General features: G+C 38.3%; 52 protein-coding genes, 1 tRNA gene, 2 pseudogenes and 1 riboswitch (2 of these 56 only partly in view). Of the genes and pseudogenes, 36 read left to right on the top strand and 19 right to left on the bottom strand.

Annotated features, from left to right (window positions below; translation table 11 throughout):
- Positions 1–660 carry the 3' portion of a glycoside hydrolase family 55 protein gene (locus tag LMF32_RS02065; protein ID WP_230523688.1) on the top strand. The gene continues 753 nt to the left of window position 1, outside the view, so the window shows 660 of its 1,413 coding nt (coding positions 754–1,413); the start codon falls outside the window, past its left edge; its stop codon occupies positions 658–660.
- A gap of 44 nt (positions 661–704) precedes the next feature.
- On the opposite strand, the gene LMF32_RS02060 is transcribed toward LMF32_RS02065, so the two are convergent.
- Positions 705–1,937 (bottom strand): MFS transporter, encoded by a 1,233-nt coding sequence (locus LMF32_RS02060; protein WP_092479344.1) that lies wholly within the window; start codon positions 1,935–1,937, stop codon positions 705–707.
- Positions 1,938–2,438: 501 nt separating this feature from the next.
- Between LMF32_RS02060 and pyrF the strand changes: the two genes are divergently transcribed.
- The 5 genes from pyrF (at position 2,439) to LMF32_RS02035 (ending at position 7,166) form a co-directional block, all read left to right on the top strand.
- Entirely contained in the window at positions 2,439–3,149 is a 711-nt protein-coding gene (gene pyrF / locus LMF32_RS02055; protein ID WP_230525059.1) for an orotidine-5'-phosphate decarboxylase, read from the top strand.
- Positions 3,150–3,151: 2 nt separating this feature from the next.
- Entirely contained in the window at positions 3,152–3,784 is a 633-nt protein-coding gene (pyrE, locus tag LMF32_RS02050; protein WP_230523687.1) for an orotate phosphoribosyltransferase, read from the top strand.
- A gap of 126 nt (positions 3,785–3,910) precedes the next feature.
- A complete protein-coding gene (locus LMF32_RS02045) occupies positions 3,911–5,320 on the top strand; it encodes an ISLre2 family transposase (RefSeq protein ID WP_230523686.1) in 1,410 nt (469 codons plus the stop codon).
- Between the two features lie 218 nt (positions 5,321–5,538).
- Positions 5,539–5,622: transfer RNA gene (locus LMF32_RS02040), tRNA-Leu, on the top strand.
- Between the two features lie 197 nt (positions 5,623–5,819).
- A complete protein-coding gene (locus LMF32_RS02035; RefSeq protein WP_230523685.1) occupies positions 5,820–7,166 on the top strand; it encodes an FAD-dependent oxidoreductase in 1,347 nt (448 codons plus the stop codon).
- Positions 7,167–7,226: 60 nt separating this feature from the next.
- Here LMF32_RS02035 and LMF32_RS02030 read toward each other — a convergent pair whose 3' ends face one another.
- Together LMF32_RS02030 and LMF32_RS02025 are read right to left on the bottom strand one after the other, a co-directional pair.
- Positions 7,227–8,144, bottom strand: coding sequence for an AEC family transporter (locus LMF32_RS02030; protein ID WP_230523684.1), 918 nt, complete (start codon positions 8,142–8,144; stop codon positions 7,227–7,229).
- Between the two features lie 584 nt (positions 8,145–8,728).
- A complete protein-coding gene (locus tag LMF32_RS02025; RefSeq protein ID WP_177192457.1) occupies positions 8,729–8,887 on the bottom strand; it encodes a hypothetical protein in 159 nt (52 codons plus the stop codon).
- A gap of 254 nt (positions 8,888–9,141) precedes the next feature.
- Between LMF32_RS02025 and LMF32_RS02020 the strand changes: the two genes are divergently transcribed.
- The 10 genes and pseudogenes from LMF32_RS02020 (at position 9,142) to LMF32_RS01980 (ending at position 18,626) form a co-directional block, all read left to right on the top strand.
- The gene (locus LMF32_RS02020) at positions 9,142–10,083 is read left to right on the top strand and encodes an MsnO8 family LLM class oxidoreductase (RefSeq protein ID WP_230523683.1); all 942 of its coding nucleotides are present in this window, start codon (positions 9,142–9,144) and stop codon (positions 10,081–10,083) included.
- Between the two features lie 48 nt (positions 10,084–10,131).
- Complete coding sequence (mgrA, locus tag LMF32_RS02015) at positions 10,132–11,133, top strand: L-glyceraldehyde 3-phosphate reductase (RefSeq protein ID WP_230523682.1); 1,002 nt, start codon at positions 10,132–10,134, stop codon at positions 11,131–11,133.
- Positions 11,134–11,202: 69 nt separating this feature from the next.
- Positions 11,203–11,583 carry a VOC family protein gene (locus LMF32_RS02010; protein ID WP_230523681.1) on the top strand — a complete coding sequence of 127 codons (381 nt, stop codon included), beginning with the start codon at positions 11,203–11,205 and terminating at the stop codon, positions 11,581–11,583.
- A gap of 95 nt (positions 11,584–11,678) precedes the next feature.
- On the top strand, positions 11,679–12,056 hold the full coding sequence (locus LMF32_RS02005; protein WP_092479351.1) for a VOC family protein: 378 nt from the start codon (positions 11,679–11,681) through the stop codon (positions 12,054–12,056).
- Positions 12,057–12,187: 131 nt separating this feature from the next.
- On the top strand, positions 12,188–13,795 hold the full coding sequence (locus tag LMF32_RS02000) for a gamma-glutamyltransferase family protein (protein ID WP_230523680.1): 1,608 nt from the start codon (positions 12,188–12,190) through the stop codon (positions 13,793–13,795).
- Positions 13,796–13,904: 109 nt separating this feature from the next.
- On the top strand, positions 13,905–14,696 hold the full coding sequence (locus tag LMF32_RS01995; RefSeq protein ID WP_230523679.1) for an arginase family protein: 792 nt from the start codon (positions 13,905–13,907) through the stop codon (positions 14,694–14,696).
- A gap of 213 nt (positions 14,697–14,909) precedes the next feature.
- A pseudogene (locus LMF32_RS01990) lies at positions 14,910–16,751 on the top strand (alpha-galactosidase); the annotation flags it as partial.
- 60 nt (positions 16,752–16,811) lie between these two features.
- The gene (locus LMF32_RS13675; RefSeq protein ID WP_347401923.1) at positions 16,812–17,102 is read left to right on the top strand and encodes a GH36 C-terminal domain-containing protein; all 291 of its coding nucleotides are present in this window, start codon (positions 16,812–16,814) and stop codon (positions 17,100–17,102) included.
- The gene (locus LMF32_RS01985) at positions 17,102–18,013 is read left to right on the top strand and encodes an ROK family protein (RefSeq protein WP_230523678.1); all 912 of its coding nucleotides are present in this window, start codon (positions 17,102–17,104) and stop codon (positions 18,011–18,013) included. The genes LMF32_RS13675 and LMF32_RS01985 overlap by 1 nt, the downstream gene beginning before the upstream one ends.
- Complete coding sequence (locus tag LMF32_RS01980; RefSeq protein WP_230523677.1) at positions 17,994–18,626, top strand: SGNH/GDSL hydrolase family protein; 633 nt, start codon at positions 17,994–17,996, stop codon at positions 18,624–18,626. The genes LMF32_RS01985 and LMF32_RS01980 overlap by 20 nt, the downstream gene beginning before the upstream one ends.
- Positions 18,627–18,806: 180 nt before the next feature.
- Here the strand turns inward: LMF32_RS01980 and LMF32_RS01975 are convergent.
- A pseudogene (locus LMF32_RS01975) lies at positions 18,807–20,186 on the bottom strand (glycoside hydrolase family 1 protein).
- Positions 20,187–20,604: 418 nt separating this feature from the next.
- Entirely contained in the window at positions 20,605–21,363 is a 759-nt protein-coding gene (locus LMF32_RS01970; protein WP_230523676.1) for a GNAT family N-acetyltransferase, read from the bottom strand.
- A 310-nt stretch (positions 21,364–21,673) separates the two neighbouring features.
- On the opposite strand from LMF32_RS01970, the gene LMF32_RS01965 reads away from it, so the two are divergent.
- From LMF32_RS01965 to LMF32_RS01955, 3 genes are all read left to right on the top strand, one after another.
- Positions 21,674–23,323: an alpha-glucoside-specific PTS transporter subunit IIBC gene (locus LMF32_RS01965; RefSeq protein WP_188204033.1), complete on the top strand. Its 1,650-nt coding sequence runs from the start codon at positions 21,674–21,676 to the stop codon at positions 23,321–23,323.
- A gap of 47 nt (positions 23,324–23,370) precedes the next feature.
- Positions 23,371–24,714, top strand: a complete 1,344-nt coding sequence (locus tag LMF32_RS01960; RefSeq protein WP_230523675.1) for a 6-phospho-alpha-glucosidase — start codon at positions 23,371–23,373, stop codon at positions 24,712–24,714.
- 102 nt (positions 24,715–24,816) lie between these two features.
- Positions 24,817–25,596, top strand: a complete 780-nt coding sequence (locus LMF32_RS01955) for a MurR/RpiR family transcriptional regulator (RefSeq protein WP_230523674.1) — start codon at positions 24,817–24,819, stop codon at positions 25,594–25,596.
- Positions 25,597–25,632: 36 nt separating this feature from the next.
- On the opposite strand, the gene LMF32_RS01950 is transcribed toward LMF32_RS01955, so the two are convergent.
- Positions 25,633–26,127: a DUF6612 family protein gene (locus LMF32_RS01950; protein ID WP_347401922.1), complete on the bottom strand. Its 495-nt coding sequence runs from the start codon at positions 26,125–26,127 to the stop codon at positions 25,633–25,635.
- A 222-nt stretch (positions 26,128–26,349) separates the two neighbouring features.
- Between LMF32_RS01950 and LMF32_RS01945 the strand changes: the two genes are divergently transcribed.
- A complete protein-coding gene (locus tag LMF32_RS01945) occupies positions 26,350–27,627 on the top strand; it encodes an ectonucleotide pyrophosphatase/phosphodiesterase (protein WP_230523672.1) in 1,278 nt (425 codons plus the stop codon).
- Positions 27,628–27,710: 83 nt separating this feature from the next.
- On the opposite strand, the gene spxA is transcribed toward LMF32_RS01945, so the two are convergent.
- Positions 27,711–28,118, bottom strand: a complete 408-nt coding sequence (gene spxA / locus LMF32_RS01940) for a transcriptional regulator SpxA (protein ID WP_092479363.1) — start codon at positions 28,116–28,118, stop codon at positions 27,711–27,713.
- A 291-nt stretch (positions 28,119–28,409) separates the two neighbouring features.
- Here spxA and LMF32_RS01935 point away from each other — a divergent pair, with 291 nt between their 5' ends.
- The 5 genes from LMF32_RS01935 to LMF32_RS01915 all read left to right on the top strand — a co-directional run bounded on the left by LMF32_RS01935 (position 28,410) and on the right by LMF32_RS01915 (position 34,252).
- Complete coding sequence (locus LMF32_RS01935) at positions 28,410–28,712, top strand: hypothetical protein (RefSeq protein WP_230523671.1); 303 nt, start codon at positions 28,410–28,412, stop codon at positions 28,710–28,712.
- Positions 28,713–28,722: 10 nt separating this feature from the next.
- Positions 28,723–30,318, top strand: coding sequence for a lipopolysaccharide core heptose(II) kinase RfaY (locus LMF32_RS01930; RefSeq protein WP_188204036.1), 1,596 nt, complete (start codon positions 28,723–28,725; stop codon positions 30,316–30,318).
- 551 nt (positions 30,319–30,869) lie between these two features.
- Positions 30,870–32,159, top strand: a complete 1,290-nt coding sequence (ltrA, locus tag LMF32_RS01925; protein ID WP_230523625.1) for a group II intron reverse transcriptase/maturase — start codon at positions 30,870–30,872, stop codon at positions 32,157–32,159.
- 139 nt (positions 32,160–32,298) lie between these two features.
- A complete protein-coding gene (locus tag LMF32_RS01920) occupies positions 32,299–33,210 on the top strand; it encodes an RluA family pseudouridine synthase (RefSeq protein WP_188204037.1) in 912 nt (303 codons plus the stop codon).
- 64 nt (positions 33,211–33,274) lie between these two features.
- The gene (locus tag LMF32_RS01915) at positions 33,275–34,252 is read left to right on the top strand and encodes a DUF1002 domain-containing protein (protein ID WP_092479367.1); all 978 of its coding nucleotides are present in this window, start codon (positions 33,275–33,277) and stop codon (positions 34,250–34,252) included.
- 300 nt (positions 34,253–34,552) lie between these two features.
- On the opposite strand, the gene LMF32_RS01910 is transcribed toward LMF32_RS01915, so the two are convergent.
- Entirely contained in the window at positions 34,553–35,107 is a 555-nt protein-coding gene (locus tag LMF32_RS01910) for an NADPH-dependent FMN reductase (RefSeq protein ID WP_230523670.1), read from the bottom strand.
- 262 nt (positions 35,108–35,369) lie between these two features.
- Between LMF32_RS01910 and LMF32_RS01905 the strand changes: the two genes are divergently transcribed.
- The 3 genes from LMF32_RS01905 (at position 35,370) to LMF32_RS01895 (ending at position 37,131) form a co-directional block, all read left to right on the top strand.
- Positions 35,370–35,972: a cob(I)yrinic acid a,c-diamide adenosyltransferase gene (locus LMF32_RS01905; protein WP_230523669.1), complete on the top strand. Its 603-nt coding sequence runs from the start codon at positions 35,370–35,372 to the stop codon at positions 35,970–35,972.
- Positions 35,952–36,097: riboswitch (adenosylcobalamin (AdoCbl) riboswitch) on the top strand. It overlaps the preceding gene by 21 nt.
- Positions 36,098–36,191: 94 nt before the next feature.
- Complete coding sequence (locus LMF32_RS01900; protein ID WP_230523668.1) at positions 36,192–36,602, top strand: DUF4430 domain-containing protein; 411 nt, start codon at positions 36,192–36,194, stop codon at positions 36,600–36,602.
- Positions 36,592–37,131, top strand: coding sequence for an ECF transporter S component (locus LMF32_RS01895; protein ID WP_230523667.1), 540 nt, complete (start codon positions 36,592–36,594; stop codon positions 37,129–37,131). Before LMF32_RS01900 ends, LMF32_RS01895 begins: the two co-directional genes overlap by 11 nt.
- 71 nt (positions 37,132–37,202) lie before the next feature.
- Here the strand turns inward: LMF32_RS01895 and LMF32_RS01890 are convergent, their stop codons facing one another.
- The 3 genes from LMF32_RS01890 to LMF32_RS01880 are packed head-to-tail and all read right to left on the bottom strand — an operon-like array spanning position 37,203 to position 39,482.
- Positions 37,203–37,889, bottom strand: coding sequence for a hypothetical protein (locus LMF32_RS01890; protein WP_230523666.1), 687 nt, complete (start codon positions 37,887–37,889; stop codon positions 37,203–37,205).
- Positions 37,889–38,878, bottom strand: coding sequence for a flotillin-like protein FloA (gene floA, locus LMF32_RS01885; RefSeq protein ID WP_188204042.1), 990 nt, complete (start codon positions 38,876–38,878; stop codon positions 37,889–37,891). The genes LMF32_RS01890 and floA overlap by 1 nt, the downstream gene beginning before the upstream one ends.
- Complete coding sequence (locus LMF32_RS01880; protein WP_230523665.1) at positions 38,871–39,482, bottom strand: NfeD family protein; 612 nt, start codon at positions 39,480–39,482, stop codon at positions 38,871–38,873. Before LMF32_RS01880 ends, floA begins: the two co-directional genes overlap by 8 nt.
- Positions 39,483–39,813: 331 nt before the next feature.
- On the opposite strand from LMF32_RS01880, the gene glgB reads away from it, so the two are divergent.
- The 5 genes from glgB to LMF32_RS01855 all read left to right on the top strand — a co-directional run bounded on the left by glgB (position 39,814) and on the right by LMF32_RS01855 (position 48,132).
- Positions 39,814–41,739 carry a 1,4-alpha-glucan branching protein GlgB gene (glgB, locus tag LMF32_RS01875; protein WP_230523664.1) on the top strand — a complete coding sequence of 642 codons (1,926 nt, stop codon included), beginning with the start codon at positions 39,814–39,816 and terminating at the stop codon, positions 41,737–41,739.
- Positions 41,740–41,845: 106 nt separating this feature from the next.
- On the top strand, positions 41,846–42,994 hold the full coding sequence (locus tag LMF32_RS01870) for a glucose-1-phosphate adenylyltransferase (RefSeq protein WP_230523663.1): 1,149 nt from the start codon (positions 41,846–41,848) through the stop codon (positions 42,992–42,994).
- On the top strand, positions 42,981–44,147 hold the full coding sequence (glgD, locus tag LMF32_RS01865) for a glucose-1-phosphate adenylyltransferase subunit GlgD (RefSeq protein ID WP_230523662.1): 1,167 nt from the start codon (positions 42,981–42,983) through the stop codon (positions 44,145–44,147). Before LMF32_RS01870 ends, glgD begins: the two co-directional genes overlap by 14 nt.
- 2 nt (positions 44,148–44,149) lie before the next feature.
- Positions 44,150–45,586 carry a glycogen synthase GlgA gene (gene glgA / locus LMF32_RS01860; protein WP_230523661.1) on the top strand — a complete coding sequence of 479 codons (1,437 nt, stop codon included), beginning with the start codon at positions 44,150–44,152 and terminating at the stop codon, positions 45,584–45,586.
- 134 nt (positions 45,587–45,720) lie between these two features.
- Positions 45,721–48,132 carry a glycogen/starch/alpha-glucan phosphorylase gene (locus tag LMF32_RS01855; protein ID WP_230523660.1) on the top strand — a complete coding sequence of 804 codons (2,412 nt, stop codon included), beginning with the start codon at positions 45,721–45,723 and terminating at the stop codon, positions 48,130–48,132.
- 62 nt (positions 48,133–48,194) lie between these two features.
- On the opposite strand, the gene LMF32_RS01850 is transcribed toward LMF32_RS01855, so the two are convergent.
- From LMF32_RS01850 to LMF32_RS01840, 3 genes are all read right to left on the bottom strand, one after another.
- Positions 48,195–48,824 (bottom strand): DsbA family oxidoreductase, encoded by a 630-nt coding sequence (locus LMF32_RS01850; RefSeq protein WP_230523659.1) that lies wholly within the window; start codon positions 48,822–48,824, stop codon positions 48,195–48,197.
- 169 nt (positions 48,825–48,993) lie between these two features.
- A complete protein-coding gene (locus tag LMF32_RS01845) occupies positions 48,994–49,698 on the bottom strand; it encodes a hydrolase (RefSeq protein ID WP_230523658.1) in 705 nt (234 codons plus the stop codon).
- Between the two features lie 82 nt (positions 49,699–49,780).
- Positions 49,781–50,173 (bottom strand): DUF4828 domain-containing protein, encoded by a 393-nt coding sequence (locus tag LMF32_RS01840; RefSeq protein WP_188204048.1) that lies wholly within the window; start codon positions 50,171–50,173, stop codon positions 49,781–49,783.
- 227 nt (positions 50,174–50,400) lie between these two features.
- On the opposite strand from LMF32_RS01840, the gene LMF32_RS01835 reads away from it, so the two are divergent.
- Entirely contained in the window at positions 50,401–51,750 is a 1,350-nt protein-coding gene (locus tag LMF32_RS01835) for an aspartate kinase (RefSeq protein WP_230523657.1), read from the top strand.
- Positions 51,751–51,813: 63 nt separating this feature from the next.
- Here LMF32_RS01835 and LMF32_RS01830 read toward each other — a convergent pair whose 3' ends face one another.
- Entirely contained in the window at positions 51,814–52,659 is an 846-nt protein-coding gene (locus LMF32_RS01830; protein ID WP_230523656.1) for an undecaprenyl-diphosphate phosphatase, read from the bottom strand.
- Positions 52,660–52,885: 226 nt separating this feature from the next.
- Here LMF32_RS01830 and LMF32_RS01825 point away from each other — a divergent pair, with 226 nt between their 5' ends.
- Both LMF32_RS01825 and LMF32_RS01820 read left to right on the top strand, forming a co-directional pair.
- Positions 52,886–53,389 carry a hypothetical protein gene (locus LMF32_RS01825; RefSeq protein ID WP_230523655.1) on the top strand — a complete coding sequence of 168 codons (504 nt, stop codon included), beginning with the start codon at positions 52,886–52,888 and terminating at the stop codon, positions 53,387–53,389.
- 21 nt (positions 53,390–53,410) lie between these two features.
- On the top strand, positions 53,411–53,926 hold the full coding sequence (locus tag LMF32_RS01820; protein ID WP_092479384.1) for a PTS glucose transporter subunit IIA: 516 nt from the start codon (positions 53,411–53,413) through the stop codon (positions 53,924–53,926).
- A 48-nt stretch (positions 53,927–53,974) separates the two neighbouring features.
- On the opposite strand, the gene LMF32_RS01815 is transcribed toward LMF32_RS01820, so the two are convergent.
- From LMF32_RS01815 to LMF32_RS01800, 4 genes are all read right to left on the bottom strand, one after another.
- Positions 53,975–54,598, bottom strand: coding sequence for a flavin reductase family protein (locus tag LMF32_RS01815; protein ID WP_188204051.1), 624 nt, complete (start codon positions 54,596–54,598; stop codon positions 53,975–53,977).
- Positions 54,599–55,302: 704 nt separating this feature from the next.
- Complete coding sequence (locus LMF32_RS01810) at positions 55,303–56,295, bottom strand: ring-cleaving dioxygenase (protein ID WP_188204052.1); 993 nt, start codon at positions 56,293–56,295, stop codon at positions 55,303–55,305.
- A gap of 1 nt (position 56,296) precedes the next feature.
- Positions 56,297–57,193, bottom strand: coding sequence for a VOC family protein (locus LMF32_RS01805; RefSeq protein WP_188204053.1), 897 nt, complete (start codon positions 57,191–57,193; stop codon positions 56,297–56,299).
- A gap of 181 nt (positions 57,194–57,374) precedes the next feature.
- Positions 57,375–57,671, bottom strand: the 3' portion of a protein-coding gene (locus tag LMF32_RS01800; protein ID WP_188204054.1) for a lactonase family protein. It continues 738 nt past the right edge of the window; 297 of the gene's 1,035 nt are visible here — the last part of the coding sequence; its start codon lies off the right edge, out of view; its stop codon occupies positions 57,375–57,377.

The following is a 57,671-nucleotide window of genomic DNA, read 5'->3' as shown; positions in this document are numbered from 1 at the left end:
AGGCGGTCTGTTTTGGGCAGCCGTTTTGTCTGGGTGGATCAGGTCGAAGCTAGCGGATTTGGAGATGATGGTATCACGACGCACCACAGCGATGATGTCTGGATCTCTAATAGTTATTTGCACCACCCGAGTGGAAGAGCGCATGAAAAAGGCTACTCAAACTCTAATGGAATTGAAGTGGATGACGGATCTCAGCATGTGGTTTTATCCAATAATCGCACCGCTTACTGTTTTGGTGGAGTCGAAATCAAAGCGCATGCCACCAGCTCTGCTGCATCAGACACTCAAATCATCGGACACTATTCAAAACAGGATAACCGAGCCTATAATTTTCGACACATCGGTCATCATCGAGATGAAGATCGATATTCGCAATCTGCTTACAGCATCCGAGCGACTTATTTAGTAGCGGATTCCCCACAAAAAACAGAGTTGTACGTTGGGTCAACACCGCGAGCGTTAGTCGTTTCAGCTTATCAAAAAGTGGCTGTTCATCATTTTGCTGCGATAGAAACCAGCCTTGAAAAAGATCCGATAGCCGTTTCAGTTCAGTATCGAGCTAATCAAGTTCGATTGAAGAATGTGCAGTTAAAAGGATACGAACGAGCTGGAAATCCAATCAGAATTGCTAGAACAACTGAGAACATAAAAATCGAATAAAAAAAGATTCCCTTTTGACGAAGGGAATCTTTTTTTTGTTGAGATTAAGCTTTGACAGGTTTAGTGGCAATTGATTTGTAGGCTTCAGGTTTAAGACCAGGAATCGTCAGCATGATCGTGAAGCTTGCGAGATATAAAACGGAGAGGAATCCCATAACGATCACTAAGCTGTAATTGTCCATCAGAAAACCAATTACAAGTGAAGAGAATCCGCCGATTGCTCGACCTACGTTCAGTACTGCATTATTAGCAATAGAATGGATGCGAGCGGGGTAAAGCTGACTCACGATAGCGCCATACCCTGGAAACATCCCATTCACGAAGAATCCTACGAATGCTCCGCCGAATAAAAGGGTCAGTTGGCTGTTTGCATAAACGAATAAGAATACCGATGCTGCTGAGATCAAAAGGAAAACGGCGAAAATATTACGCGGACCAAATTTGTCCAGCAAACGGCCGAACGTCAGCATCCCAGCGCACATTCCGGCAATTGTAACGACCATCCATAATGACGATCCGGTAACAGTCAAACCGATTTGTTGCTGCAAAATGGAAGGCAGCCAGTTCATTAATCCGAAGTAACCGGCGATTTGGACGGTTGTCATAAACATCAGTGAAAGAGTAGTGCGTGTTAGTTCTTTAGTTTTAAACAATTCTTTTAGAGAAGGTTTTTCTTTATTGATCTCTTCAGTAGACGCCATCAGTTCAAACTCTCCGTCTAGTGAAGTGTGCAGCCAAATGACCAGTAGGATAGGAATCAAACCGAATAAGAATAAGGCTCTCCAACCGAACAGCGGGATCATGGCACCTGCCAATAAAGCTGCAGCGATGGAACCAATTTGCCCAGCGACTCCGTTCCAAGATGACATCACGCCTAATTTTTCTGGAGGGGAGACTTTAGCGATGATACTAATGGCGATCCCGTATTCTCCACCAGCTCCGATTCCTGCGATGAAGCGAAGAAGACAAACCCAGAAGAACGAATCAGCAAAAAACAAAGCGGCGGTAGCGAGTGAAAAAATGATGATGGACCATTTGAACAACTTCAGGTTGCCTCTGCGATCGGCTAAAACTCCGAATACCAAACCGCCAAGCAGCATACCGAGGTTGGTGATGGTAGAAATAAACCCTCCTTGCGTCCCTGTAATACCAAGATCTGTGATGATAGAAGACAAAGCGAATGACAAAAACATGACATTCAAATCGTCCATCCCAGAACCGGCTAAGGCAGCAAAGAGGGCTTTCTGTTTATTTTTGGGCATAGTTGTACTAGCCATAACGACATCTCTCCTTAAAATGGATGCTCTCTGTCATCCTTTATTTTAGTTCCAACACAGTATAGCCATTATTTTTTGATCTGGCAAGTATTTTTTTTGCATTGACATCTGCAAATCGATTCGCTAAGATTAGACACAATGAAAATAAATGATTTCCTTAATTGAGTCCTGTGAGGCTGAAAGGAAGTGCGGAAAAGTACGGATATCCTAGCGCTCCTATGCCCTTTTTTACATGCAGGAGCGCTTTTTTTGCTGCAAAAACGTATTTTTAACCTTAGCAGATGAGTTTATCGGCCATCAGCATCCCTGCATGGTGCTTCATGGAAGTAATTTCTTGATAACTCAGCCATGAGCGACAATTCAGACCGACTCATGGCGGAAAGCGAACAGGAATTCAGCCATAAGGATCCACTTTCAGTCCTTCATGGCCAATAATTTTATTTTTCAAGCATTCAAAAGAGTTTTACCAACAAATCAACTGACCATGGAGGCTAGAACGTGCTGACAACAAAACCTATTATCGCATTAGATGTTTCTTCAAAAGAAGAGGCAACAGATTTTTTGAAAAAATTTGATCAAGAATCATTGTGTCTAAAAGTCGGGATGGAACTTTACTACAGCGAAGGTCCGCAACTGATTCGAGAACTGAAAGCAGCAGGTCACCAATTATTTTTGGATTTAAAGTTACATGATATCCCAAATACAGTTTACAGTGCTATGAAAGTGCTGGCTAAGTTGGAAGTAGATATGGTCAATGTGCATGCGGCTGGCGGAAAAGAAATGATGGCAGCTGCACTAAAAGGGTTGGAAGAAGGAACTCCAGCAGGGAAAAACAGACCCCTATTGATTGCTGTGACGCAATTGACTTCTACGACAGAACACCAAATGCAAGAAGAACAGCTGATTGAAAAAACGTTGGATACTAGTGTAGCTCACTATGCAAAATTAGCTGAAGAAGCAGGGTTGGATGGTGTAGTCTGTTCTGCATTTGAAGTCCCAAAAATTCATGAAACTACCACAAAGTCGTTTTTATGTGTCACTCCAGGAATCAGACCTGAAGGAGACAAAGTGGGTGATCAAAAACGAGTTGCGACGCCAGAATTTGCCCATAAAGCAGGTGCGTCCCACATCGTTGTAGGGCGTCCAATCACAAAAGCAACGGATCCAGTAACAGCTTATACAAACATTACACAACAATGGAGAGGGGAATAACTATGGAACAAGCCGAAAAAATTGCAGATTTACTACTAGAATGCGAGGCTGTCAGTTTAAATCCGAAAGAGCCCTATACTTGGGCCAGCGGTATCAAAAGCCCTATCTATTGCGATAACCGAATCACGTTGAGCTATCCAGCTGTACGAAAAGAAATTGCTAAGGGATTAGCAGATATCATTCGAAAATTTTATCCAGAAACAGAAGTCATCGCAGGAACAGCAACGGCAGGGATTCCTCATGCAGCTTGGGTAGCAGAAGAGTTGGATTTGCCCATGATCTATATCCGCAGTAAAGCTAAAGGACATGGCAAACAAAATCAAATCGAAGGACGTTTAACCGAGGGGCAGAAAGTAGTGTGTATCGAAGATTTGATTTCAACAGGCGGAAGTGTGATCGATGCAGCATCTGCTGTCCAACAAGCAGGAGGCGCGGTATTAGGATGTGCAGCGATCTTTAGTTATCAGCTGGATGCAGCAATGGATAATTTTCGAAAAGTTGATTTGCCGATATATACATTATCTAATTACTCTGCCTTGATCAAAGCAGCCGTTGAAAAAGGGATTATCAAATCTGAAGACAAAATGTTGTTGAACGAATGGCGAGATGATCCAGCTGAATGGGGAAGAGCTTAAAAAACGTTTATCGTATGTGTAAAATAGTTCTCGAGAGCCAATAATTTTACTGGAAAAAAGAAAGAAGGCACTTTATCATAAATGTATGCTTTGCACGGCAAATACATAAATGAAAGAGGCCTTCTTATGGATAAGATTATATCAAAGGTTTATCAAATAATAAAGGATTCAAGCAATTTAATAGATACAGAGGAAGCTATTCAAGTCTACATGTATGATGTGTTCGCTCAGTTAATGGGTCAGATTTTGTCGAACTTCAACGAAGTGATCAAAGAGGAAAAACAACGTGAAGGTTGGAAAGTAAAACGAGCAGATTGGAAAACGGTTCAATTTATTTTCGGTCCCGTTCGGTACCGGCGTACGCTAATGGTGGATACTAATAATCAGAACCATTATCCACTAGATGAATGGTTAGGCATTCGAAAATATCAACGCCATAGCCCACTAGTAGAAGTAAAAGTGTCAGAGTTGGTGAGTAAAGCTACTTATCGAGATACCGCAGCTATTCTAAACGAATGGACGGCCATTACGCTGAGTCATCAAACAGTCGGCAGTCTTCTTAAACGCGTTGGAGCAGCACAATCACGTGAGGATGAAGAAAATGTATTGGAACTAGAAGAAGCCACGGAGTTGCCCGAAGGAAAAAAGGTGGACTATTTTTACGCCGAAGCGGATGGGGTTTTTGTACGTGGGACAGAAAAGAAAAAAAGCTTAGAAGTTCGTCATGCCATCCTTTACGAAGGCTGGGAGAAAAACGGAAAGCGCGTCTCTTTAAAAGAACCCAAAGCCATCATGACGACTAAAAAAACCGCTGGTTTTTGGGCAGAAGTTCAAGCCTTTACAGCGAGCCGTTATTCGTTGCAGCAAGCTCAAATCATTACCAATAGTGACGGTGGACAAGGGTATACCGCAGACAAATTCCAAGAAGCTTTTTCTCAATCGAACTATCCTGTTTTAAATCAACTAGACTCTTATCATGTCTTCCAAGGCTTAAACCGCGCGTTTGGATCGCAAACTAACGTTTTTAAACAGCATGTCCGTCAAGCATTAAAAACGCATGATTTAGATGAATTAACTATTTGGTTGGATACGTATGAAAGTACATTAGACGAGACACCGGCAGTGGAAAAATTGAATACGTTCAGAACATACGTATTACGGAATTGGGATCGGATTTTCGACTGGCGTGAAAAAGCAGAACAAGTGCCGAAGGACGCAAGAGGTTTAGGCGCAATGGAGTCGAATCAACGGCATATTTCTTTTCGAATGAAAAAACGTGGGATGCATTGGAGCGCAGAAGGCTGTGAAGCTATGGTAAAAGTAAAACAAGGCATGTTCAATCACACCTTACGCGAAGCCTATCTTCATCAGCAAAATAGAAGTACTCGGCAACAACGCAAGTTGAAACAAACGGTTCGTTTATCGTCGTTATTGCATGAGAAAACACGGCAATCAGTTGGTGCAAAGAATGGGACGATTCCATTATATGCCTCTCGTTCATCAGCAATAGGACAATTAATTAAAAGTTTTCGTTAATTCCTGTCTTATGGGAGAAGGTTCCTGGTTTTAGGAACGTTCTTCCATAAGATGGGCCAGCAAACGGTGGAGCCGTGCGGTAGCTGACAAGTGTACAAAAATAGAGTGCCTAAACTAGCGGAGTAATAGGACGCTCGAGAAAAACTTGACACAAACCGTTTATCAGGATGCCTTTACAATTTTTTGCAACACTGGTAAAATAATCAGTGTTGTGACATGCGGTTGTGGCGGAATGGTAGACGCGCTGGCTTGAGGGGCCAGTGGGAGAATCTCCCGTGGAAGTTCGACTCTTCTCAGCCGCATATATATACGGAACTGATAGGTCCTATTAATTAGTCTAATAGCTAATTAAAGGGGCTTTTTTTGTTTATATACCAACGTTTAATTCGTTTATTTTTAATTTTCCACTAATAATTTTATATGCATATCATTTTATAAAAATTCAGATTAGTGATATGGTACACTTTGTAATAAAAAATTATTATTGGGGGCATTTTAAATGAAAGTTATTGTCGTAGGAACATCACATGCTGGTTATGAAGCCATTCAGACATTGATAAAAGAACAACCAGACGCTGAATTGCATTTGTACGAACGTGGAGACACAGCATCGTTCTTGTCTTGTGGAATCCAAAGTTATTTAGAAGGGATCGCAGAATCTCTTGATAGCTTACACTATGCAACAGAAGATTCATATATCGAGCAAAACGTTAACGTACATATGAATAGTGATGTTGTTGGGATCAATCCAGAAGCTAAAACGATTACGGTAAAAACAACCGATGGAGAAACTGAAGAAAGTTATGACAAATTGATCATCTCTCCAGGTGCAATGCCAGTTCGTATTCCTATTCCTGGTACTGACTTAGACAATATTTTCTACGTACGTGGCCGTAACTGGGCTGAAAAAGTTAAAAACCGCATGAATCACTCGAAAAAAGCTGTTGTTGTAGGTGGAGGATACATTGGTATTGAGGTTGCTGAAGCCTTTACTAAAGCAGGTATCGAAACAACGGTCATTGATTCTCTTGATCGAGTATTGAACACTTATTTAGATAAAGAATTTGTAGATGTATTAAACGAAAATATGGAACAAAATGGATTGACTGTCCGTACAAGTGAAATGGTTAAAGAAGTTATTGGAGAAAACGGAACTGTTACTAAAGTCATTACAGATAAAGGTGAATACGAAGCAGATACAGTAATTATGGCTGTAGGTGTTCGTCCAAATACAAAATGGTTGCAAGGCATCGTTGAATTGAATCAAGACGGAACAGTAGTAGTTGACGAGTATTTAGAAACGTCTGCAAAAGACATCTATGCAATGGGAGACGCGACTAAGATTCCATTTGCTCCAAACCATGGTTCTAAATTGATTGCTTTAGCTTCAAACGCTCGTCGCCAAGGTGTGATTGCAGCTAAGAACATTATGGAGAAAAAAGTTAAAATGCCGGAAGTTTCTGGAACTTCAGGATTAACGTTGTTTGATTACAAGTTAGCTTCTACAGGTGTAAAAGATATTGATCAAGATTCAATTGATGCTGAAGTAGAAAGTACATTCGTAGTGGAAAACATTCGTCCTACATTTATCGATGACGAAAAAGTAATGATGAAGATTCACTTCGAAAAAGAAAGTCACCGTATCGTAGGGGCACAATTGATGTCGACTTACGATGTGACAGCTTCAATCAATGTAATTTCTGTAGCGATTTCTTCTGGCTGGACATTAGAGCAATTAGAGTTTGCTGATTTCTTCTTTCAACCAGGATTCAACCGCCCATGGAACTACTTGAACGTTCTAGCGCAAAAAGCTTTAGACGGTAACTTTGATAACGAGAAACTGTAAAAAATAAACACAAAAATAGCGTTAAACTGATTTGAATCAGTTTAACGCTATTTTTTATACTCAAGAAAACAACATATTCGAAATCGTCAAAGTCATAGGAAGAGTGATGATGGATAGTAGCGTGGATAAAACAACGATTCTAGCCCCGTACTCATAATTCCCGCCATAAATTTGAGAAAAGAGAGCAGTATTGATGGCTGAAGGTGCGGCAGAAGCAATCGTCAGAACCATTAAAATCAAATAATTATCGATTGGCAATATCCATAATATAAACATTCCTACTAAAGGATAAAGGATCAATCTCAAGAACGTGGTCCAATAAGCCGCTTTTGAATTGAAGATATCAATCAGATTGCTCTTAGCGATGTAACTACCTAATAAAATCATGGCTAAAGGAGTATTTAGTGAACTTAAATCATTAAACGCTTCTGATAAAACGAAAGGCAAAGGGATTTGAGTCAGATAGAAAAATAAGCCGACATACAACCCGATAAAAGCTGGGTTAAGCAAAGCATTCTTTAACTGCACCATTCGTTTATCTCCAGTAACGGTATAGATACCATAAGTCCATTGAAAAGTAATGGAAACTACCATAAAACCAGTCATAAAGAAGACACCTTCATAACCCAAAACAGACATCACCAAAGGAATTCCCATGAAGTTTGAATTGGAAAAAGTAGCAGCAAATTTATCGATCCGTTGTTCTTTTTTTAACAAGAAATGATTTAAAAAAGCTCTTGAAGAGAGCAACAGGAAAGATACACCCATTGTCATTATCAACAAACCCATTTGGTTAGATTCAAAATCTTGTGTAAATGCATTGATCAAAATGATAGGCGTTATGTACTTAGTCAGCATATTAGCAATTTGCTGAGTACCATCATCATTTAAAATATTTTTTTTCATTAAAAAATAGCCAAAAAAGATCAGCAGAAACATAATGCTCATTTGTCCAACAATAATAGCGGAAATATTCATCTAATTAAAATTCCTTTCTTAATCTGAAATAAAACACTATTAGTACTAGTATACGGGTCATTGGCAAAATAAAAAAGGGAATTCATTTATTTATCTGGCTTAGAAAATAGTATAAAAGAAGAACAGAACAAGTATTGGTTTTGAAAAGTATTTATAGCTGTGAGGCATAAAATATCTTATTTGATGCATTAAAAAAGACTGTCTAACTGTACAAGAAATAAAAGAAGAGCAGAATAATAATCTGCTCTTCTGGTTAGTTTATTGAATTCAATTTCCTATGTTACCAATCTTTCAGCTGTTAACGTACAGCCAGACGAGATAGTTGGATCACCTTAACCTTTCTTTTTGGAGTAGAAACTCAAAAGATTAATGACAGTCCCCTCCTTTTGATTAAGTAGAGTGAATAATAATCCGCCAAAGGTTATGGAGTTGGGTTTGGAGGTTTATTACGTCTAGCCAATGAATCCAATAACATAGATGAGATAAGTTCAGTAAAAGGATGCGCTTGGTTGACCATTTGACCACTCCTTTATTCTATGTTTATAAAAAAACAGCCTCTAGCACAAGGCTAAAGACTGCTTCATTTATCTGAGGTTATTGTATCGTCTGTCTACAGAGTCACGGGCTTGTACGCGTACGCGAACAGCTTTTCTTTTTAACATAGAAAAGTGAGCACGCAGGAAAAGTGCTGAGGTTACAAACATCATGAATCCTGAACTGAAAATCAATGTTTCTGTGTTCATATTTCTCATCCTCTCTCCTAAAAATCCTTCGGTCCTGCTACACTTAAAGTAAAACCATTTACTTTTATTACACCTTCATTATCTCTTATTCATCGGAATACTTCAACAAAAACACTCACTTTCTTTTTTTAAATTAAAAGCATAGGCGATAAGTTGTATTAAGCAGCTCAAAACAGAAAAGTTTCTTAAAAAATATGTAAACGGATTCTTTAATGGTATAATGAAAAAGAATTCTAGTATGATGGGGTGTTCATATGAAATATAGTGTATTAGATTTTTCTTCTCAAGAAACGACTGTTTCAGCAAAGAAAAATCTTAATGAAAGAATCAAATTAGCCAGATTGACAGAATCTATGGATTACCATCGTTTTTGGATCTCGGAAAATGAAGCCAATTCAGTACTGGTTGGAAGTACGCCAGAGTTGATCATGGCTCATTTGGCATTAGCCACAGATGAAATACGGATTGGATCTGCAGGTATCATGCTGCCTTACTATAATGGAGAAAAGATTGCGGACACTTTTAAAACAATGGATGTGGTCAGGAACAATCGAATTGATGTAGGTGTGGGGCAAGCTGCTGGAAAAAATTGGTTTTCAAAAAAACTGAATGAAGATCCAACCGACTATCATGTGTTTGAAAGAGAAATGAAAGAGGTACAGCATTTGCTGGAAAAAACGAATCATATGAAAGCCGAAAATGCGTACACTTCTTTAATGAAAAACGGAAACCCCGAAATTTTTATCATCAACAGTAATGCAAGGAATACCCCCATCACAGCTGAAATAGGGGCAGGTTTTTTCGCACCATATTATTTGAATTCATCCGAAGAATTAAAGGATGCAATCCGCTATTATCAAGAACATTTTGTCCAATCTAATATATTGGAAAAGGCCCACGTTATGCTGGCTGTTTTTGTCGCTATTGGCAGTACACCGCAAGAAATCGAACAGTTAAAAAGAGATTTCAATCAGTGGGATGAATTGCAGCAGGCATCTGATAGAGAAAGAGACCCAAATCGTGCTATTATTGGGACTGGGGAAGAAGTGGTGGAACGAGTCAGTGAGTTAGCTAAAGACTATTTGGCTGATGAAGTCATGCTGATCCCCAATATAGAGAACAATCAAAAAAGAGCCGGAACGATTCAATCGTTTGCAGAAGCGTTAGCGGAACATAGAAGAGCTCTTTTTGGATAAATAAGTTATTGTTTATTAAATAATAAAGAAGATTGAAGGAGAGATAGGATGAGTTACCAAGCAGCAGAAAATCGTTACGATAAAATGATCTATAATCGAGTAGGAAAAAGCGGGTTGAAATTGCCGGCTGTTTCGTTAGGAATGTGGCACAACTTTGGAGACGTAGATTTATTTGATAAAAGCCGAGCTATTGTCACGAGAGCATTTGACTTAGGAATCACTCATTTTGACTTGGCAAATAACTACGGTCCTCCAGCCGGAAGCGCTGAAGAAAACTTCGGCAGAATTTTTGAAAAAGATTTAAAACCGTATCGTGATGAACTGATTATTTCCAGTAAAGCCGGGTATTACATGTGGCCAGGTCCTTATGGAGAGTTCGGATCGAAAAAGAACTTAACGGCCAGTATTGACCAAAGCCTGAACCGTATGGGATTGGATTATGTAGATATTTTTTATTCTCACAGACCAGATGTCAATACACCATTTGAAGAAACTGCTCAAGCATTGGATTTGATGGTGCGTCAAGGAAAAGCTTTGTATATTGGGATCTCTAATTACTCTTCAGAACAAACTGCTGAAATCAGCGCTATCTTTAAAGAATTGAAAACACCATTCATTATCCACCAACCTTCATACAGTATGTTCAACCGCTGGATCGAAGACGGCTTACAAGATGTCTTGAGTGAGAATGGAACAGGAACGATTGCTTACAGTCCATTAGCGCAAGGATTATTAACAGACCGTTATCTAGATGGAATCCCAGAAGATTCACGAGCTGGACGTTCTTCAAGTCCGTTTTTACAAGAAGACCAAGTTCATGAAAATATCGCAAAATCGAGAGCGTTGAATGAAATTGCCAAACGACGTGGACAATCATTAGCTCAAATGGCTGTCGCATGGATCTTGCGCGACCAAAAAGTTACCAGCGTATTAATTGGAGCAAGTCGTGTTGCTCAATTGGAAGACAACGTAAAAGCTTTGGACAACATTCACTTCACACCTGAAGAGTTGAATGAAATTGATGCTATTTTAAACGAGTCGAAAAAATAAAGTTCTACCAATTAGTCTCTTCATTCAATATACTGAATGAAGAGACTTTTTATTGCAGGAGGGAACCAAATGAACTTAAAACACATTCACCATGTCGCTATTATTGCGTCCGATTATGAAAAATCGAAATATTTTTATACTGAGCTGTTAGGACTAGAAATCATCCGTGAGAATTATCGTGAAGAAAGAGATTCATACAAGCTGGATTTGAAAATCGGAGACAGCGAGATCGAACTATTTTCTTTTCCAAATCCCCCAAAAAGACAAAGCGGACCAGAAGCTGCCGGATTAAGACACTTGTGCTTTTACGCAGATGACATTGAAGAAACCGTAAAAGAATTGAATCAAAAGGGAATTGAAACCGAACCGATTCGAATCGATGAATTTACGGGCGGCAAATACACTTTTTTTAAAGACCCAGACGGTTTACCGCTGGAATTGCATGAGTAAATTTTCAAAGTTAAACGAACATTTTTGAAAGTTTTAATGAGTTAGGTTAAAATAAAACAGGTAAGGGCAATTTATTCGAGAAGGAGAAGGATGCTATGAGTACAAAAATGATCCATACGTGCTATCGAGTACAAGATTTAGAAAAATCAGTTGAGTTCTATACAGAAATTTTAGGGATGAAAGAAGTTCGTCGTTTAGACTACCCTGATTTCAAATTTACTTTAGTTTATTTAGCCTTTGAAGAAGGCGGCTACGAATTGGAATTGACTTACAACTACAGCGCCGAAAAATATGACCTAGGAAATGGTTATGGACACATCGCTATAGGTGTAGATGACTTAAATGCAGTTCATGAAGAATACAAAGGCAAAAACTGTGATATTACAGATATCAAAGGTCTTTCTGATGGAGCAGCTACTTATTTCTTCATCATGGATCCAGACGGCTACAAAATCGAAGTTGTACAAAACTAATCCATCCCCTATGTAATAGGGATGGTTAAACACCAGATTCATTAAAGACTGATACAAATGGTCTTTAATGAATCTATCTTTTTATTTAACGAAATAACCTAACGACTGCATAAACTATCAGGGGGAATTTGATGAAATATGATGCTGGGACTTTCCATTATTCATCTAGAAGAGAATTGGTTTACGGAAAAAAAGGGATGATTTCTACGACACACCCGCTAGCTTCACAAGCTGGACTGGAAGTGTTGAAAAAAGGCGGCAATGCAATTGATGCGATCGTGGCTGCTGCAGCGGCACTAACCGTTGTTGAACCATCTGCGAACGGAATCGGGGGCGACAGCTTTGCGATCATTTGGTACAAAGGTGAAATGTATGGTCTTAATTCAAGCGGTGCTGCTCCTGAACTGATGAAACGAGAAGCCTTCCAGCAAAAAGGAACAGAGATTCCGCGATATGGACTAGAACCGGTAACTGTTCCAGGAGTGCCTAAAGGATGGGCATCACTGGTCAATAGGTTCGGACGACTAGCGCTCAGTGAAGTGATGGAACCTGCAGCCGTCATTGCAGAAGAAGGACATCCAGTAACCAGTAAGATAGCAGAAGCTTGGGAAAGAACGTATCACATTTTTTCCAAGCAATTGAAAGACTATCCGGTGCTTCAAACGTGGTTCGACACTTTTTGTCCAGACGGAAAACCTCTTCAAGCAGGAGATATGTGGTTTTCAAAAGGGCATGCAAAAACGTTGCGTGAGATTGGAGCTACTGATGCAGAAGCTTTTTACTCGGGCTGGATTGCAGATGAAATCGATGCTTTTTCCAAAAAATATGATGGCTACATACGAAAAAAAGATTTAGAGCAACACCAACTCGAATGGATCACACCTCTTTCAACTGCATATAAAGGATACGATATATGGGAAATGCCGCCAAACGGACAAGGGATAATCGTGTTGATGGCATTGAATATCTTAGAAGAGTTGACATTGAAAGACAAGGAAAGTCCAGACACTTACCACAAGCAAATCGAAGCCATCAAGTTGGCTTTCAGTGATGGATTGCAGTATATTTCTGATCCACGTTCGATGAAAGCAAAAATAGAAGACATGCTGTCCAAGGAATATGCTGCTAATAGAGCCGGACTAATCACGGAGCAAGCTCTTTCACCTGAACCTGGAAAATTCGACAACCCAGGAACGGTCTATTTGGCTGCTGCGGATGGGGAAGGAAACATGGTCTCCTATATCCAAAGCAACTATGCTGGATTTGGTTCTGGATCAGTGGTTCCTGGGCTTGGAATCAGTCTGCACAATCGAGGCAATCAATTTTCGTTAGATGAAAACCATCCAAATGTATTGGTCCCAGGCAAGAGACCTTTTCATACGATCATTCCGGGATTTATCACTCAAAATGGAAAGCCGATTGGACCATTCGGTGTTATGGGTGGAGGAATGCAGCCTCAAGCGCACCTTCAAGTTTTGAGCAGTATGATCGATTTTCAATTGAATCCACAAGATGCTTTAGATGCTCCTCGCTGGCAATGGTTGGAAGGCAAAAAGGTTCTTGTTGAGCCGCAATTTCCTTACCCCATCATTCAAGACTTGATAAAAAGAGGACATGAAGTACAAATTGCTGCAAGTCCTTTGTCTTTCGGGAGAGGGCAAATCATTTTGCAGCAGGAAAATGGAGTCCTCGTTGGAGGCACTGAGCCGAGAGCGGATGGACATATAGCAGTCTGGTAAAATAGAAAGAGCAATAGAGAAAATATTTTTCTATTGTTCTTTTTTTGACGCTCTTTTTTGATTAAAATAAAGGGAAGGAATAAAATAACGAAACGCAGGTGAATAGAACATGGGGATTACGTTAGTGAATGTCAAACATCAAGATGTTCTTCAGAATCTATATGAAGGATTGTATCATCAGTTAGTAGATATCAGTGATTTACCGGGCATCAATACGATTTGTGCAAAAGAAACTGTGGAGACGATACGAAACCGATTTGATATTATCAGCCGCTCTGCAATTCATTTTTTAGGAAATGGAAATTTTCACTATTTGACACTTCCTCTGCTGCAAAAGTATAAACACCCTTTTTCGCTCATTGTATTTGATCATCACAATGATGCTGGAAAGTTGGACTATGAAGGGTTCACCAGTTGCGGTTCATGGATAAATGAAGTGGTAAAATTGGTTCCTGCAGTCAAAAAAGTTTTCCTTGTAGGCTGCGGGGAAGAAAACGACAAGGAAATGAGTCAAGAGATAACAGAAAAAATCATCATTATTCCAGAAAGAGAACTAAATCCTTTGAAATTGTATCAAGTGTCTAAAATGATTCCGACAAAAGACATTTATTTTAGTGTTGATCGAGATGTTTTAACACCTAAAGAAGTACAGACCAATTGGGATCAAGGAAATGTGTCAACTGAAGAACTAATCGATTACATCAAGATTCTGTCAAATGATCATGCGTTAATTGGTGCCGATATTTGCGGAGATTTGGACTGGGATTACAATATGAGTAAAGAATATAAAAAAATTCCAGCTCGAGAACAAGCCTATCACGTTAATAAACAGTTGTTTGAAACGTTCGAAACGATATTGAAGAAAACAGAAACTTTTCCTTCAGAACAACAAATCGTTTAATTAGTATATACAAATGGTGTGAAAAACCTATCTTTGAATAAAAAATTATGTATAATATAATTTGTGCACTACTAATATTCACTACAAAAATGAAAGCGATTTAAAACTTGTTGTATCATCAAATGAAGGAAAAGCGAGGTATTTTTAATGGAAAAAATGCAGTTGATCCACATCAATGAAGAAGCCAAGGAATTTCATTTAAGCAACGGTTAAGTGAGTTATATTTTTAGAGTAGAACCTAAAATCAAACAGCTAGAGCAATTGTTTTTTGGTAAGAGCATCAAACACAGAGAATCGTTTTCTTATTTAGTCGAACGGGAAAATCGTCCGGCGAATAATTTATATGAAGGTGATCACACCTCAGCTCTTGAGCACATTAAACAAGAATATCCTGGGTTTGGGACCACAGATTTCAGGTATCCGGCTCATCAAGTAAAATGGCCAATAGGAGACCGGGTGACCGACTTGGAATATTCTTCTCACAAAGTAAGGAAAGGAAAGCCGGTTTTAGAAGGCTTGCCAGCTACATACACTGAAAACGATACAGAAGCAGAGACATTGACAATAACGTTGAAAGACGCCTATTCTGAGTTAGAAGTCTATTTAAACTACACGATTTTTGCAGCATTGCCTGTAATCACTCGCAGCACTTGTTTTGTGAATCAAGGTTCAGAAACTATTGAGTTGGAGAATGTCATGAGTGCGAGTGTCGATTTGCCGGATGCCAACTATGATTTGCTTCATTTGAATGGAGCTTGGGCAAGAGAAACCCATGTGGAACGTAAGGCTCTTCATACAGGTCTGCAATCAGTCTCTAGTGCCAGATGAGCAAGCAGTCATGCTCATAATCCGTTCATGGCGTTAGTCCGTCCAGACAGCACAGAAACGGTTGGAGAAGTCTATGGTTTTAGTTTAGTTTACAGCGGAAACTTTTCTGCACAAGTAGAAGTTGATACGTATCATGTGACGAGAGCAATGATTGGAATCAATCCGTTCCGCTTCAATTGGCAGTTGGATCCCAACGCTTCTTTCCAAACTCCTGAAGCTGTCATGGTCTATTCGGATAAAGGGCTGAACGGAATGAGTCAGACTTTTCACGAATTGTATCGCACTCGATTAGCCAGAGGTGTATGGAGAGACAAGGAACGCCCAGTACTGATCAACAATTGGGAAGCGACTTATTTTGATTTTAATGAAAACAAAATCCTGGAAATTGCAGAAAATGCTGCTGAATTAGGAGTAGAGTTGTTTGTATTAGATGACGGCTGGTTTAATAAGCGGAATGATGATTCAACTTCTCTAGGAGATTGGTTTGAAGACGAGTCGAAGTTGCCTAATGGGATCAAAGGATTGTCAGAAAAAATCCATCAATTAGGATTGAAGTTCGGGTTATGGTTTGAGCCTGAGATGGTCAATAAAGACACAACACTTTATGAACAACAACAAGACTGGATCATCCAAGTGCCTGGGAAAAATGTTTCTCATGGACGAAATCAATTTGTATTGGATTTTTCTCGTCCAGAAGTGGTAGATAATTTGTTCCAGCAAATGGACACGATCATTGAAGGTTCTCAAATCGACTACATCAAGTGGGATATGAACCGCTATATTTCAGAAGCCTTCTCCATCAGTTTGCCTGAGGATAGACAAGAAGAGCTTTATCACCGCTATATCTTAGGTGTTTATGATTTATATGAACGATTGATCGCCAAGTATCCAGAGATTCTGTTTGAATCTTGTGCGGGCGGCGGAGCGCGTAATGACCCTGGAATGTTGTATTATGCACCTCAAGCTTGGGCGAGCGACGATACAGATGCAGTGGAACGATTGAAGATTCAATATGGAACGTCGATGGTTTATCCGATCTCCAGTATTGGAAGTCATGTTTCAGCAGTTCCTAATCATCAAGTAGGGCGTATGACCTCAATGGATATGCGTTCTCATGTGGCTTATTTTGGGACATTTGGTTATGAGTTGGATATTACAATGCTCAGCCACGAAGAAACAGAATCGATTCAGCAGCATATTCAGTTCTTTAAAAAACACCGCAAGTTGATCCAACAGGGAGATTTTTATCGTTTGAAATCACCGTTTGAAGGAAACCATACGGCTTGGATGATCGTTTCAAGAGATCAAGCTGAAGCTGTTGTAGGGTTTTATCAAATTTTAGGGACACCTAATCCAGCCTATGAACGGTTGGTATTAACTGGACTAGATCCTGAAAAACGTTACGCTGTTCATCCTATGCAGCAAGAACGTTACGGAGATGACTTGATGGCTGCTGGGTTGATTTTTGCGGATGATGTGACGACTGATCGAGGCAAAGACTGGACTTTTAATCGTCACGGGGATTTTACGAGCAATATTTTCTATTTGACCAGTAAAAATGATTCGGAGGGAAACTGATGGGATTAGCAGTATTTGATATTGGAGGCACATCTGTGAAATATGCCTTCTGGCAAGAAGACGATTTGATTGATAAAGGCAGTTTCTCTTCTCCAACAACATGGGTTGGCATGAAACAAGAGTTGAGAAGAGTGAAGGAAAAGTATGCAGAACAATATGTGGTAGAGGGAGTAGCAATCAGTTCTCCTGGTGCGGTCAATCAGGCTGCTAGAGTGGTTGAAGGAGCTAGTGCATTGCCTTATCTGCATCATTTTCCAATCTACGATGAATTGGAAGAAATGTTTGGATGTAAAGTGGCTTTGGAGAATGATGCGAATTGCGCTGCTTTGGCTGAAGTATGGAAAGGTTCGGCTAAAGGATTGGACAATGTATTGATGGTCGTTGTCGGAACAGGAATCGGCGGTTCTGTGATCATCAATGGTGAAGTGCAGCACGGAGCTCATTTATTCAGCGGTGAGTTTGGATTTATGCTCTTAAATGAAACGCAAACGTTCAGCCAATTGGGAACGGCCGTAAAAATGGCGCAACGTTATTGCGAGCGTAAAGGGTATCCTATAGGGACTGTGAACGGGGAAGAGGTTTTCCGATTAGCAGAAACAGGAAATGACATAGCTGCAGAAGAAGCAGAAGTCTTTTATCAGTCTTTGGCACGCGGCATTTACAATTTACAATACAGCTATGATCCGGATTTGATCTTGCTTGGCGGAGGCGTATCCAATAAGCCTGATATTTTAGAACAATTGGAGAAACGCATCGAACTTATTTTGAAACAAGTGGGTATTGCTCCATTTGTTCCTAAAGTAGAAACATGTTATTTTAAAAGTGAAGCCAATTTGATTGGGGCTGTCTATAATTATATGCAGCAAAGTAATAAAATCAGGGGGACCGAGAATGAAACTATTGCAAAATGACAAAATATTGTTTTATGGAGACAGCATCACAGATGTAGGAAGGAACCGCGATGAATATGGTAATTTAGGTCAAGGGTATGCACTAATGATCGCTGGTAAGCTGCAGGCCAAATATCCTGAGTTGAACTTAACGTGTTTAAATCGGGGCATCGGTGGAGATAAAATAGCTGATTTGAAGAACCGATTGGATGAAGACTGTATTGCATTGGAGCCCACAATAATGTCTATTTTAATCGGGATTAACGATACTTGGCATATTGAAAATTCTCCAGCACTAGGGTCAAAAGAAGTAATGGTTCAATTTGAACAAGACTACCGTGAGGTTCTGAAACGCATTAAAGAAGAAACGACTGCACGCATCGTTTTGATGGAACCTTATGTCTTACCGTATCCGGAAGATCGTACAAAATGGAGAGTTGATTTAGACCAACGTATCCAGATCATCCGCAAATTAGCGAAAGAATTCAAGACAGAATTTATAGCGCTGGATGGTCCGTTGAATGCTTACGGTATCAAGCACAGCTTCCAATATTTAACTGGAGAAGATGGTGTACACCCAACTGTGGCAGGACATGGATTGATTGCTGAAAAATGGTTGGAAATTGTAGAATAAGAAGATACAAAAAAGCGGCCGAGAGAATTCTCTCAGCCGCTTTTTTCCTAGGCTAGCTTATAAACTTTTTTAAGAAATATTTTTAAAAAGTAATTAAATTGAGGGTTCTCTTTATCTTATAGAGTGGGCTCTTCTTTTTGTTTTTCGAATGATTGATTTAGGGTGATGGTTTCCTAAACATCAATCTAAGTATTTACCGTTGCTTTCAATAACTTTTTTGAACCAGTCAAAGCTTTTTTTAGGAATTCTGCGCATATCCTTTAAATCGTGGTTTTCACGATTGACGTAAACGACCCCGTAACGTTTTCGAATATCGCCTTGAGAACTTAAAATATCGATCAATCCCTAACCCAGATAACCGATACAATCTACGCCATCTAAGAACATAGCATCTTTCATAGCTTGTAAGTGATCACGATGATAATTGATGCGATAATCATCTTGGATCAGTTCATTTTCCGGCAGTTCTTCGATTACTCCGATACCATTTTCGATAGGGAAGACAGGTAATTTATATCGATTATACATGTCTCTAAGAATACTTCTGAATCCTATAGGATCGATTTGCCATCCCCATTCAGTAGCTTCCAGATTAGGATTCGGCTGACCACCAATTTCTCTGTATTGATAAATCGGTGTATCTTTGGTAATCTTATCAGCGCTTATGACTGAACTTGCATAGTAGCTGAATGACAGCCAATCGCTTTTCATTTCTGCTAATGTTTCTTCATCGCCTTCTTCGAATTCAGGCATTAAATTGTTTTCTTTCAAATAAGCTAACATGAAAGCAGGATATTTACCGTTTGTAAATATATCCAGATGAAATTGGTTAGTAAAGTCATCTACGAGTTGAGCAGCTAAACTATCTTCTGGTTTAGAAGTAGCTGGATAAACTTTATTGTAGGCTACCATTCCGCCAATTTCGCAATTTGGTGCTGATTTGTGGAGATAATTAGCAATCTCTGCATGAGCAATTAAAGTGTTGTGCTGAAGTTGATACAATTCCTTCTCTGTTCCGTCACCTTCTAACAACCCACCTATTTGAAAACCATGAGACATAGCGAAAATGTTTTGTTCATTAAAAGTGATCCAGTATTTTACTTTGTCTTTGTAACGATCAACTATAAGTTTTCCATAACGAACAAAAGCATCTACTACATAACGAGATAAAAATCCACGGTATTCCTCAGCTAGATGTAGAGGCATATCAAAATGATATAAACAAATCATCGGTTCGATTCCGCGTTCCAATAAATCATCAATAAAACGATCGTAAAAGGCGAGACCTTCTTCATTAACCTCACCGTCTCCATTAGGAAACACACGCGACCAAGAAATTTGAAAACGATAGCAATTCATCCCTAATTCTTTCATGTAGTCAAAATCTTCTTTGTATTGATGGTAGCTGTCTGTAGCCACTTTCCAATCAGAAGCGTGTTCGCTGGCTTCTCTAATATCGTAGACTGATTTTCCTTTCCCTCCTTCGTTCCATGCACCCTCTGTTTGCATGCTGGAAACAGAATTTCCCCATAAAAATCCTTGCGGTAATTGAGATGGCATAACTGTAAAACTCCCTTCTATTTTAAAACAAGCGTAAACGTTTACAAATAAGTTGTCAATACAAATTAAACGTAAAGTGTTGTTCTATTTAACCAATGGACAGGTGTATTATCCACACAGTTCTTTTGCTGCAAAATTACAAGAAGGTAAAATAAAACTTGTGTAAAAGAAGTATTTGTGCTAATATAATCTACATGCGATGAGTTGACCGGCAATCAGATGATTTATCATTTCGCTTCGGCGACATAGTGATTGCCCCAAATTAGACAGGGCACATGTGCGTAAGCACACTGCAGGATGCAGGTGTTTGGATCCCTCTGTTTTGTGGAATTCATGGAACCTATTGAATGAAAATTGAATACTGTCGAAAAAGCTGCAAATGGTCCTTCTTTGGAAGGTATCATTTGCAGCCTTTTTTTTATTTCGGCGCAGAAAGTTCTTTCAATGCGCCAACTTGGTAACTTAAATAGGTATAATTTTGTTTAAGATACATATCTTTAGGAGTGTCTTCTGCATCAGCAACCAAGATGACTGTTTTTGAACCAGCGTTTTCCATGACAAATCGTTGGATCTCTGTACCAACACCTTGTCTTTGGTATTCTTCAAGTACAAAAAAATTATCTATCTCAATTGTGTTCTCTTGTATCAGCAAATCAACGCTGCCAACAGGAATACCATTGAGATAAGCGATCACTTGTTGAATAGCAGAGTCATCAAAATCTTGATCGTAAAGATCTTGCTTTTGATCTGCAAAAGTCTCACTGATGTCAGTATCTTGTACTCGATTGATTTGTTTAAAACTCTTTAACGATTCTTCCGTAACGAATTCTACCGTCACTGCAGGATTTCTTTTGGTGGGGGTGAAGTCTTTAGGATCAATGGCATACAGCTCCAGAATCTCAATTCCATAACCATTACTTGATAAGTAATCAATGATCAGTTCAGTAAATCCATAGTCCTCTGGCCAATAAAATTTAACATGGTCCATTTCCATATCTTCATGAAACTCCAGCAATATTTTTTCGATCAGTTTAAATTCTTCTAAAGTAGGTTGGTATTTCAACCGCATAAAATTATAGTCGTACATAAAACGTGCGTCGTGATTATGGTAGAGTTTATAGAATTCATTTTCTTCAATCAACTCTGTTTTAGATGTAATCATATCAAAAGTAATCATAGTGGACCTCTTTTTCATAGTATAGGTAAGAAACTTTTTGCATAGCAAATCATACGTCTTAATTATAACAGTACAAATACGAGAATGAAACATTGGCAGCAGTTGGGAAAATTCCCAGCTAATGAGAAAAATAATTTAATTGAAAGCGTTTTCCCTAATTGGTATAGTGCTGTTGTGTCTAAAAATACTAAATGATATAGTCTAATTAAGGAAGCGATTACATATAGAGGAGGACAGCAGAAGATTGAACAGCTTATAGGAAATCACTGTTAAAAAGTTTTTAACTAGAGAGTAAAGGAGATGTCAGCAAATGATGGAAAAATTGCAACGATTCGGTGGGGCCATGTTTACACCGGTATTATTATTCGCCTTTAACGGTATTATTTTAGCTCTTGCAATTGCAATGCAAAATGACTTGATCATGGGAGGACTTGCAGCTGATGGAAGTCTATGGTCAGAAGTCTGGTCTATTATTGAGACCGGCGGATGGACCATTTTTAACAATATGGAATTATTATTTGTGATCGGATTACCGCTGGGATTAGCTAAAAAAGCCAGTGGTCGAGCTTCTTTAGAAGCCTTCTTGATTTATATGACGTGGAATAACTTTATTGCGAAAATGCTTGAACTATGGGGACCATCTTTTGGTGTCGACTATAGCCAAGAAGTAGGCGGAGTTAGTGGTCTTAAACTGATTGGCGGTGTGAAAACGCTGGATACCAACCTTATAGGGGCTATCATTATTGCAGGTATCGTTGTTTTTATCCACAATAAATTCTTTGAAAAGAAAATACCTGATTGGTTAGGCGTTTTCCAAGGATCATCTTTAGTTGTCATCATCGGGTTTATATTGATGTTCCCATTAGCGCTTTTGACATCTTGGGGATGGCCGGCAGTTCAAGGCGTTATCGCTGCTATGCAGGGCTTCTTACAAACTTCTGGAGCATTTGGAGTTTGGATTTATGTATTCTTGGAAAGAATATTGATCCCAACTGGATTGCATCATTTCATTTACCAACCATTCATTTACGGACCAGCTGTTGTGGAGAATGGAATCACAGCTTTCTGGTTGAACAACTTAGATTACTTTGCAAGTACAGAAGGGTCTTTAAGAGAATTGTTCCCGCAAGGCGGTTTCGCATTGCACAACGTGTCTAAACTATTTGCTCCTCTTGGAATTGGGGCAGCATTGGTAGCTACTTCAAAACCAGAAAAAAGAAAACAAACGATCGCTTTAGTGGTTCCTACTGCTATGACAGCTGTTTTAGCTGGTATTACAGAACCGTTTGAATTCACATTCCTATTCTTAGCTCCACAATTATTTGCAGCTCATGCTGTAATTGCAGCAACATTAGGCACAACGGTCTACTTATTAGGAGTAGCAGGAGATGTAGGTAGCGGATTGTTGGCAGTCATTTCTCAATTTATTGTACCGATGTCAGCAACTCATTTAGATGCTATTTTAATCTTATTTGGTACTGGATTGGTCTTTAGCGGGATTTACTTCTTAGTTTTCCGATTCGCTATTTTAAAATGGGACATCAAGACACCTGGGCGTGAAGATGCAGAAGAAGTGAAAATGTACCGCAAAGCGGATTACAAAGAAAAGAAAGCTCAAGATAAAAACGGAGCTACAGTTACTGCTTCTCAATCGGATGATCCTTACGCTGTAAGAGCAGCAGCATTCCTTGACGGTTTAGGCGGTCCTGAAAATATCAGCCGTATCAACAACTGTGCAACTCGGTTAAGAGTTAGTGTGCACGATGACTCTCTAGTTAGAGAAGATGGTTTCTTTAAGCAAAATGGTGCGCATGGTTTAGTTCGAAAAGGCAATGCTTTACAAGTCATTGTTGGATTAGATGTTCCTCAAGTCAGAGAAAAGTTTGAAGACATGGTGAACCAAAACAGCTCCGAAACAAGTAATGAGTTGGAAGCTGATCAAGGTACAAATTTAACATAAAGTAGTGGAATAAACTAAAACAATCATAAAAAAAGGGGATTTTATTTATGGCTTTAAAAGAACAATCAATCGTTGTTGCAGGTGGCGGAAGTACATTTACTCCAGGGATCATTATGATGTTATTAGAAAACTTAGATAAGTTTCCGATTCGTCAAATCAAATTTTATGACAATGATTATGATCGTCAAAAACAAATTGCAGATGCTACTGAAATCATTTTGAAAGAAAGAGCACCTCAAATCAGATTCGTTGCGACAACGGATCCGGAAGAAGCTTTTACAGATATCGACTTTGTAATGGCACACATTCGAGTAGGAAAATATGCGATGCGTGAAAAAGATGAGAAAATACCATTGAAATACGGAGTCGTTGGTCAAGAAACGTGTGGTCCAGGAGGAATTGCATACGGAATGCGTTCCATCGGCGGAGTTCTGGAATTGGTGGATTACATGGAAAAATACTCTCCAGATGCTTGGATGTTGAATTACTCTAACCCGGCTGCTATTGTGGCCGAAGCAACTCGTAAATTGCGTCCGAACAGTAAAATCATCAATATCTGTGATATGCCTGTAGGAATCGAGGCACGAATGGCAGAAATTCTTGGTCTAGAGTCTCGTAAAGATATGACCATACGTTACTATGGATTGAACCACTTTGGGTGGTGGACAGATATTCGAGATAAAGACGGAAATGACTTGATGCCTAAAATAAAAGAACATGTAGCAGAACATGGATACGTTACACCAGGTGAATTAAATGGTCGTCCTGAAGAAGAAATAGAACCAAGTTGGATGCATACATTTGGAAAAGCTAAGGAAGTCTATGCATTGGATCCAAAAGTATTGCCAAATACTTATTTGAAATACTACTTCTACCCGCAAGACGAAGTAGAACATTCAAATCCTGAGCACACTAGAGCTAATGAAGTTATGGAAAATCGTGAGAAAAAAGTTTTCTCTGAATGCAACCGCATCGCAAATATCAAAACCGCTAAAGATGCAAAATTAGTGACAGATGATCATGCTTCTTATATCGTTGATTTAGCTCGTGCTATTGCTTACAACACAAGAGAAAGAATGTTATTGATCGTTCCGAATAACGGATCTATCGTAAACTTTGATCCGACAGCTATGGTAGAGATTCCTTGTATTGTCGGATCACAAGGACCAGAACCATTGACTATGGGTGAAATTCCTCGTTTCCAAAAAGGCTTGATGGAGCAACAAGTGGGAGTTGAAAAATTAGTCGTAGAAGCTTGGGCTGAAGGTTCGTACCAAAAACTATGGCAAGCGTTGACACTATCAAGAATCGTACCAAATGCCAGAATCGCGAAACAAATCTTGGATGACTTAATTGAAGCCAATAAAGAATATTGGCCAGAATTAGTTTAATTCCTTCCGTTTGAATGTAAGTTAACTCAACTCTGTATGCCTCTGTGTTATACTAAGATTAGTTTTAATGAACAAATAGTCTTAGTATAAACGGAGGTGTTTTTGGTATTGGAGTTAGAAGCCTTGATCAATGCATATTACCACGAACTAAATGAAAACGATTTACAAATTCTGTCTTTTATCGTGAACAACAAACAATCAGTTCATCAAATGACAATCACTGAATTAGCGAAATTGACCTTAACATCTAAGTCTACGGTTTTAAGACTGACTAAAAAGCTGGGCTTTTCAGGCTATAGTGAATTCAAATACAGCTTGAGGCATGAAAAAACAAAAGAAGCTCAGGACTTGAATACCGTTAAATTTGTTGATTTGCAACGTAAAGATATAGAAACGACTAAAAAACTGTACAGTCAAACAGACATTGCTCCCATAGTGGAAGCTTTGCATCAAGCTGACCGTATTTTTTGCTATGGAACAGGTTGGGGGCAAAGAGACGTATTATCCAACTTTAGAAGGAGTATGGTTCCAGTTGGCAAGTTTCCAATAGTGTTGTCTGCATTAAAAGAATTGGAGATGGCCAGTACGAGTTCTGTGACTTCAAAAGATTTAGTGATCTTCGTCTCGTTGAGCGGGGATATTATAGAGGTAGAGAAAATTATGAATGTATTGACTTTAAAAGACATTCCGATATTATCGATCACTAGTTTCCGCAATAATCAAATGGCATCAAGAGCTACGTTTAATCTTTATTTTCAAACGACTCCTGTGTTGGTACAAAACGAAGAAATTTATTCGTTTCTTCCCTTATATGTAACCACTGATTTGCTGCAACGCTCATATGTGGATCATGTGTTGTTTTCAACTGACAAAAATAACTAAAAGAAGAAGCTGGAATATTTCAGCTTCTTCTTTTAGTTATTGAGCACTAGATGCAGAATCAATAATTTCTTGAGGAATGGAAATATCATTCATTTCGTTCATGTTTTTATAGGTATGATGAATCGTCATCACAAGATCATGTCCATCTTGAACACCAGACAGCTCGTTAGTAACTTCTTGGATCAGCAATGTTTCTTTATCTATAGACACCATAACCTTTTGTTCTACTTCTTCAGGAGAAAGCGACCCAAAATTTAAGGAATAAGGGGATTCAAAGGATGAATACAAATCGGCATTTATCCCTTGAAAAGTATAAACGTACTCGTCCTCATTTTCAGTCAATTCACCAATTTTACTGATAGATTCAACAATGGGAACAAGGTTAGGATAAGTTGTGCCTGTACTCTGAAAAAGAGCTTCTTGCTGATTAGACATGTCCATCCAACCTTGATCATTAAGATTCAAGTAGGCTTTGTCATCAACTGAATAATATTCTTGTGTCAAGGATTCACCAGCTGCAGACTTATTTATAGTGCCATAAGTATCCAGAGTTTGTTCATTAAAGTATATTTTTCCTCATTGATTCTCCTCCCAACATTGTTTCAATGAGCTAGTTAAAACGTTTTGGCTTTCACCCAGTTGGTTTACTGGGAATGCCTTTTAAAGGTAACGTCATTGAAAGAGAACTTCTTTCTAAATCAAGCAAACTTATGTCATAATAAGAGCAATTGAACGTACGAAAGGAGAATGGAAATGGACAAACAACGGTTATATATTATCTCGTTAGATGCATTTGGTTCACAAGATTTGGCTTACGCGAGAACCTTACCGAATTTCAAGTATTTATTGGACAGAAGTGCGGTAATTAAACAAGTGGAGACGGTTTATCCTTCATTGACTTATATGGCTCATACTTCTGTGGTGACTGGAATGTATCCAATTAACCATGGAATCCTGAACAATACATATCTTCAACCAAAAAGAATTTCTCCTGACTGGCATTGGTACGCGAAGGACATCAAAGTTCCTTCACTGTTTGACGCAGCACATGAAAAAGGATACAAAACAGCTAGTTTCCTGTGGCCAGTAACTGGTCGGAGTCAGTCGATCGATTACAATTTTGCAGAAATCTTCCCTAATCGCCAGTGGCAAAACCAAGTTATGGTGTCGTTATACTCTTCTAGTCCCAAGTTTATTATGGATCTCAATCGAAAATATGGACACCTAAGAAAGGGAATCCAACAACCTGAACTGGATGAATTTTTGACAGCCGGCATACTGGATACGATCGAAAACAAGAATCCTGATTTATTAGCGATTCATTATGTGGAATTAGATAGTATGAGACACAAATACGGAGTCCATTCTCCTCAAGCAAAAGAAGCTATTCGTAATATGGATCGCCACTTAGGACAAATCATTAAAATGATGAAACAAAAAGGAATCTTTGAAGAGACTATCGTGGCTATTTTAGGAGATCATTACCAAATTGACACACACACTGTGATTCACTTAAACAGTTATTTTGAAACATTAGGATGGTTGAAAAAGAATCAAAGAGGTCAGATAGAAAAGTGGAAAGTTGTGGCAAAAAGCGCAGATGGGGCAACCTATATCTATACTAAACCAGGGATGGATCTGCAAACCGTAGCTGAAGCACTTCGTAAACTTCCAGAAGGAATCGAATTTATTTATACGCAGCAACAAGCAGTAGAACTAAGAGCCGATAAGATGTGCAGCTTTTTACTTGAGGCTGAACGAGGCTATTATTTTTCCGATAAAGATGGACCGTTGTACGAAAAAACAAAAGGCACAGATTACCACAAAGCAGCTCATGGTTTTTCGCCGACGAAAGAAAATTACGACACGATGATGTTCATTTCAGGTCCTGGAATCAATCAGCAGGCAAAACTCTCTTTTGCTCGACTAGTAGATGCAGCACCGACTTTATTGTACGCAATGGGATATGAATTTACTCATGAAACAGATGGGGTTATCCTGAAAGATTTGTTTGTAGCTGCTGATGAATAAAAAGGTGTACGAAGCTGGAGACTTTAATAAAAAATTAAAGGCAAAAAGAGCTGGGAATGGTGATCTCAGCTTATTTTTGCTATTCAGTTAGCTTCTAAGGCGAGTTCTTCTTGAATACGTTGGAATTCTAATTTGCGGACGTCTCTTGGCAAGAAGCAACGGATTTCATCAGCGTTGTAACCTACTTGGATTCTTCTTTCATCCGTAAGAATAGGTCTTCTGATGAGTTCGGGATTCTTATGTATCAAATCCAACAACTTTTCCAAGGACAATTCTTCAATATCGACGGTGAGATTTTGATAAGCGTGAGAACGGTAAGAAATAATTTCTTCAGTTCCTTCTTCTGTCAAACGAAGAATATTCTTCAATTCATCAATAGATAAGGGGTTAGCAATAATGTTTTTTTCAACATACGGCAAGTGTTGTTCATCTAACCATGCCTTTGCTTTTCTGCAGGAAGTGCAACTAGGGGTAGTATAAAGATTAATCATATTTATCTCTCCTTTACTTATGTAGCAATTAGGGATAAAGCGATTTCAGTCATTATTATATCCCTTTTATTAAAAAAAAGCAAGAAATTTGACTTTTTTTATTTTCTGATTCTCATAGTCCCATCATTTAGCTTAGAAAAATTCGTTAGAAAAATAGTCATTGAAACTAAAAAAGAACTTAAAAAAGTGTAATTTTTTTACTTAAGGACATTTCTCGTTATAATAAACTCAACAGATCCTTATCTTGAAATTTTTAATAACTACTGCAAAAAATAGAAGGAGGAAATGACAATGAATGATTTGAAAAAATTGATCTTAGCAAGTATTGGTGGAGTTTCAATGACGTATGATAAAGTCGAAGAAATGGTTGAAAAACTAGCTTCAAGAGGGCAAATCACTGTAGAACAAGGGAAAAAATTAAGTGAAGAATTGATGCGTAAAGGAAAACAAAAAGATGATTCGATCGATAAGGATGAAGTACAAGCTATTTTGCTTCAAATGAACGTAGCCCAACGCAAAGATATTGAAGAATTAGAATTGAAAATTGCAGCTTTAAACGCTCAAATTGATGAGATAGTAGAAAATAACGAGTAGGGGTGATCTTGTGCCTTCAAGTGGAGAAAGATTACGGGAAATTGTGAGGGTCTTAGCTAAATATGGTTTCGGCCATATTTACAATACACGTGTCCGCTCACGGAAAAAAGAACAGGACCCTAAAAAACTACGCCAAGCATTTGAAGAACTGGGTCCTGGCTTCATCAAGATAGGGCAGATTCTTTCTACTAGAAGAGATATCTTACCCTTGGAATACATTACTGAATTATCTAAGCTGCAAGACGAAGCGCCCTCTTTCCCATTTGAAGAAGCAAAAGCGATTTTTGTAAAAGAATTTGGACAGAAAATAGAAGATGTTTTTGAAAGAATTGACGAAAAACCTTTAGCAAGTGCTTCTGTCTCACAAGTACATCGCGGCAAATTGTACACAGGCGAAGAGGTCATTCTGAAAGTCCAACGTCCGGATATGGAGACCACTCTTTTACAAGATATCGAGTTGTTTATTCGAATTGTGGATCGTGCGCCTAATATTTTTAAAGATTTCTTAGTGAGTCCTAAAGAAGCGTTTGAAGAAATTCGCCAAACCTCAAAAAGAGAATTAGACTTTCGCAATGAAGCCAATGCTATATTGCGCTTCAGCGAGTTGAATAAAGAAGTAGCTTGTGTAGACGTGCCGAAAGTGTTTTTATCGTTTAATTCCAAACGAGTGATTGTAGAAGAGTACATTGAAGGGTATAAAATTTTAGATATTGAATCGTTGAATGAAGCGGGCTATATCCGCGAAGACATCGGAGAAAAACTATTGTTGGCTTTTTTATCTCAAGTCTTTAAAGACGGTTTTTTCCACGGGGATCCTCATCCAGGGAATCTGATCATCAAAGAAGGAAAGATTTACTTTATTGATTTTGGAATTATGGGTCAGTTATCCAGTGAAAATAGAGAGCATTTAAATCAATTGTTGAAATCGATCGTGATGAAAGATCTAGATCAGTTGATGAATACGTTATTAAAAATCGGTGTGCAGAAAAAGCGGATCGATCGAGCACGTTTTTACGAAGATTTGAATTATTTGGTGGAAACGTATTTAACTGCAAGTTTCAGTTCAATCCAATTTGGCACTTTGATTGCGGATGTTTTGGATGTTACTCGAAAACACAGCATTTCAATGCCTAGCGAATACACAGTTTTGGTCCGAGCTTTAACGATGTTGGAGGGGTTGATCACTGATCTGGCACCTAATTTGAACGTCGTACAAGTTGCAAAAGGCTACTTATCTGAGAGTGATAATTTTAAACTATTCGAGCCAATCAGCAGCGAAAAACTGTTGCTGAACTCTGTGAAATTTGCCAAAGGTATGATTGAATTGCCTCTGCAAGTCTCAAAACTTTTTGAAAACCTGAATAATGGCCGAACGAAGATCAAATTGGATCTAGTCAATATGGATGACAAATGGACTGGACTAAATAAGATGGTCAATCGCGTCGTTTTTGCATTGATTGTTTCTGCACTGATTATGTCTTCAGCATTGATTATTTTTGCTACAGAAAGAACAGGGACGTCTTTACTAGGTATCATTTTTTTCCTTGGTGCAGGATTTTTAGGGTTATGGCTGATCATTTCCATTATCCGTTCAGAAAGGTTATGAGGGTTAAACCAAGTAAGGTGCAACAGGAGAAAAGAGCAGAAACTCTTTTCTCTTTTTTGGTTCGCCCAGCATGGGCGAACTCTAACGGGTGTAAGTCCCGAATGCGACCTGACAGTGGTAAGCATATAGCTGACGGCAAGGGTGTCCACCGTGAGGTGGAATCTGAAGGAAGCCCAAGGCAAAACTCTGGTCTGACGAACAGAAATCACATAAGAGGTGAGTCGAGTGGATAAAGCTGCCAAAGAAGCTAAAGTCCGATAACTGTCCTAACTCGAAGCATAAATGTGGCAGATAGATGGAGTGAAAGAGTTCGCACCTTAACTGGGGAGGTCTCATGACGTTATACCAAATACACTTAGTGATAAGTGCTTGACTCATGAGAAGTCAGCAGAGGTCGTAGTAGTGAAGACAGCTAGTGAAAGCTAGAAAGAGCGAAGGACCGAACAATTTTATCGTTACAAACATCTTTATTGGAGGCCGCCAAAGACTATTGGCTACGACAGCGTAAAAGTAGATAGCTGCCTTACGAGAGCAGAAAAGGAGTAACAAGCATGCAGGAAAACAGGACACTGGATAGAATCCTATCCAGAAATAATTTAAACGAAGCCTTTCGACAAGTGGAACGGAATAAAGGTGCCGCAGGCATTGACGGTATGTCTATCGAAGAGGCTAAAGAATATCTTCGTCAGCACAAAGAAGAGCTTATTCAGACTATTCGTCAACGTCACTATCAACCTAAACCTGTCAGAAGAGTAGAAATACCTAAACCATCGGGTGGGGTCAGACTACTGGGTATACCGACAGTGATTGACCGAGTTATTCAACAAGCGATTGCACAAGTTCTCACACCCATTTTTGACGAACACTTCCACAACAGTAGTTATGGATTCCGTCCAAACCGCAACGCCCATATGGCTATAGCGCAAGGGCTAAGAGATATGAACGAAGGGTATCACTGGATTGTCGACATTGATTTAGAGAAGTTCTTTGACACCGTTAACCATGATCGATTGATGAATCTAGTTTCTCGGAAAATAACCGATGGTGATGTGATATCATTGATTCGGAAATATCTCGTGAGTGGCATTATGGTAAACGGAGAATATGAGGAAAGTCCAGTTGGCACTCCCCAAGGGGGAAACCTCTCGCCATTATTGAGTAATATCCTCTTAAATGAACTCGACCAAGAACTAGAGAGAAGAGGTCTACACTTCGTGCGATACGCAGATGACTGCATTATCCTAGTTAAGAGCGAATTCGCAGCAAGGCGCGTAATGCGTTCGGTTACACGATATATTGAGGAAACTCTGGGTTTAACTGTGAACACGAGTAAATCGAAAATCATTAAACCTAATGACCCAACCTTTAAATTCTTGGGATTTGGATTCTATTGGTCGAAAGCAGATAAAGGCTATCAAGCAAAGCCTCATGCCATATCAATCGAGACGTTTAAATATAAGCTTCATCAGCTAAGCAAGAAAAGCTGGGGCATTGATATGGCTTACCGCATCGTTAAATTGAATCAAGTCATCAGAGGATGGGTGAACTATTTCAAAATAGGAAATATGCACACAAAACTCAAGAAAATAGCGAGTCATCTTCGTTATCGACTGAGGATGTGTATCTGGCACCAATGGAAAACAGCCAAAAATCGAAGAAGAGCCCTCACTAAACTAGGGATGAGCGACTACAACGCCTACATGAATAGCCACAGTTCCAAAGGAACTGCCCGAATAGCCCTGTCCTGGGTTATGACAACCACAGTAACCAATAAGATACTAGCCCTTAAAGGTCTAGTATCTCCAGATAGTTACTATTTAAAACAAAAGCATGTTATATAAAATTGAACCGCCGTATACCGAACGGTACGTACGGTGGTGTGAGAGGACGGTAAATAAATTAATTATTTACCTCCTACTCGATATGCCTCGTTTAAAGCCAGAATAGTGTATAATAAATCATGAGAGCGAGGAATTTAAAATGAAAAAGCCTATGAAGAAAACAGCAAAGAAAAAAGAGGGTAAGGTAAACTTAGTCGTAAAAGAAGAAACCGAATTATTGGATTTTCTGTTGAATCAAAAAGTAAAAAGCAGTCGAAATTCGATCAAATCTGTATTAAGCAGAGGCCAAGTAACTGTAGATGGAAAAGTAGTGAAACAATTCAACTATACTTTGACACCCGGACAAGTAGTAAAGATCGAAGACAATAAAGCTGCTCAAAAACAAAGTGAATTGGTAGGAATGTCTATTTTACATGAGGATGATGACATTATCGTTGTGGACAAAGAAGCAGGCATTTTATCGATAGCTGCAGGACATCAAAAAGAAATGACGGCACATAGACAACTCAACATTTATGCAAAACAAGAAAATCCGAATAACCGCATATTTGTGGTGCATCGTTTAGACAGAGACACTTCTGGTGTGATGTTGTTTGCTAAAAGTGAAGAAGTTAAACAAAAAATGCAGCAAAATTGGAAGAATATTGTGAAAGAAAGAATCTATACGACTTTAGTCGAAGGAGACGTTAAAGAAGAAGCCGGAAAAATTGAGTCTTGGCTGACAGAGAATACGAAATCGTTCAAAGTCCATTCCAGTCCTAGAGACAATGGCGGACAGCACGCTGTAAGTCATTACAAGAAGCTGCGTTCAAACGGGGTTACCAGCTTGCTGGAAGTGCAGCTGGAAACTGGTAGAAAAAATCAGATCCGTGTGCATATGGCAGATATCGGCCATCCAGTAGTAGGAGACAAAAAGTACGGATCAACGGTCAATTACATGAAACGTTTAGGTTTGCATGCGACGACGATCGCTTTTGAACATCCAACAACAGGCGAAGTGGTGCGTTTTACTTCTCCGGTTCCAAAGGTGTTTTACACAAAAACAAAATAATCGGTCTAAAGTTGGAAGATAAACCCTCTAGAGTTGGGTAAACTAAGTTAAGGAGGTTAGACATATGACACATCGTTTGAAAAAACTTGGAATAAAAACAGTAATGGTTACAGGATTGGTGGGCGGCTTCATTATTAGTCCGCTTACAGCAAATGCAGCTGAAGACGGAATAGACACAACAGTAGTGAATGAAAAATGGGGAAAGCCAACATTCGTTTATGGCGGTGGATTATCTGATACAGAAGTAGAGGAAACTGAAGAATTGATCGGCATCGAAAACCCTGAAAATGTCGTCAGCGTAAATGTCACTGGTGACGAATTAGTCAAATACTTAGGAGCCGGTTCTGGGAACACTTCTAGTCTTATTTCATCGGTATTGGTAGAAAAAGAAGATGACGGACATGGAGTAGTTGTAGACATCAAAACGCCGGAAAACATCACACAAATTACTCAAGAGCAATATGCAAATGCTGCCATCACAGCTGGTGTTGCAGACGCAACGATCGAAGTAGCCAGCATCCGTCCGGCAACAGGTGAAAGTGCCTTAACCGGTATTTATAAAGCTTTTGATGTCAACGGAGAAGATCTGGATCAAGATCGAATGGAAGTAGCTCAAGACGAGTTGGAAACGACTAATGATATCGCTCAAGAAAACGCGGATAATGGAGAGTTTGATCCATCTAAATTAGACCAGGCCATTATTGAGATCAAACAATCGTTAGCAGAGTTGAAAGAGCAGCAAGGTGAATTGGCCACTAAAGAAGATATTGAACGTATCATCAATGAAGCTTTAGCAAACAATAACCTGGAAAATGTTGTGACCCAAGAACAGATCGATCGTTTGATGAGTTTGTTTGAAAATTATCAACAAACAGCGGCTATTGATTCTGAAGCTGTAAAAGAACAATTGAACAACTTATCTGAAGTTGTCCAATCAAAATTCGGCGACTTCATCGATAGCGCAGAATCTAGCGGGCTATTTGATAAAATCGGTAACTTCTTCAAGCAAGTGTGGGAAGCTATCACAGGATTATTTAATTAAATGTAAATAAAACAGAGACTGACAAGAGACGTTTGTTAGTCTCTGTTTTTTAGTTTGAGGGTTATTAGTCAAGTTGCACTTATTAAAATGCTCACTTGACTAATAGAGGGTGTCTATTAATCAAGTGAAGATGGAATAATCGGCTAGTTGATTAATAGAGTGCTGCTATTGATCAAGTGGACTAGAAATAATCAGTCACTTGATTAATAGGACCAAATATACCCGTACGCTCATCAGCCAGCACAAAAAAGGAAAGGGACATTTTCTGTCTCTTTCCTTTTTTGTTACTTAAGTAAATGATTATAGACTAACATCGATTTTAATGAAGTTTTTGAAGCGACCTACGATAGCATCGATAAATTTAACTGTCAATTCATCTGTCAATGTACCGTTTTCGTCGAATTTTTCGTGAACAGAGCCCACGAATACATCATTACCGCCAGCTGCAGGCATAACGTAAGCAGCGACGCCCAATGTATCTAAGATATCGCGTAAGTGGATTTGTGCTTTAACTGTTCCTAAAGCACCCATTGAAGCACCCATGATCAACACTTTTTTGCCTTCCATTTCTCTGCCTGAACGAGAAACCCAGTCCAAAGCATTTTTTAATACCGCTGGAATAGAAGCATTGTATTCTGGAGTAGCGATAACTACTGCATCAGCATCTTTTACTAAAGCCTGGAAATCACGCACTTCTTGACCAGGATTTGCTTCGATTTCTTCATTAAAGAATGGTAAATTGCCGATTTCTGCAACTTCGATACCTAATTCTGGGTATGTGGTTGCTAGATGATTTACTAATTTTAAGTTGTATGAATCTTTTCTTAAACTACCTACTAATGCTACTGTTTTCACTACAACGACCTCTTTCATAAGTTAATGTTTTTTACAGAATTTATCATATCATTAGAGCTTTCTATTTAACAAGTAAAATCACTATCATAAAAGAAGAAATTCTATAAAAAGTAATTAAAATGCGGAATGCTTAAGCAAACTAGAAGTTCTTAAGGAAACTAGGTTTTGTGATAAAAGTAACAAATCTGGTTTACAATTTTTTATGGATGCATTATAGTTGGAATAGCACATAATAAAAACTAGAAAGGGGATGAAGATCAGCATGCAATTGTATACCAAAAGAGGCGATTTCGGAAACACGAATCTCATCGGCGGTCGAACAGTTTCAAAAGATTCGACAAGAGTAGACAGCTACGGCACGATTGATGAATTGAATTCACTAGTGGGCTACATTGTCAGTCAAATCGGCGCTGAAGATGCAATGATCAAAAATGAACTCGTCAAATTACAGCATGATTTATTTGATTGTGGGACTGATTTATCTACACCTCATGGAGTGAGGGAATATAAAGTCCAAAAAGATTTAGTAGATTGGATTGAAGAAAGAATTGATCAGTATGCGGAAGAAGCTCCGGCGATTGAAAAATTTATCATCCCTGGCGGAGATCCAGTTGCTGGATTGTTACATATGGCTCGGACGGTGACGAGAAGATCTGAAAGAATAATCGTTGCATTGAGTAAAGAGACTACAGTGAATCCTGTGGTAGCCATTTTCATCAATCGCTTATCGGATTATTTCTTTGCGTTAGCCCGAGTCATCAACCACAGACATGGAGTAGAAGAACCTTTTTATGAACGTGGAGGAGTCGTTTTTCATCCAGATTTGAAAAAAGAGGCTTTACCGAAAACTAAATACGACGATTGAAAAATGGAAGTTGGTGCAAATCCAACACGGTCCCGCCACTGTGAGAAGTTTATCGCTTCGAGTCAGGTCTTTTTTTCAATAGTTCCTATCAACAAGAGGCTTCGAGGCAAAGTACTCTTTTATTCTTTTGAGTTCTAATAGGCTGCTATCGTCATTTTGCCTTATTAGAACTTTTTTATATGTCAAAAATCAAAAAAATTATTATCAGGAGGAATAGAAATGATCCATTCAATCAAATTAATTCTTTTAGCATCATCAGCTCTTTTAGTAACGGCTTGCGGAAGCGGCAGCCAAGAAGCAGACTCAAAGCCTATTTCTTCGACAGAATCAAGCGTAGTGGAAACTACGGTATCCGTTTCATTTTCATTTGAAGAAGACGAAAAAGAACTTGCAGATTTAGCTAAAGAAACTGATGTTCAAGAAGGACAATCTGTGTTAGAAGCTTTGAAAGATAACTACAAGGTAGTGGAAGAGGGCGGTCTAGTGAGTTCTATCGAAGGACATGAGCAAGTTGAAAAGGAAAGCAAGTATTGGTTATATACAGTGAATGACGAGCAGCCGACTGTTGGAGCAAGCGACTACATTCTTGAAGAGGGTGATGAAGTGAAGTGGTTATTAAATGCCTACTAATCAACCTTTTAGAATCCGAAAAGTCCACCATATAGCTTTACTGGGTATGCTGACAACATTATGTTATGTCAGTCGGCTAGTATTTCAATTTTTGCCGAATGTCCAACCTGTAACAGTTATTTTGTTATTGATTACGATGTTATTGGGAATGAAAGATGGTCTTATTGTTTCTTTATTAAGCGTAGTGATTTCCAATATTAATTTGGGTTTAGGAGTATGGACTCTTGCTCAAATAACTTCTTTTTCAATTATCATCATTCTGACAGGATTGATCAATCGCTACGTATCATTTGAGCGATTGCCGTTTTTTGGGATGGTTTTTTATGCTGGTTTAACTGGATACATTTATGGATTCATCATCTCCGCGGTACAAGCGCCCTTTTTCGGTATTCAAAATTTTTGGGCTTATTATTTGTCCGGACTTCCATTTGATACGTTGCACGCAGTTGGCAATAGCGGGTTTTATCTAATATTGGCACCTATTTTGATACCATTAATAAAAAAGTTGATGAAAAGCTTCTACGCTTAAATAATGTTGTCCATAAAAAAAACAGGTCCGGAATCCGGACCTGTTTTTTAGTCTATCAACACAAACTAACCTTATCTAATAGGACGTTTGCTTCTAGGTTGATCAAGTATTTCTTTATAAATCACAGCTTGAACAATATTTCTTTGCAAATTGGTTTTTAAAGCCGGCTGTTTATCAGAGTATGCATCTCTGGAAGATTTTTTTGATGGAACAGGAGTCTTTTTCATCGAATGACCTTGAGTATTGAACTCTGTGCCTTCATAACTGGCTGTTCCCTCTAAACTGCCTAAACCTTCATAACCTGATCTTCCTTCAGTGCTGCCTGCACCCTCATAACCAATATGCCCCTCGGTACTACTTCCGCCTTCATAACTGCGGTGAGCAGTATTTCTTTTTGAAGGAGAAGCTGTTTTAGGAGTCGTGTTTCTTTTTTGAGGACTTTTTTGTTTAGAGCTTGTATTGTCCAATTCATTCATAGCGTCTTTAAATTCAGCTGCCAACTCTCTCCAACTCTGAGTTTTACCAGAAGATCGGTTAGTACCGGAAGCTGTTACAGATCTGCTCGTATTTCGTGGAGCAGCGTCTCTTCGATCAGCTCGTTGTTGATTTCTGTTGCTCGTATTTGCTTTAGGAGAGGAGTAAGGATTTCTTTTTTGCCCAGAATTTTTAGGAAATAGGGCACGAATGAAAAAGAAAAAAATGAAAATACCGCTATACGCCAATAAACCCAGCATAATAATGAAAAATAAAGCATCCATTATTCATCACTTTCTCTCTTAGAACTTTCTGAAATTGAACTTCTCATATCTGTATCTGCATTGATATTTTTCATGTTGTAATAATCCATAGCACCAAGATTTCCAGATTTTAATGCATCTGCTAAAGCTAGTGGAACTTGAGACTCGGCTTCTACAACACGAGCACGCATTCGTTGAGTTTCAGCTTGCATTTCTTGTTCTTCTGCAATCGCCATTGAACGTCTTTCTTCTGCTTTAGCTTGGGCGATATTCTTGTCTGCTTGTGCTTGTTCAGTTTGCAATTGAGCACCGATATTACGTCCGACATCAACATCCGCGATATCGATCGATAGAATCTCAAAAGCAGTACCAGAGTCTAAGCCTTTATTTAAGATAACTTTTGAAATGCCGTCTGGATTTTCCAGAACTGCACTATGGTTTATTGAACTACCAACAGTGGTAACAATCCCTTCACCGACACGGGCAATAATAGTATCTTCTCCGGCACCACCGACTAACCGTTCAATGTTTGCACGAACTGTTACCTTAGCTTTTACACGAACTTCGATACCATTTTTAGCAACAGCGGCGATAAAAGGAGTTTCGATAACTTTAGGATTAACACTCACTTGTACCGCTTCAAACACATTACGACCTGCTAAATCGATAGCAGCTGCTTGCTCAAATTTAAGTGGGATATTTGCTCTCTCAGCGGCGATTAAAGCATCAATAACTTGGTTGATGTCTCCACCTGCTAAGTAATGAGCTTCTAAATCGTTAATGTTGATCACCAAACCAGCTTTTGTTGCTTTGATTAAAGGACGCACGATGTGAGAAGGAATAACTCTTCTCAAACGCATTCCTACTAGAGTTCCAATACCAATCTTTACTCCTGAGAAATACGCTGTAACCCATAAACCTACGGGTACAAATCTTAAGAATAGACTGATGATTACTAAAACGATAATAGCGATTATCGCTAAACCAATCCAACTACTTGTTTCATTCATCTTCTACCACTCTCCTAACGACTATTTTTGAACCTTCTACTCTAATAACTTCTATTAGCACGTTTTCTTCGATTCGTTCATTTTGGCTCAACACATCTAATGAAACTTCATCAAATACCGCTTTTCCAGTGGGTCTTAAAGCAGTAAGTGTTTTGCCTTTTTTTCCAAGCAAGGTTGAATAATCAATATTGCTTGAATATCCTCTGGCGGTATCCAAATTATTCGTCAGCACTAATTTACTGAAATTATCAAAAGAATATCCTTTTTTGGCTAGGATGATCACTAGGCCGACCGATAAAAGAAAAGCTATGCTCAAATCACGAACAGCTTGGGCAAGATCTCCTACAGTTTGATATAAGCCAAAAAGAATCAATATAATCCCAAAAATACCGGCTACTCCAAAATCAGGAATGAATACTTCAAAGACCAATAATGAAATACCTAAAATGAAAATGATGATCGTATACCACTCATCATACTCATTCAAAAAGAAGTAAGCAGAAAAACTGGCTAACGAAACAGCTGCACCGATTGTTGAACGGGGAGTTAAAGCTGCAATGACTAATCCCAGAAAACCAATGGATAAAAGTACAATATCTAACATAGAAATACCTCCTTTCATAAGAAAATCTTTCTTAATATGGATGATTCCGATCGAACTGTTAGAAAACGGGTTCTTACCTGTATTCTACCATTAAAGTATTCTAATAGTCACTATTTAGACAAAAATCGTTAAAGCTGAACCATAAAATGATGACAACCACTTTTAACTGATTTAGAAGTGTCTTTAAAAGCATTTTAAAAAAGGTAGTGGTATAGTTGAAGAGACAACAGGATTGAAAAAAACAACCATATTATTAAAATAAAGATGTAAAAATAGTATTTAAATGATAATATGATTAAAATGCGAATGTTATTAAGGAAGAGGTGTCAATATGGAAAATCATACAACAAATCAATTTGACCTTATGAGGTTTAGAAAAGACAGTTACTTGTTCAATACGGGCAAGTACTATGATTGCTATTATTCATTGGGATGTCATAAAGAAATAAATGAGGAGCATGAAGGGTATCGGTTTACGGTCTGGGCACCTCATGCTAAGACAGTCTCCTTAGTGAGTGATTGTACAGATTGGAATATGGGAAAACCATTGGAAAAAATAGATGAAACAGAGATGTGGACTGTTTTTTGTGAAACGGCAAAAGAAGGGCAACCTTATAAATATCGTATCGAGCAACAAGATGGTACGGTAAAACTAAAAATTGATCCCCAGGCATTTGAGTTCGAAGTTCGTCCAAAAGAGGCATCAGTTATAAAAGAATTGCCACAGAAGAAATGGCGTGATGGACTATGGATGGCAAACAAGAAACGGTTTCCAGCGCACGAGCGTCCACTGAATATTTACGAAGTACATATGAGCTCTTGGAATCGTCATCCGGATGGCAGCTGGTACAGCATTCCAGAATTGCAAGCCGAGCTGATTCCATATGTAAAAGAGAATGGTTACACACATATTGAATTTTTACCGTTGATGGAACATCCTCTAGATGCTTCATGGGGGTATCAGGCTACTGGATACTTCGCTTTATCTTCTAAATTTGGGACTATTGAAGAAATGCAGGATTTTGTTGAAGCTGCTCATTTAGCCAATGTCGGTGTTTTGATGGATTGGGTACCTAGTCATTACAACAAGAACGATTATGGTATGGCGTATTTTGATGGTACTCCGCAGTACGAATACAAAGATTACCATAAAGCTCAAAATTACCGTTGGGGGACTTTAAACTTTGACTTAGGAAAGCCGCAAGTACACAGTTTTTTAATTTCTAATGCTCTTTTCTGGATAGAACAGTTCCATTTAGATGGTTTAAGAGTAGATGCTGTCTCTAATATGCTCTATTTAGATTACGACGAAGGAGAGTGGACGCCTAACGAAGACGGAAGCAACCACAATCGAGAAGGCGTAAGTTTTATACAAAAGTTAAACAACATTGTATTTGAACGACACCCAGATACGTTAATGATCGCAGAAGAAAGTACAGCTTGGGAAAAAGTAACAGGTTCTATTGATGAAGGTGGATTAGGTTTTAATTACAAATGGAATATGGGTTGGATGAACGACACCTTAAGATTCTTCGAAATGGATCCAATACACCGCAAAAATCACTTCAATTTATTAACTTTTTCATTTATGTATATGTTTAATGAAAATTATTTGCTTCCTTTTTCTCATGATGAAGTGGTTCATGGTAAAAAATCGTTGATGCATAAAATGCCTGGCGATCGATACAATCAATTTGCCGGACTGCGGGTTTTAGAAGCATACCGTATGGTTCATCCTGGAAAAAAATTAGGCTTTATGGGAAATGAATTTGGACAATTTTTGGAATGGAAGTTTGATGACTCTCTTGAATGGGAGAACTTAACGGACCCAATGAATCAAAAACACTTGGACTTTACGCGTACATTAAATCAATTCTATAAAGAGCATAGGGCATTATGGGAATTAGATCATGATCCAAGAGGAATCCAAATCTTAGATGCTGATAACGCAGAAGAATCGATCATGACATTCATTCGTAAAGGAAAAAAACCAAGAGATTTTCTGATTGTTATATGCAATTTTGTTCCAATAGAACGGCATAATTATCGAGTAGGAGTTCCATTTGAAGGACAGTATGAAGAAATCTTAAACACTGAGATGGAAGCATTGGGCGGTACTTGGACAAAAGGTCAAGGAGTGCTGAAAACTGAGAAGAAAGCTTGGAACCAACAAGAATACTCTCTGAATTTGATTGTACCTGCAATGAGCGTAGTGATTTTAAAGCCCAAAAGAGTCTTTAAAGTGCCAAAAGAATAAATATTCATTTTTTACAGCAAATCATTTTGATTTAAAATGCATTACAGTTACTATATTACCGAAGGAGGGTAGAGGAAGTTAGTGTCATCTTAACTTCCGTATACAGATGAAAAAAGAAATCGTTGCTATGATCTTAGCTGGAGGCCAAGGGTCACGTCTAGGAAAATTAACCAAAGAAATTGCTAAGCCTGCGGTACCATTCGGTGGAAAATACCGAATCATTGATTTTGCATTAAGTAACTGTGCAAATTCAGGAATCAAAAGTGTTGGGGTTGTCACTCAATACCAACCCTTAGAGCTGAACGCTCATGTTGGAAATGGTGATTCTTGGGGACTGAACACACATGATGGCGGAGCTACAATCTTACAACCGTACACTAACGTTGATGGAGAAAAATGGTTCAAAGGTACAGCACACGCTATTTACCAAAATATTGGATTTATTGACAGATATGAACCAGAATATTTACTGGTACTTTCCGGAGATCATATTTATAAAATGGATTATCAAAAAATGCTGGATTTCCATAAAGAAAAGAAAGCTGCTCTAACAGTTGGAGTTATCCCAGTAGAATGGGAAGAAGCTTCTCGTTTCGGATTAATGAATACGGATAAATCTGGAAGAATCATTGAATTTCAAGAAAAACCAGAAAATCCAAAAAGCAATTTAGCTTCAATGGGGATCTACATCTTTGACTGGCCGCGTTTGAAACAATATTTAATAGACAACCAAGCTAAAAACCGGACTATGGAAGACTTCGGTATGCATGTTATTCCAGCATATCTGCGCAACAGCGAAGATATTTATGCTTATGCGTTTAGAGACTATTGGAAAGATGTAGGGACGATTGAAAGTCTATGGCAAGCAAACATGGAGTTCTTGGATCCAAATCACGCTTTAAACATTCGAGATGAGAACTGGCGCATTTACTCTAAGAATCCAGATTCCCCGCCACAGTTCTTAACTAAGGATTCTAAAGTAACGAATTCTATGATTGTAGACGGCTGCTATGTCGCAGGCGAAATTAATCATTCCATTCTGTCTCATAATGTAAAAGTAGGTAAAGGTTCGGTAGTCAAAGACAGTTTTATCATGTCTAACGTGACGATTGGTGAAAATGTAACAATCGATCATGCTATCGTAGGCGAAAATGCGAAATTGCATGATGGAGCTGAATTGATTGGTAAAGAGAAAGATATTGCTGTTTTAGGTTATTCTGAGGAGATAGGAGGACTTAAAGATGATGAGAAATAGTTTTTGTGCCATATTGAATTTAGTTGAAGATGGAAGTAAACTGCATCCCTTAACAAAAAAGAGACCAATAGCTGCTTTACCTTTTGCGAGCAGATATAGATTGATTGATTTTCCGTTTACGGCTTTGCATAATGCTGAAGCAACTTCCGCATCTTTATTCATTTCAGGAAGCGGTCATTCATTGTATGATCACATTAGAAGTGGTTATGAATGGGGGCTGGACTCTACTATTGGAGGAGGAGTCTTCACTCACTCCCAATTAGATTTAAAAGAGACTGCAGCACGTGAGGGAAATAATCTTACCTATTATGAAGATCAAAGAAACTATGTAAAAAAATCTTTAGCTGAATATGTAGTTATTGGCGGAAGCAAGATGTTGTGCAATATCAACCTTCATTCTGTACTTCGCTACCATCAAGAACATGACGCAGATATTACAGTAGTGTATAAGAACATTCCATCAGAAGAAATCCCTGTCGATTCAGACTTGAAATGTTACTCAATTGAATCTGATACAGCTGTAATAACGGGATTGTTTCCAGTAACAGAACAAATGGATAAAGGTTCTGAAAAACTGGCAATCCAAACTGGTATTACGATTTTAAGTTCAGAAAAATTCTTGCGCTATTTAGATTTGTTAGAGGAAAGACAAGAAAGACACAGCTGGGGTCTAATGGTTGGTCTGGCTTTAGAAAAAGGAAATAAAGTAGTTGGATTCGAATATACAGGCTATTTAAAATATGTGGATAGTATTTTAAGTTACTATCAAGCTAATATGGATATGTTAGATGAAGATAATTACAACTCACTATTCTTCCGCAATTTGCCGGTTATTACGCGTGCCAGAAATGGAGCTCCTACATTTTACGCTCCAGAAAGCAAAGTATCAAACGTCCAAATTGCTACAGATTGTTTTATCGCTGGAGAAGTTGTCAATACAATTGTTTTTAGAAAAGTAAAAGTGGCTGAAAATGCTGTAGTTAAAGATTCTATTATCATGCAAGGGTGTAAAATTGGCGAGGGAGCTCATTTGGAATACGTTATTTTAGATAAGAACGTGACTGTAGCTCCTGGAGTAAGATTGATAGGCACTCCCGAACAACCATTAGTAGTAGAAAAAGGCAGTGTACTGAATGAAATGAAAGGAGCATAAAAATGAAAGTTTTATTTGCTTCAGCAGAATGTGCTCCTTTTTATAAAACAGGCGGTTTAGGAGATGTAGCAGGCGCATTGCCAAAGGTACTGAAAAAACAAGGCGTAGATATTCGAGTCGTGCTGCCTTTCTACACTTCTTTACCGCAAAAGTACAAGGATCAACTGGAAGATGTATGTCAATTTGAAGTGAAAGTCGGTTGGCGCAACCAGTTTTGCGGGATTAAAAAACTGGAAAACGATGGTGTAGTTTACTACTTCATCGATAATCTCTATTATTTTGATCGACCTGGGATCTATGGGTTTGACGACGACGGCGAACGGTTTGCGTTCTTTTCTCAAGCGATTATTGAAATGCTGGAGAAAATAGACTTTATTCCTGATGTCTTGCATGTCAACGATTACCATACGGCAATGATTCCTGTATTGTTAAAAGATAAATACGGCTGGATCGAAAAGTATCAATCCATAAAAACCATGTTGACGATTCACAATATGCAGTTCCAAGGTATCTTTGATCAATTGGTGTTATCTGACTGGTTTGATATAGGGTACAATGCTTTTCATATGAATGGTCTTGAGTTTTATGGCAACGTCAATTTCTTAAAGGGCGGAATCTACTATTCAGATATCGTCACAACCGTCAGTCCAACTTATGCGAATGAGATCCAAACGGATGAATTTGGAATGGGCTTGGATGGCGTTTTAAGGGATAACCATTATAAAATCAAGGGGATTTTGAACGGTATCGACTATGACGTGTTTGATCCTGAAGCAGATGAACATGTAGCAGAGCATTTTTCTATCGAGGATCCTAGCGGCAAGCTGATCAATAAAACGGTCTTGCAAGAAAAAGTTGGGCTGCCTGTGAACGAGAAAATTCCTGTTGTGGCTATGGTCAGCAGACTCACAGAACAAAAAGGTGTTCATTTGCTGATAGAAAAAATGGAAGAGTTAATGAACCGTGAGCTTCAAATCATTATATTAGGAACCGGAGAAAGCCATCTGGAAGACGCTTGTAAACACTACAACTGGGCATATCCAGAAAAATTTAAAGCCATCATTGATTTTGATGTTGAATTGGCTCAGCTCATTTATGCAGGAAGCGACATGTTTATCATGCCGTCTGCCTTTGAACCATGCGGCTTATCGCAATTGAATTCATTGCGCTACGGAACATTGCCGATCGTGCATGAAACTGGCGGTCTAAAGGATACAGTTGATCCTTACAATGCGTATACTGGTGAGGGAACTGGGTTTAGTTTTTCAGGCTATTCCAGCCAGATCATGTTGGAGACGATAGATCGAGCGTTAAATACTTACTATGAATATCCTAAACAGTGGAAAAAATTAGTCCGACAAGCAATGCAAAAAGATTTCAGCTGGGAAAAGTCTAGTCGAATCTATTTGGACTGTTACCGTCAAATCACTGAATCATAATCGATTAATTAAAAAGAAATAATAAGATAACAGGCTAGACCAAATGATGGTTAAGCCTCTTGTCTTATCCTCAATGCTAAAAACGTAAACGACTGCAACACAAGTTTCTTTTAACCTTTTAAGGGGGATATCAAATGACATTGCAAGTAGAAGAATTTAAAAAAGATTATGAAAGAGTCGTAAAAGGGATGTACGGCTTAAGTGTGGAAGAAGCTTCTCCGTTCCAGTTGTATAATGCACTTGGAGCTTATGTCAAAAGTTTTGCCGGTGAACATTGGAGTCGAACTAAGACTGAATACGAAAAAAAACAAGTAAAGCAATTGTATTATTTCTCCATGGAATTTTTACCTGGGCGCATGTTGAAAAGCAATTTACTTAATTTAGGGATTTTAGATGTTGTCAGAGAAGGAATAGAAGATATTGGATTAGACTTTCACTCTATCGTACAAGCGGAGGAAGATCCTGCTTTGGGGAATGGCGGTTTAGGTCGTTTGGCTTCTTGCTTTATGGACTCTATCGCTTCTTTGGGTATACCGGGATCTGGAAGTGGGATTCGTTATCGGTATGGGTTATTTCAACAGAGGTTTATCGATGGTCATCAAATAGAAGTTCCAGATAATTGGTTGAGAAATGGAAATGTTTGGGAAGTACGAAAAGAAAACAAGGCTGTCAATGTCCGTTTTGGAGGACAAGTTTATATGGCAGAACAAAAAGGAAGACTTATACCGGTCTATGAAAATACGCGAACAATTTTAGCTGTTCCTTACGATACGGCGATGATTGGTTATCAAAATGAGCTGGTTAATAATTTACGTTTGTGGTCCGCAGAAATTCCGCCAGAAGACTATGTGCATTACTCAAGTATTTCGGCTCAACAAGAAGTTAATCAGTTAACGGAAGTGCTGTATCCTGATGATTCTAATTATGAGGGGCGCATCTTACGTTTGAGACAAGAATACTTCTTATGTTCTGCTGGAATCCAAAGTATTGTTCGCTATTATAAAAAATTACAGCTGCCTCTGACGATGATTGCAGAAAAAGTAGCAATCCATATCAATGATACTCATCCTGCATTATGTATCCCAGAATTTATTCGTATTCTGATTGATGAAGAACAGTTGACCTGGGAACAAGCGTGGGAAAGTTGTAAGAAAGTTATGAGTTATACGAACCATACGATCATGCAAGAAGCGATGGAAAAATGGCCGATTGAGATGCTGAAAGCTGAAGTTCCACGTATTTATCAAATTATTGAAGAAATCAATAGAAGACATATTGAAAAAAAATTACCTCTCTATGGTGAAGAGTTGACTTATCAAACAGCCATCATCAGAGAAGGTGTAGTCAATATGGCGCATATGGCAATTATTGGAAGCCATAGTGTAAATGGTGTTGCTCAATTGCACACTACTATTTTAAAGAATGAAGTTTTAAAGCCTTTTTATGAAATGTATCCGACAAGATTTAATAACAAAACAAACGGGATTACACAACGACGTTGGCTTCAATTAGCTAATGAAGATTTGACGCAGTTTATTGATGAAAAAATTGGAACAGCATGGAAGAAAAAACCTAGTGAACTGACCATATTAAAAGGCTTTGTCAATGATGATGAGACGTTGAAACAGTTGGAAGATGTTAAATTAAGAAATAAAAAACGGTTTGCTCGTTATGTTAAAGAGAAAATGGATATTACCATTGATCCCAATGCCATTTTTGATGTTCAAATCAAACGGTTGCATGCTTATAAACGCCAGTTGCTAAATGCTTTGCATATCATTTCCAGATATTTAGAAATCAAAGAAAACCCAAATGCAGCTATTCAACCACGTGTCTTTATTTTTGGAGCTAAAGCAGCTCCAAGTTATTTGTATGCTAAACAAATCATCAAGTTGATCAATGCAATCGCTGAACTAGTCAATAATGACCCAGATGTTGGAGATAAGTTGAAAGTGGTTTTTGTAGAAAACTATGGTGTGACATTAGCAGAATTGATCATCCCGGCAGCCGATGTCAGTGAGCAGATCTCCTTAGCCAGTAAAGAAGCCTCTGGAACCAGCAATATGAAATTGATGACAAATGGTGCATTAACAGTAGCTACTTTAGATGGTGCTAATGTGGAGATTCGAAATTACGTTGGGGAGGAAAATATTTTCTTATTCGGACTAACTTCTCAAGAAGTATATGAGTACTATGAAAATGGAACATATTCTTCCCGCCAGATATTTGAATCCAATCCAAGACTGATCAAAGTTTTAAATACGTTGATTGATGGAACGATACCAGACATCCAAGAAGAAGGAAGAGTTATTTTTGACTCTTTAGTCCAATACAATGATGAATACTTTGTTTTGAAAGATTTCGAAGAGTATATTTCTGTTCAAAGAGAAGTCGATGAATTGTACCAAGACAAGCAAGCTTGGTATCGAAAATCTTTATGGAATATTGCGAATTCCGGACCATTCTCAGCAGACTTTACCATTATGCGTTACGCGGATGAAATATGGAAAATAGACTCGCAAATGCCTGAAATTGAATTATCTTAACTACACACAAAACCCCGCGCCAGCTCTCAATCAGAGAAATGGATGCGGGGTTTTTAGTAAGATTATTCAGCTTTGGTTTTAATTTCAGTGAGTATTTGTTTGAAGGATTCTACAGGTTGTGCTCCACTGATTCCATATTTGCCATCAATGACAAAGAAAGGAACTCCTTGTACGCCAATTTGTTGTGCGGTTGCGATATCTTCATTCATAGCGTCTAAATAATCTGCTGACTCGATCACTTCTGCAGATTTTTCTTTGTTCAAGCCGATTTTTTCTGCAAGTTCCAATAAAGTGTCATTGTCGTTCAACCATTTCCCACGTATAAAGTAAGCCTCTTTAGCCGCTTCCATAAATTCGTTCCCTTTATTCAGCGTTTTAGCGTATTGGAATAGGCGATGAGGTTTAACGGTATTTCCGTGTTGAACGGTTTCGTAATGGAAATCCAATCCTGCATTGTTTGCCATGCTGGTAACTTGTTGGATCATGGATTCTGCCTGATCAGCACTCATTCCTTTGTTTTCTGCAAAATATTCTTTCATAGCCCCATCGTATTTTTCTGGAGCTGTAGGGTCTAGCTGGAAACTATGGTACTCAATAGTGATGTCTTCCATCCCCTTAGTAGCTTCTTCAATGTGTCTTTTGCCGATATAACAAAACGGACAAACAAAATCTGACCAAATATCTATTTTCATTTGAATTCTCCTTTTTACTTACTTTTTAACAGTATGTTTATCCTACAGGAATTATGTGCTGATTTCAACTATTCTAAAAAAAACAAAATGTCTGCAGGAATCGAAAAAAAAGCGAAGACTCTTTATAAAAGAGTCTTCGCTGAGAAATTAAATGAATAATGTTATAAGATTATTGGTTTTCTTCTTCAATATAGTTATTTTCTTCTTGCTTACGGTATTTATCCATTTTACGTTTGAACAATTCACCGTTAGAAGGAGGACTGTAGGTAATAGCATTGGCTCCGGCTTCAATCGTTTCTAAAATACTTTCCTCAGTAGGACCGCCTGTCGCTATGATAGGAATGTCTGGATGTGTTTTACGAATACTTCTTACGATAGCAGCAGTTTTAGGTCCACCACTCACGTTAAGAATATCTACCCCAGCATCTAATTTCTCTTGAATATCCGTGTATTCAGAGACGATTGTGATGACGATTGGGATATCAATCACATCATTGATTTGCTGAATGGTCTCTAATGGAGTTGGAGCGTTCACGACAACACTAATGGCTCCTAGAGATTCAGCGAACAAACTAATATTTGCTGATCGAATTCCATGTGTGAGGCCTCCACCTACACCAGCAATTACAGGTATGGAAGCTACTGATGAAATAGCTTGGATAATGGCAGGGTGGGGAGTAAAAGGATATACTGCAATAACAGCATCTGCATCAGTATTGCAAATAATAGAAATATCCGTTGTAAAAATAAACGATTTTAATTTTCTCCCATTAATATTGATGCCGCTGCATTTAGTAATAACGGATGGAACGTCTACTGTATCATGTCTTAAATCTGTGATAACAGAAGGAATATTATTTTTATAACGGGCCATAGTGTGTTACCTCCTTTAATCTAATAAGCTCTTTTAAATTAAAACTGATTTTGAAGAAAAGAGCAATAAAAAATTTGCATTTTTATGAAAAAGAAGGCGGATTATTAGACAGTAATGTCAAAGTATATTTTTTATCATCCGCAGAATCGAATAAAGTCAACGTCTCATTATTCACTAAGCGAAACACTAATTCGTATCCGTAATGGTCTATAAAGACGAGCTTTTGTGTATCTAAATGAGCTACAGAGCCATTGACCGGTTTTTTATTGATAAACAAGCGACTTTGGTCGTCAATGATTAACGTTTTATTTTGAGAAGATAGTGAGTCAGCAAAAGACCAGGTACCCACAAAACCTGTGATTAAAGAATCTTCAACAGACGTTGATTTTTGATTTTTTTTCCGCAGCGTTTCACGTGCAATTCCTGCAACAAAAGAAACACCTAATAAATAAGTAAATGCTTTTCGCCGACTCATCAACACAATCCCCTTTAACTGTAATAAATAATTCATTCAATAGTAGAAAGGGTTTGTAGTTTCATGGTACTATGATAAACAAATCCATTTCTCTCATTTACCTGTTTATTATAGTCCTTTTTTTCTGGAATATATAGAGACTTTAGATGTATTTTTAGAGAAAAACACAATCGTAATAGTTTCTTAAACAGTGTGAAATTTAAAAAATAGAAAAAGGTTGTGATAACATGAAGGTCGTTAAATTCGGTGGAAGTTCATTGGCTTCAGCCCAACAAATCAGAAAAGTAGGACAAATCGTTAAAAGTGATACCGAGCGTAAAATCGTCGTCGTATCGGCTCCAGGTAAGAGGTATTCAGAGGACGAGAAAGTCACAGACTTATTAATCTCTCTTGCTGAAAAATCCTTACAGGATCAAGATTATTCATTGGAAATGAACAAAATTGTTCAAAGATACCAAGAAATGGCTGAAGAACTTTCCCTAAATGAAGAAGTGATGGTTGCAATCGAATCTCGTTTAGATCAATTGGCAGCTGGAGACAAGTCTCATCCGGATTATTACATAGATGCATTCAAAGCCAGCGGTGAAGATAACAACGCAAAGTTAGTGGCTGCTTATTTCAATCAAATAGGTATCCCAGCTAGTTATGTTAGTCCTAAAGAAGCGGGTCTATTGGTCACTAACGAGCCTCATAATGCACGCTTATTGCCCGATAGTTATGAAAAACTCATAACATTACGTGAACGGGAAGAAGTCGTTGTTTTTCCAGGATTTTTTGGATATACCCATGAGGGAGACATTTGTACTTTTTCAAGAGGCGGTTCAGATATTACCGGAGCTATCTTAGCTAGCGGTGTAAATGCTGATTTGTATGAAAACTTTACAGATGTAGATGCGATATTTGCAGCGAATCCATCGGTGGTCGAAAACCCGATGGCCATAGCTGAACTGACGTACCGTGAGATGCGTGAATTATCATATGCTGGTTTTTCTGTACTGCATGATGAAGCGTTGGAGCCGGCTTTTAAAAAGGGGATTCCTGTTGTCATTAAAAACACGAATAACCCTAACGCACCGGGCACCACCATTACTAAAGAGCATACTAAAGAACATCCGCCAATTATTGGAATCGCCAGTTCCAGCGGATTTATGAATATATATATTGAAAAATACTTAATGAACAGAGAAATCGGTTTTGGACGTAAAGTACTTCAATTATTAGAAATGTATGGTTTGAGTTATGAACACACACCATCTGGAATTGATAACATGACTTTAGTACTCAGAGAAGAACAAGTGTCACCCAGTATAGAAGAAGCTTTGATCACTGCACTAAAGGAACAACTACAAGTAGAAAATGTAAAAATTGAACGCGATGTAGCCTTGATTATGTTGGTAGGGGAAGGTATGAGAGACCAGATCGGTACGATGGCGACTGCTGCTAAAGCTTTCAAGGATCGAAATATCAATATTGATATGGTCAATCAAGGTGCCTCTGAGAATAGTGTGATGTTCGGTATTCAAAAAAAGGATGAAGATAAAGCAGTTGAATCTCTTTATCATGCTTTTTTCGATTAAAATGAAATCAACATAAAAACGGGCTAAGATTTTTTCTTAGCCCGTTTTTATACGTTTATTCAATTAAGAAAAAAAGATGAAATAAGTTAATACTAAGATTCCCAACACGATTCTATACCAGCCGAAAGCTTTAAAATCGTTGTTCTTAATGTATTTCATTAGGAATTTGATAGCAATGATGGAAACTACAAAAGCTACGATCATACCTGTTAATAGGATAGTAATTTCAGATCCGGTAAAATTGAATCCGAAGTCTTTAAGTTTTAATAAGCTTGCTCCAAACATGATCGGGATCGACATAAAAAATGAGAATTCTGCTGCTACGAAACGAGAAGTTCCTAACAAGATTGCTCCTAAAATTGTAGCTCCTGAACGAGAAGTACCAGGCACTAAAGAAAGAACTTGGAATACACCGATCAAGAAGGCTGTTTTGTAAGTCAAGTCAGCGAATGTTTCAGTAGTCGCTTTGCGGTTCTTATTGCGGTTTTCAATGATGATAAACAAAATCCCATAAACAATCAGCATGATAGCGACCGTTTGGTAATTAAATAAGTGTTCATTTATCCAATCATCTAAAAGCACTCCTGTAACCCCAGCCGGGATCACCCCGATAACGACTTTGTACCAAATAGACATCGTATCTTTTTTCTCTTGTGTTGACTTACTAGGAGCAAAAGGATTCAACTTATTAAAATAAATAAGAACGACAGCCAAGATGGCTCCTAATTGAATAACGACTAAGAACATCTCCATAAATGCTGGAGACACATCTAATTTGATGAATTCATCTACTAAGATCATGTGGCCTGTACTACTGATAGGCAGCCACTCTGTAATACCTTCGACAATGCCTAGGAATACAGCTTTTAAAATTTCAAAAATAATAGTGATCGACTCCTTTCCAGTCAAAAATTTGCATAACAAAAACAAGTATAACGAATTTTGATAAAGGAATCTATAAATTTAGAAAAATAACTCGGTTTATAAAGATACGGTCACAAACAGAAAGGGAAATAATGAAATTTTATCCAGTTGGATTGAATAGAATATTGATAAGAAAACGTTTTTTTGGTATACTATTCTATGTTGAAAGCACTTCAATGGACGATTGATGAAAGATCGGGTGTGTGTAAAGATGTTCGAGACAAAAGAAATTATTCCAGAGAAAAGAAAAAAACGTTTTTACAATATACTAATGGGGTATTGGATCGTAGTGCAGGTATTTTACTTTTTAATGTTTTTCCTCTTAAATGCTGGGGCTGATCAAAGTTTCCAAGAGATACTTAGTGAAAATCTAACAGCTACTATCAATATTCTGGTATTGTCTATGAATCTGATAGGAGCATATATTTTATATGCAACAGAGTTTTCAGAACGAAAAAAGGGCGGAATCTCAGATATCGTACTAAAATTTTCGATTGCGCAGCAATTAATTTTAGGGAATTTTGTAGGCGCGATATTTTCCTTTTTAGCGTTTAACGAATTGGTTGAAAATCCTCTGTTGACAGAAAAAGAGCAATTAACAGAGAAACCGATAAAAGCAAAAAATAAAAAAGGCATAATTATTCTCCAGATTGCATTAATTGTGTTATCATTAGGTATAGCAATTGTTAATTGGCGCATTAGCAATGCAGCATAAAATAAGAAGGTAGGGATTTAGATGGGATTATTCGATTTCTTAAAAGGTAAAGATAAGAATTCATCACAAGAAACAAAAGAGGGGAAAGTTTACTCACCAGTTAATGGTAAATTAGTAGCTATTGACGAAGTAGCTGACCCAGTATTCTCACAAAAAATGATGGGAGACGGATTTGCTGTTATTCCAACGGACGGAGATATTTATTCTCCAGTTGACGGAAAAGTAATGAGTGTTTTTCCTACTAAACATGCTGTAGGAATCGCTATGGACAATGGAGTAGAAGTTTTAGTTCACATGGGATTAGACACTGTAGAACTTGAAGGAAAACCATTTACAACAACGGTAACTGAAGGCCAAGAAGTGACTAAAGATACTAAAATTTCTACTGTAGATCTAGAAGCTTTAGCTGCAGCAGAAAAAGACAATGCTATGGTTGTTGTCTTCACGAACATGGACAAAGTTGGATCATTCGACATGATCGACTCTGGATCAACGGTTACAGCTGCAGGGGATATTGGTTCTGTAACGGCAAAATAACAAATAAAATAACAAAAAAAGAGGTGAAGACTAAAATCTTCGCCTCTTTTATTCTGTTGGTCTTTCTAATTGGAACTCTTCATTTAAAGTAGCATAGTTAGCTCCAGCTAAACGAGCCACAGGATTTAGTTGTTCCGTTAAAATGTATTCTTGAGTACTGTCAAATACCGTTTCGTCGAAATAGAAATCTGTAACACGAAGAATAAACAAGTCTGATACGACTGATCCGTCATCGTCTGTTATAGGTACGTATTGATGCAAGTTTCCTTCAAAGCGGATCTTTGCTTCTTGGATAGCAGGAACGCTGACTGTCTTACTATCTGTTAAAGTCAACTTTGTCCGATCGATTTCACTCTTATCAGGAGGCAAAGGAGCAGAAGTTTGGTTCATGTCTTCTACAACTTCCATATCCACGATATGGATCACGGCTTCTTTTCGATGTAAGATGTTTCTTGCACTGTCTTTGATTTGACCAGACTTTCTCAAAATCGCTACCGTGATCAAAGGCAATTCGTTAGAAGCTGCACTAAAGAAACTGAAAGGGGCAGCATTGACTACAGAACCATCTTTTGACAGAGTAGTTACCCAAGCAATAGGTCGAGGAACGATACTCCCGCTGATCATTTTGTATTGTTGTTGTTTCGTTAAATCATTTGCATTGTAATGGATCATTTAATCACTTCCTTGTTCAATCAGTATACACGTTAAGTTTTAAAAATAGAATCGATTTTCTGTCAGAGCTAAGCGAGGCGCTCCACATGCTTTTAGTTCAGTTGCGAAAGCCAGGGATTTTGGAAAAAAGATGAAAAATCATCGTGGTTGAAAAACACCACAATAATTTTCCCCTATTTTTCCTTCATCTCTTTCAGGCTTTCTCCACATGCTTAGTTCAGTTGCGCTCCCCAGAAATCTCCGCCTAACGCTGTCCAATCCGCACAACCGCTACGCTGGGTTGTTTGCGTTTAGACTTCGTTAGTGCTCAATTTCTCCCGGGGTCGCTCCACATGGTTTAGTTCAGTTGCGTGCCTCAGCTCTTCGGATAAAATCATTTCCATTTTTGAGGATAAAGAGCATCCTCTAAAATGAAAATAGATTTTTCTGTCAGAGCTAAGCGAGGCACTCCACATGTTTTAGTTCAGTTACGGTCGCTTGACTCTTGGTAAAATCATTCTATTTTTTGAGGACAAAGAACATCCTCTAAAAATAGAATCGATTTTCCTTTCGAGTCAGAGCAGCGACCTCCACATGCTCAGTTCAGTTGCACTCCCCAGAAATCTCCGCCTAACGCTGTCCAATCCGCACAACCGCTACGCTGGGTTGTTTGCGTTTAGACTTCGTTAGTGCTCAATTTCTCCCGGGGTCGCTCCACATGCTTTTTAATTAAAGTATTCTTTTTCGTAGGTTTTTGTGCTTCTTACTGTGTCGATTGGGCGGACTAGTTTTTCAATTTCTTCTCTGTTGTTTCTGAATTTTGGAGGTAAGGCTAGTGTTTCACCTAGTATTTCCAAAGATTCTTCGTCGTCTACAAAACCAGGCTCATCAGTAGCTAATTCAAATAAGATACCTGGGTAAATGTTTGTATAAGTCGATTCAAAATAGAAGCGGTCAACGTAGCCGGAGTTTGGTAAATTAAAGCTTTGCATGCGCTCAGTCCATTCGTCTAACATATCGCGATCTTTGACGCGGAAAGCTACATGATGAACACTGCCGTATCCTTGGATAGCTCGAGGTAGGATAGTGCTGGGTTCTACAATAATTTGTGCTCCATTACCGCCGAATTCTCCAACTTCAAACAAATGATATTGCCCTTCTTTGGCGATTTCTTTAAAGAACATCACTTTTTCCAGAACTTCTTTCATGTAGTCAAAATTAGAGACTCTGAAGAAAATAGGTCCTAGACCAGTGATTCCGTACTCATTAGGAACAGGTCCTTTTCTCCAAGGAGTTCCAGAAGGGACACCATGATCATTTTCATCAGAAATCAATTGATATTGTTGACCGTCAAAATCTTCAAACCATAAGACTTTTACTCCGAACATTTCTTTGATTGTTTCATGTTTGATCTCGTAGTGGTCAAATCGTTTGACCCAGTAATCTAAAGCTTCATCACTAGGAACGCGCAATGAAGTACGAGAAATACTGTCTGTACCCTTAGAATCTTTAGGGATACCAGGAAAATCGAAGAATGTCATATCTGTTCCAGGACTTCCTTTTTCATCAGCGAAAAATAAGTGATACGTCTGGATATCATCTTGATTCACTGTTTTTTTCACCAATCTCATTCCCAAGACATTCGTAAAGAAGTCATAATTTTTTTCTGCACTACTTGTAATAGCTGTAACGTGATGTATTCCATCAAATGCTTTCATATTAAAATTCCTCCAATTGAGCTTCTATTTCAGCTCGTTTATTTTCTAAAAATGATGGTAAAGCTAAGGATGTTCCTAACTCTTCAAGGGATTCATCTATTGTAAAACCAGGCCCTTTCGTGGCTATTTCAATACGCAAGCCATTAGGCTCTAATACATATAAACTCTTGAAATAATCTCTGTTGACATACATTTCTATAGGCACATCCATCTCTAAAGCCTTTTGATGTAAGGCCTCTAAACTTTCTATTGAATCTACCGTATAAGCGATATGATCAATACCACCACGACCTAAACGCGTTTTATGTGCGCTGGTCGATTGCTTGACTGTTGTCTCAAATCGACCCAATGGATCTGTTACTTGGTTTCCTGATTTTTGCAGCCCTAGAAATGTTGTCAAAAAGGTTAATGTTGCCTCTGGATCTTTGACAAACAATTCAATTTCACTTAAACGCAGAATTTGCTTATCCTGCGGCACCGAAGAATGATTAGTGCGGCGCTCTAAAGGTAGAATATCATCGGCTTCTTTTAAAGCAAGCAAAAGACCATCTGGATCCGTAAATAAAAGTTTATCTTCGTCAAAAACAGCTGTGACCTGAAAATCACTATTCTCTAGCCGCTTTTTCCAGAACGTCAAACTGCCTTTTGGAACATTCATTGTGACAGTAGAGAAGTAATTGCCTCTTAAATAAGTCTGTCCAGCTTTTTTGAGTTCGAAAAAAGTCAGCTGTGTGCCAGGAGTGGCTTTATAGTCTCCGTAAAATAAGTGTCTTATGGAAGTCTTTTGTTGGTTGACCGTGTTTTTTACAAATCGTAATCCTAATACATCAGTATAGTAATGATGATTGATTTGAGCAGATTTAGTAAAAGCAGATATATGATGAATACCAGTGATCAAATCAAGTCTCCTTTCAAAAAAAAACATTTGTTTAATGAACTGAACTCTGAACCGAGTATAACATACCAATATTTAACTTACAATAAATAAGTTTAAATAGAGATAAACTAATTCGAAGTAAAATAATACAGTCAACAAAATGCAAAAAGCTGATCCTAAAAGGACCAGCTTTTACTAATAATTATGCAAATGTCACGCCAACAACTTCAGGAGCGTAAACATCTTTTTCAAGTAAGGTTAGTTTTCCACTATCACTGTCTCTTTCAAATAACGTCAAGTTATCTGAATCTTGATGCCCAACAACTACAAACTGATTGGTTGGATCTAGGTCAAAATCGCGTGGAGTTTTGCCTTCTGTAGAAACGTATTCTACTACTTCAAGTGTACCATCGGTAGGAGAGACTTTGAAAACAGCTATAGAATCGTGTCCGCGATTAGAAACATATAAAAACTTGCCATCATTAGACATACGAATAGC

Source organism: Desemzia sp. C1 (assembly GCF_020882875.1).
In the GTDB taxonomy this organism is placed as follows: domain Bacteria; phylum Bacillota; class Bacilli; order Lactobacillales; family Carnobacteriaceae; genus Desemzia; species Desemzia incerta.
This window is presented reverse-complemented; position numbering and strand designations above follow the sequence as displayed.

Bases quoted from the DNA above. Each gene is read 5' to 3' on its own strand.
- pyrE (WP_230523687.1), top strand. From the start codon at position 3,152: ATGGAACAAGCCGAAAAAATTGCAGATTTACTACTAGAATGCGAGGCT.
- LMF32_RS02060 (WP_092479344.1), bottom strand. From the start codon at position 1,937: ATGGCTAGTACAACTATGCCCAAAAATAAACAGAAAGCCCTCTTTGCT.
- floA (WP_188204042.1), bottom strand. From the start codon at position 38,878: ATGAATGAAACAAGTAGTTGGATTGGTTTAGCGATAATCGCTATTATC.
- LMF32_RS02010 (WP_230523681.1), top strand. From the start codon at position 11,203: ATGAACTTAAAACACATTCACCATGTCGCTATTATTGCGTCCGATTAT.
- LMF32_RS02045 (WP_230523686.1), top strand. From the start codon at position 3,911: ATGGATAAGATTATATCAAAGGTTTATCAAATAATAAAGGATTCAAGC.
- LMF32_RS01810 (WP_188204052.1), bottom strand. From the start codon at position 56,295: ATGAAAGCATTTGATGGAATACATCACGTTACAGCTATTACAAGTAGT.
- LMF32_RS02020 (WP_230523683.1), top strand. From the start codon at position 9,142: ATGAAATATAGTGTATTAGATTTTTCTTCTCAAGAAACGACTGTTTCA.
- mgrA (WP_230523682.1), top strand. From the start codon at position 10,132: ATGAGTTACCAAGCAGCAGAAAATCGTTACGATAAAATGATCTATAAT.
- LMF32_RS02035 (WP_230523685.1), top strand. From the start codon at position 5,820: ATGAAAGTTATTGTCGTAGGAACATCACATGCTGGTTATGAAGCCATT.
- LMF32_RS01945 (WP_230523672.1), top strand. From the start codon at position 26,350: ATGGACAAACAACGGTTATATATTATCTCGTTAGATGCATTTGGTTCA.
- LMF32_RS01880 (WP_230523665.1), bottom strand. From the start codon at position 39,482: ATGTTAGATATTGTACTTTTATCCATTGGTTTTCTGGGATTAGTCATT.
- spxA (WP_092479363.1), bottom strand. From the start codon at position 28,118: ATGATTAATCTTTATACTACCCCTAGTTGCACTTCCTGCAGAAAAGCA.
- LMF32_RS01815 (WP_188204051.1), bottom strand. From the start codon at position 54,598: ATGATCCATTACAATGCAAATGATTTAACGAAACAACAACAATACAAA.
- LMF32_RS02005 (WP_092479351.1), top strand. From the start codon at position 11,679: ATGAGTACAAAAATGATCCATACGTGCTATCGAGTACAAGATTTAGAA.
- LMF32_RS13675 (WP_347401923.1), top strand. From the start codon at position 16,812: ATGATCGTTTCAAGAGATCAAGCTGAAGCTGTTGTAGGGTTTTATCAA.
- LMF32_RS01850 (WP_230523659.1), bottom strand. From the start codon at position 48,824: ATGAAAATAGATATTTGGTCAGATTTTGTTTGTCCGTTTTGTTATATC.
- LMF32_RS01980 (WP_230523677.1), top strand. From the start codon at position 17,994: ATGAAACTATTGCAAAATGACAAAATATTGTTTTATGGAGACAGCATC.
- LMF32_RS01835 (WP_230523657.1), top strand. From the start codon at position 50,401: ATGAAGGTCGTTAAATTCGGTGGAAGTTCATTGGCTTCAGCCCAACAA.
- glgD (WP_230523662.1), top strand. From the start codon at position 42,981: ATGATGAGAAATAGTTTTTGTGCCATATTGAATTTAGTTGAAGATGGA.
- LMF32_RS01965 (WP_188204033.1), top strand. From the start codon at position 21,674: ATGATGGAAAAATTGCAACGATTCGGTGGGGCCATGTTTACACCGGTA.
- LMF32_RS02030 (WP_230523684.1), bottom strand. From the start codon at position 8,144: ATGAATATTTCCGCTATTATTGTTGGACAAATGAGCATTATGTTTCTG.
- LMF32_RS01890 (WP_230523666.1), bottom strand. From the start codon at position 37,889: ATGGATGCTTTATTTTTCATTATTATGCTGGGTTTATTGGCGTATAGC.
- LMF32_RS01855 (WP_230523660.1), top strand. From the start codon at position 45,721: ATGACATTGCAAGTAGAAGAATTTAAAAAAGATTATGAAAGAGTCGTA.
- LMF32_RS01970 (WP_230523676.1), bottom strand. From the start codon at position 21,363: ATGATTACTTTTGATATGATTACATCTAAAACAGAGTTGATTGAAGAA.
- LMF32_RS01915 (WP_092479367.1), top strand. From the start codon at position 33,275: ATGACACATCGTTTGAAAAAACTTGGAATAAAAACAGTAATGGTTACA.
- LMF32_RS01820 (WP_092479384.1), top strand. From the start codon at position 53,411: ATGGGATTATTCGATTTCTTAAAAGGTAAAGATAAGAATTCATCACAA.
- LMF32_RS01995 (WP_230523679.1), top strand. From the start codon at position 13,905: ATGGGGATTACGTTAGTGAATGTCAAACATCAAGATGTTCTTCAGAAT.
- LMF32_RS02025 (WP_177192457.1), bottom strand. From the start codon at position 8,887: ATGAACACAGAAACATTGATTTTCAGTTCAGGATTCATGATGTTTGTA.
- ltrA (WP_230523625.1), top strand. From the start codon at position 30,870: ATGCAGGAAAACAGGACACTGGATAGAATCCTATCCAGAAATAATTTA.
- glgB (WP_230523664.1), top strand. From the start codon at position 39,814: ATGGAAAATCATACAACAAATCAATTTGACCTTATGAGGTTTAGAAAA.
- LMF32_RS01825 (WP_230523655.1), top strand. From the start codon at position 52,886: ATGTTCGAGACAAAAGAAATTATTCCAGAGAAAAGAAAAAAACGTTTT.
- LMF32_RS02000 (WP_230523680.1), top strand. From the start codon at position 12,188: ATGAAATATGATGCTGGGACTTTCCATTATTCATCTAGAAGAGAATTG.
- LMF32_RS01845 (WP_230523658.1), bottom strand. From the start codon at position 49,698: ATGGCCCGTTATAAAAATAATATTCCTTCTGTTATCACAGATTTAAGA.
- glgA (WP_230523661.1), top strand. From the start codon at position 44,150: ATGAAAGTTTTATTTGCTTCAGCAGAATGTGCTCCTTTTTATAAAACA.
- LMF32_RS01840 (WP_188204048.1), bottom strand. From the start codon at position 50,173: ATGAGTCGGCGAAAAGCATTTACTTATTTATTAGGTGTTTCTTTTGTT.
- LMF32_RS01905 (WP_230523669.1), top strand. From the start codon at position 35,370: ATGCAATTGTATACCAAAAGAGGCGATTTCGGAAACACGAATCTCATC.
- LMF32_RS01870 (WP_230523663.1), top strand. From the start codon at position 41,846: ATGAAAAAAGAAATCGTTGCTATGATCTTAGCTGGAGGCCAAGGGTCA.
- LMF32_RS01920 (WP_188204037.1), top strand. From the start codon at position 32,299: ATGAAAAAGCCTATGAAGAAAACAGCAAAGAAAAAAGAGGGTAAGGTA.
- LMF32_RS01895 (WP_230523667.1), top strand. From the start codon at position 36,592: ATGCCTACTAATCAACCTTTTAGAATCCGAAAAGTCCACCATATAGCT.
- LMF32_RS01935 (WP_230523671.1), top strand. From the start codon at position 28,410: ATGAATGATTTGAAAAAATTGATCTTAGCAAGTATTGGTGGAGTTTCA.
- LMF32_RS01960 (WP_230523675.1), top strand. From the start codon at position 23,371: ATGGCTTTAAAAGAACAATCAATCGTTGTTGCAGGTGGCGGAAGTACA.
- LMF32_RS01985 (WP_230523678.1), top strand. From the start codon at position 17,102: ATGGGATTAGCAGTATTTGATATTGGAGGCACATCTGTGAAATATGCC.
- LMF32_RS01900 (WP_230523668.1), top strand. From the start codon at position 36,192: ATGATCCATTCAATCAAATTAATTCTTTTAGCATCATCAGCTCTTTTA.